We start from the raw sequence: 55,508 nt of genomic DNA, 5'->3' as shown, positions 1-55,508 counted from the left end.
AAAAGATAGGGCAAAAGCTAGCTCGGTTAGCGAAAGGTAAAAATGAATAGCGTAGCAAAAAGTATAGACTGGCAAAAAGTTGGTGGATTGCTCCCGGTGGTGGTTTGCGATCACGCTACAAACGAGGTTTTGATGCTTGCTTATATGAACGAAGAAGCACTAAATTTAAGTCTATCTAGCCGCTACGCTCACTACTTTTCACGCACTAAAAATAGAATTTGGAAAAAAGGCGAAGAGAGTGGCAACACGCAAGAGATCAAGGCTGCGTTTTTAGACTGCGACAACGACACTTTGCTTTTAAAAGTCGTTCAAAATGGAGGCGCTGCTTGTCACACTGGGGCAAGGTCTTGCTTTTTTAACGAGATAAATTTAGAAAATTTAGAAATTTCTGATCAAAAATGCGAGGTTAAAAAGCCAAGTTACAGCGTCATTGACGAGCTTTATCACGTTATAGAAGATAGAAAGCTAAATGCTGATCCGCAAACTTCATACGTGGCAAGTCTTTTTAAAAAGGGCGAAAATCAAATTCTAAAAAAAGTTGGCGAAGAGGCTACAGAGCTTGTCATGGCGGCAAAAGAGCTTAGTTTTGCCAAGCAGATAAAACAAGATGAGCAAAAGGCAAAAAATGACCTCATCTATGAAGCAGCTGATCTTTGCTTTCACGCACTTGTGGCGCTTTCAGCCCACAACATACATCCAGATGCCGTCAAAAACGAGCTTGCAAGGCGTTTTGGCATGAGTGGTATCGAAGAAAAAAGATCGCGAGATGTTAAATAGCATCAAGCATAACATACTTTTCATACTTCAAAACGCCAAACTTATCGACTTTTTAGCTTATGGTTGGGTGTTTTTGGCCTTTATATTTATCGTGCTTTTAGGAATTTTCGTCGCGATAAAATCATGGTGGCAGATAGGATTTTTATTTATCCTAGCTGGTTTTTTGGGACTTTTTGCAGGCAACTACTACGCAAACAAATATATAAATGAAAATCTAAGACCAGTTAGCATAAGCAAAATTAACACAAAACAGCTTCAATATGTAGATGCGTTGATGGTTGATTTTAACATCACAAATAATTCAAACTACACATTAAACATTTGCAAAATCGAACTTGGCTTCTACCTTGGCTCAAAGCAAAGCACGAGAAATTTTCTAAATTCACTAAACCCTTTCGCTAAAAAAAGGATCATTTTAAATGAAGTGCTTTTGCCAAAGCAGAGCAAGCAGATAAGAGAATTTGTCAATGACTTTGCCTTCATTGACTACAATATCACCAAAAAAGCGGAGTGTTTTTGATGAGCTCAAACTACTTTACCATCGTTCATATCATCGTGCTTTTCGCGATCGCACTACTTTCTATTTTATTTCTTGTGCTCTCGCTTAGAGCCGAGCGAAAACTATTTTTATCGCTACTTTTTACAAACATTTTGGTCTCAACCACGCTTGCTATTTTTTTGATGCTAGTTCTTGATAAATACACCAAAAAAGGCATAGTCGAAGGCGTAAAGAGCGAGCGAGTGTTAAGAAATGAAAGTATCGTCTTTCGAGGTCAAGTAAGAAATGTCGGCAAATTTACCATTAGCAAATGCACCCTTACAATTAAGCTCATTAATCAGCCGCTAAACAAAAACGATCTTGGCGGTGAGGCGCTATTTAAACCAAGCGGGATCTCATTTTTCTCATGGGTCTTTGGAGGCGATGAAGACGAGAGGCCAAACACTGTGGCATATAAATTTGACGTAGCTCAAAATTTACCAAAGCAAAAAGCGGTGCCATTTACAGTGACTATGCCCTATCCGCCATATTTTAAAAATGGTATGAATATCACAAAACTTAGTTGCTACTAATAAATTTAGATAAATTTTTAGTATTTATTATATTTTGCAAATAGTCATAGACTGACTAAATTTCTCTTAAATCTAAATAAAATTTGGCTTATATAAAATAAGAAATTTTAAACCAAAGTCAAAAAGACGATGGTTTAAAATTTAGTTTTAATGTCTTGAAAGATAGTTTGTATCGTAGTTGTTGCTTAAAAAGTCTTTGTTTTCCATCATCGCGATGTGAAAGTCTTTTGTTGTTTTGATGCCGCTTATTATGAGCTGATCAAGAGCAACTTTCATCTTGTGGATGGCTCTGTTTCTATCAGTGTCCCAAACTACGAGCTTACCGATCATACTGTCATAATACGGCGGTATAGAATAGTCTTGGTAGATGTGGCTATCCATTCTCACGTTGCGGCCGCCTGGGCAGACATATTTTGTGATCTTGCCAGGGCACGGAGTGAAGGTGTTTGGATCCTCAGCTGTGATCCTGCACTCGATCGCATGGCCTTTTAGCTCGATGCTCTTTTGTGACGGTAGCTTTTCGCCCTCAGCCACTTTTATCATAAGCTCGATGATATCAAGTCCGCTTACCATTTCGCTAACTGTGTGCTCGACTTGGAGCCTTGTGTTCATCTCGATGAAGTAAAAGTCTAAATTTTTATCAACCAAAAACTCAAACGTACCTGCTCCCTCGTAGCCGATCGCTTTTGCCGCTTTTATGGCAGTTTCATGTAGCCTCTCTCTTGTCTTTTCATCAAGCAAGATAGCTGGGCTCTCTTCGATCAGTTTTTGGTGACGGCGCTGCATAGAGCAGTCACGCTCGCCTATGTGAAGCACGTTGCCGTGGCTATCGCCGATGATTTGAACCTCGATGTGGCGTGGATTTAGGATATATTTTTCCATATACATTGTGCCATCGCCAAATGCGCTCATCGCCTCGCTCTCAGCAGACCAAAACGCTTTTTCTAAATCAGCCTCTTTTTCAACCACGCGCATACCACGTCCGCCACCACCTGCAGCAGCTTTTAAGATGACTGGATAGCCGATCTTTTTGGCTAGCTCTTTTGCAGCTTTTGTATCAGCCACAGCGCCGTCTGAGCCAGGGATGACTGGCACGCCAGCTCTTTGCATGACCTGTTTTGCCTTGCTCTTGTCGCTCATCAAAGCCATCGCAGCAACGCTTGGTCCAATGAATTTGATCTTGTGGTGTGAGCAAATTTCAACAAAATTTTGATTTTCACTTAAAAAGCCATAACCTGGGAAGATAGCGTCTGCTTCGCTGATCTCAGCTGCACTTATTATAGCTGGGATGTTTAGATAGCTGTCGCTTGAGCGCTCTTTACCGATGCAAATAGCCACGTCGGCGTATTTTACATAAAGCGCGTCTTTGTCAGCGGTTGAGTAAACTACAACGGCTTCTTTACCCATCTCCTTTATCGTTCGCAAAGCACGAAGAGCGATCTCACCGCGGTTTGCTATTAAAATTCTTTTTAATTCCATTAATTTTTCTCCACGCCAAATAACGGCAATCCAAACTCAACTGGCTGTCCGTCAGAGACTAGCATCTCAGTGATCTGGCAGTCAAATTCAGCCTCGATCTCGTTCATGATCTTCATAGCTTCGATGATGCCCACCACATCGCCTTTTCTCACTCTTTGACCTACTTTTACAAATGGAGCAGCACCTGGGCTTGGAGCAGCGTAGAAAGTACCTACCATAGGAGATTTTATGCTATCTTTTGGCGAATTTGCAGATGGTTTTACCTCTGAGCTAACGACAACATTTACAGGTGTTGGCGCTGGAGCTGCTGCTTGTGCCGCTGGCTTTGCAGGCGCGCAATAATCAGCAAATTTCTCTACCTCGACCTCAAAATCACCACTTTTTATCTTGATATGATTCATCTCCATACCATTAAAAAATTCGATAAGCTCTTTTATATCTTCTTTTTTCATAGAAAATTCTCCTAAATTTTTATATAAGCCCCTAATTGTAGCGAAATTTAAATAAATTTAATTTTTAGCTAGCATAAAATTTGTGCTAAATTCTACTTTTTTCTAGCAAATTTATAATAAAAAATAAGATAAAACTAAGCACAACTAAAACAAAGCTTAAAGCGAGTGCCTGATCGCTTCTGCCGTCATAGACAGCGTTATAGATAGCAAGTGAGATGGTGTCTGTTTTGCCTATGATATTGCCACCTAAAATGAGCGTTATGCCAACCTCGCCAAGCCCTCGCGAGAGCGCTAGGATAAAGGCTGCTGCCACGCTTTTTTGAGGCATAAAGATTGCTTGCATAAATTTACTAGCCCTCTTGCCTGCGCCAAATTTTGCCAAAATGGTATAATCTCGCAAAAACAAAAGGACAGACATGAACGAACTTGAGCTAAAGATGCAAGGCAAGATAGATAGGCTAACAGATAAGACTTTTAGGCTAGATCTTAGGATCGGCGAGGGCTACTTTACAGCGAAATACTTTCTAAAAGTAAATGAGATAATTAAGCAAAACCTGCCTGATCAGCACGTGACGATGCAGTTTTTTCAAAGGCGTGATGATATCGTGCTTTGCGGTATCGACGAGGTTTTAGCGATAATCAATAAATTTGCCAAAAACCCAAGCGAGCTTGAAATTTACGCGCTTGATGATGGCGATATCATAAACGCAAACGAGCCAGTTTTAAAGATAAGTGGCAAGTATGAGGATTTTGGCTTTTTAGAAAACGTCATCGACGCGACGCTTACTAGAAGAAGCTGCGTGGCGACAAACTCCAGAGACGTGATAAAAGCGGCAAATGGCAAGGACGTCTTTAGCATGGCGGACAGACAAGACGACATCTGCACGCAGCCAGGCGACGGCTACGCTTCATTTATCGGCGGTATAAAAAAGGTCGCCACAGACGCTCAGGGCGAGCTTACAGGGCTAAAAGGTGGTGGCACCATGCCTCACGCACTCATTCAAATGTGCGGCGGAGACGTGGTGAAGGCTTGCCAAATTTATGCTAAAACCTTTGAAAACGAGCAGATCACGGCCTTGGTTGATTACAACAACGACGTGATAACAGACGCACTAAAGGCTGCAAATGCCCTAAAAGAAAGGCTTGGCGCGGTTAGGGTTGATACTAGTAAAAATTTGATAGATAGGTATTTTGAAGGCAAAGATACGAGTAAATTTGATTCGCACGGCGTTTGCAAGGAGCTTATATTTGCCCTAAGAGAGGCGCTTGATAAAGCTGGCTTTAAGCACGTTAAAATCGTAGTTAGCTCAGGTTTTAATCCGCAAAAAATGAGCGAATTTGAGAAATTTAAGACCCCAGTTGATATTTACGGCGTGGGAAGCTATCTTGTTAAAAATGACATTTGTGGCTTTACAGGCGATCTAGTCGAGCTAAACGGCAGAAGTGAGGCTAAATTTGGCAGAAAAAATTTCGCTTCAGATAGGCTAAAGAGAGTTAAATTTCAGGAGAAAAGATGAAATTTATAAAAATTTTAACGATTATGTCGCTTTTACTGACTGCTTGCACCGCCGCAAACTACGCTAACGCCTTTGAAAAAGTTGGCATCCTTGAAGACGGCGTTCATCGCTTTAGCCAAAATGGCATCGGAGTCAAAAAAGACCTGCTTGTAAAGGTGATCTCAGTGCAAAACACGGACAGCTCGCGCAAAAAGATCATCTCCATGCTAAATATCCCTAAAAATTCTAAAATCACGGACTTTAAAACAAGCGACGCAGGCGTGATTGTCTGGCCATTTTACGAGTTTGAGGGCAAATTTATAACGACAATAATCGTTGAAAATATAAAAAAAGAAGATAGCGATCAAAAACTAATTAAGATGCTAGAACTTAAGCATCCATTTTACTCAACGCTCCAAGCTCGAAGAAATGGCGCTAAAGACGCCATAGACGTGAAATACGTGCTAAATTTCAAAGAGGCAAAGCTGGTAAAATCGTTTCAAAACCGCCCTTAAAACTTTATTTTAAATAAATTTCATTAAAATGGCGTAATCAAAAAAAGGATCACCTTTGCACAATCTAAAAACCATAAACGTCGCTCACTCGCCGGACGCTGACGATATTTTCATGTATGCCGCAGTCAAATTTGGCTGGGTTAGCAGTAAAAATTTAGCCTTCACATCAAAGGCGCTTGATATAGAAACGCTAAACGAAGAGGCGCTAAAAGGCACTTACGAGGCCACAGCGATCAGCTTCGCACTCTATCCTAAAATTTGCGATGAATTTGCACTTTTGCGCTGTGCAGTGAGCTTTGGCAATGGATACGGCCCAAAGCTTATCAAGCTAAAAGATAAGCAGCTAAAGCGAAATTTCAAGGTCGCACTATCTGGCAAAAACACGACAAACGCCCTACTCTTTCGCATAGCCTACCCAGAGGCAAGGATCGTTTATAAAAATTTCTTAGAGATCGAAAATGCCGTGCTTAGCGGCGAAGTCGATGCTGGCGTGCTTATACATGAAAGTATCTTAAATTTCTCAGACCAGCTCTGCGTAGAGCGTGAAATTTGGGACATTTGGAGCGAGCTAAATGGCGAAAATTTACCACTCCCACTTGGTGGCATGGCGCTTAGACGAAGTCTGCCTATAACCGACGCGATCGAGTGCGAGAGAGTGCTTAGCGAGGCCGTTAGGATCGCTACTTCGCACAAGCCATTTTTATCTCACATGCTAATGGAGCGAAACCTCATCAGAGTTGGCAAAGATGAGCTTAAAGCGTATCTAAATTTATATGCAAATGACGAGTCAATAAGCATGAATGAAACGCAGTTAAAAGCGCTAAATAAGCTCTATCAAATAGGCTACGACAAAGGCTTTTTTGAAAAAGCTATCGACGTAAATGACTACCTAATCCCAACTGAATACAACGAAGTAAGGTTTAGCTGATGCAAAGTACGCTTGTCTCACTTGGAGTTGAAACCTTTAAGATCGCCCTTTATATCAGCCTCCCGATGCTGCTAAGCGGACTAATAGCAGGTCTTATCATCTCCATCTTTCAAGCGACCACGCAGATAAACGAAACCACGCTAAGCTTTGTGCCAAAAATTTTACTAGTCGTCGTTGTCATCATATTTTTGATGCCTTGGATGATCTCGATGATGGTTGAATTTACCACTCGTATGCTTGATTTTATACCGGAATTTATCCAGTGACGAGGCTTGTTGATTTTTCTAAATTTACCTCGGTTAGGATAGGCGGCGTGCATGAAATTTTCGAGGTTGATAGCCTTGAAGATCTAAGCTCACCTCACTTTTTAGGCGCTGTGATGATAGGCGGGGGCAACAACCTTCTTATCTCGCCAAATCCCCCAAAAATGGCGATGCTTGGTAAGAGTTTTGACAATATAAATTTAGAAATTTGTGATGAAAAAATTTGCCTTGAGATAGGTGCTGCGACAAAATCAGCTAAAATTTATAACTTCTGCAAGCAAAACAACATAGCTCACCTTGAGTTTTTAAAAAATATCCCAGGCACACTTGGCGGACTTATAAAAATGAACGCTGGACTGCTTAAATTTAGCATAAGCGACAACCTCACACATGTGCGTCTGGCTCGTGGCTGGGTGAGCAAAGAGGAGATAAGTTTTAGCTACCGCCACAGTGGCATAGATGAGGCCATTTTGGGAGCTAAATTTAAGCTTTCTAGCGGCTTTGACGCGAGCATATCTGAAGCTATAAGCGCAAAAAGGGCAAATCAGCCAAAAGGCGCTAGCTTTGGCAGCTGCTTTGTAAATCCTGAAGGGCACTTTGCAGGGGCGTTGCTTGAGGCAGTTGGACTAAAGGGGTACGCTATCGGCGGAGCCAAATTTAGCGAAGAGCACGCAAATTTTTTGATAAATTTTAACCACGCAAGCTTTGAGGACGCCACTAGCCTTATAAATTTGGCTAGAGCTAGAGTTTTAGAGAAATTTGGCGTAGAGCTTAAGACTGAAGTTTGCATTTTATAAGGATGATGATGAGTGAGTTTTTAAGCGAAGTTTTTACCCTTTCACTTTTGTTTATAGCTATCGGATTTTACGCCATTTATAGGGCTAAAAAGGCACAAAGCGAGTATGAGAAAAATGTGGCTAGTTATGATAAAAACTTGCTAAATTTTGCCAAAATTTTAGGCGTAAAAGATCACATCGACCTAGTTAAATTTGATGAAATTTTAACCCAGGCCTTAAAAGAAAAACTAATTTTTAAATTTAATAAATCCACCTCGCAAGAGGAATTTCTCTCTTTTATAAAAGATGAAAATTTCAAAACCAAACCCCAAATTTCGCAAAATCATATCGATGAAACTTTTTTAAACCTTTTCGCAAGCTCGCTTGTGGAGCCACTAAAACTTGCGATACTAAAAAACGAAGATCAAATTTATGGATTTTTGTTTGAAAAAGAGCAGCTTTTTGCTCTTATTGATAGCGCTGCACTGCTTGGCGAAAATATTATAATTTGCGAGTAAATCAAGTAAAATTCATCTCTTTTTAGATAAAATCAAGCCAAATTTCAACTATAAGGTAAAAAATGGCAAAAGAAAAAGATAGTGACAAAAAGATAGCTATCCCAGAGAGCGAAGCGGACAAGAAAAAGGCGCTCGAGCTTGCGCTAAAGCAGATCGATAAAGCTTTTGGCAAAGGCACGCTTTTAAGACTTGGCGACAAAGAGGTTGAGGCTATCGAGTCGATACCGACTGGCTCGCTAGGGCTTGATCTGGCTCTTGGCATAGGCGGCGTTCCAAAAGGCAGGATCATCGAGATCTACGGACCAGAGAGCTCTGGTAAGACCACGCTCACGCTTCACATCATCGCTGAAGCGCAAAAAGCTGGCGGAATTTGTGCATTTGTCGATGCAGAGCACGCACTAGACGTAAAATACGCTTCAAATTTAGGCGTAAATACCGACAACCTCTACGTCTCTCAGCCTGACTTTGGCGAGCAGGCACTTGAGATCGTTGAGACACTTGCAAGAAGCGGTGCGATCGATCTTATCGTAGTTGATAGCGTCGCAGCTCTTACTCCAAAGAGCGAGATAGACGGCGATATGGGCGATCAGCATGTTGGCCTGCAAGCAAGACTAATGAGTCAGGCGCTTAGAAAGCTAACTGGAATTTTAAGCAAGATGAAGACAACTGTTATCTTCATCAACCAAATTCGTATGAAGATCGGTATGATGGGATATGGCACGCCAGAGACCACAACTGGCGGTAATGCGCTTAAATTTTACTCATCTGTAAGGATCGATGTAAGAAAGATAGCCACACTTAAACAAAACGACGAGCCTATCGGCAACCGCACAAAAGCAAAAGTCGTAAAAAACAAGGTCGCGCCTCCATTTAAAGTGGCTGAATTTGACATCATGTTTGGCGAGGGTGTGAGCAAAGAGGGCGAGATCATCGACTATGGCGTAAAGCTCGACATCATCGACAAATCAGGCGCGTGGTTTAGCTACAAGGCCGAAAAACTAGGTCAAGGTAGAGAAAACGCCAAAGCCTACCTAAAAGAGCACCCAGAAATTTCTGATGAGATAGTAGCGGCGATAAAAGGCTCAATGGGGATTGATCACCTAATAAGCAGTGGCGCAAAAGACGAAGAAGACGACACAAACGAAGCAGGAGATGAATAATGGTATTTATTGAAGATGTAGAAGCTCACGAGGTTTTAGACAGCAGAGGCAACCCAACAGTTCGTGCGACAGTTAGACTAAGCGACGGCACCGAGGCAAGCGCGATCGTACCAAGTGGCGCAAGCACTGGCAAGCGTGAGGCGCTAGAGCTTCGTGACAAAGACGAGAGATATGCTGGCAAAGGCGTTTTAAAGGCTGTTTCAAATGTAAATGAAAAGATCGCAGAAGCAGTGATAGGACTTGATGCCTACAACCAAAAAGCAGTCGATGAAGAAATGCTTGAGCTTGATGGCACGCACAACTACTCAAATTTAGGCGCAAACGCGGTCCTTGGCGTATCTATGGCGGTAGCTCGCGCAGCTGCAAAGAGCTTAAATATCCCGCTTTATCGCTACCTTGGCGGCGCAAACGCTAGCATCTTGCCAGTGCCGATGTTTAACATCATAAATGGCGGCGCACACGCAAACAATAGCGTTGATTTTCAAGAATTTATGATCATGCCATTTGGTTTTAGCACATTTAGCGAGGCGCTAAGAGCTGCAACTGAAATTTATCACAAGCTAAAATCTATCCTAAACGCAGCTGGACACAGCACGGCTGTCGGCGACGAGGGTGGCTTTGCTCCAAATTTAAAAGACAATGAAGAGCCGCTAAAGCTTATCTCACAAGCTGTAAAAGAGGCTGGATATGAACTAGGCAGCCAGATAAAGCTAGCCCTTGACGTCGCTTCAAGCGAGCTTTACAAAGACGGCAAATACGAGCTTGAAGGCAAGAAATTTAGCAGCGACGAGCTCATTAGCTACTACGAAAAACTTTGCGAAAAATATCCGATATTCTCTATCGAAGATGGCCTTAGCGAGGATGACTGGAGCGGCTGGGCCGAGCTTACAAAAAGGCTTGGTAGCAAGGTGCAGCTAGTTGGCGACGACCTTTTTGTTACAAATGAGAAAATTTTACGCGAAGGCATCGAGAAAAATATCGCAAATGCGATTTTAATCAAGCCAAATCAAATAGGCTCAGTCACGCAAACTATGCAAACTGTCCGCCTTGCTCAAAGAAACGGCTACCGCTGCATAATGAGCCACAGAAGCGGCGAAAGCGAAGATGCGTTTATCGCTGACTTTGCAGTCGCACTAAACACTGGCGAGATAAAGACGGGTGCTACCTCAAGAAGCGAGCGCAACGCGAAATACAACCGCTTGCTCGAGATCGAGCTTGAGGCGGGTGAGTTTTTAGGGGATAATATTTGAGCGAAATTTTAGATGAATATGGCAAAGAAGATGGCATATTTCATAAAATCATAAAATTTGTTCGGCCGACATTACGCTACGTCATAGCCACCATTTGCGTGGCTATGTTTGCCTTTTACGTGGGCAACATGATGTTTGGCAAACGCTCACTTGATGTGATGCTAAGCCTTCAGAGCAAAAAAGAGAGGCTTAGCGAAGACGTGGAAATTTTGAAAAAGATGAATGCACGTCTGCAAAAAGACTATTTTGAACTACAAGGCCTTGAGCCAGACTCTAATAAAAAGTAGGAACGATGAAGAAAATTTGGTTAGTTTTATCTATCTTGACTGCGAGCTTATGCGCCAGAGAAAACCCATTTATGCCTATTAGCGAGCTAAACACAAGCGTTATGACGACAAACGTCGTCGAAAAATATGACAGCTTCAACTCGCTCTCGTTTAAATTTCCAAGCGATGCGATGCTACTACTTGATGTCACCATAAGATATAGAGCAAATGACGGCAGCATAAAAGAAAAAAGGCTAACCGATATAAACAAAACTATCGACTGGAACGATGAATTTGCCATAAGCAAGATGAAAAATCCAGAACCAGTCGCAGCTAAAAAACTAGACGTCTCAGTCACGATGGCGGAGGTGCCAGCTCAAAAGGTGAGCACGCCAGTGATAATAGAAAAAAATGAGACTAAAATTCCAAACAAAGATAGAAATAAAACCTCAGATGTGCCAACTCCAAACGTCGTAGTGATCGACCTTGGCACAAAAAAAGCAAAAGAGCCAGCTAAGCCTGAGCAAAAGGTAGTCGAAGTAAAAATTGAGCCTACTACAAAGCCTGTTCAAGAGACAAAGAGCAGCGAAAAAGAGGTTAAATTCTTGGGATTTGTGAGCTTTTTAGCGCATGAAAAAGAGCTAAATATCATCACAAAAGCTAAAAATTTAAAGCACTTTGCTTACGAGAAAAACAAGATCGTACTTGACTTTGCAAAACCTCCAAGAAGCTTTAAAACTAGAAATTTAAAGCTTGAAAATGAGACATTTAAAAACGTCATAATCGGCTGGCATGATAAGTATTTTAGAGTGGTTTTAGAGCTTGATAAGATGCATAAATATAAGCTTGAAACCGCTGAAAATGGATACGTGCTTAAGCTTTTATAGTTTTTATATTTAAATTTAAGCCTGCTATTTTAAATTTCTCTTGGTTGCAACCAAAAAAGGCTTAAACTAGTGCAAAAAGCTTTTAGGCATGCTAGCCTAAATACCTAGCGAATTTACACGCACTTTGATAGCAACAAGCTAAAACTCGCCGCCAAAGTGGCTGAGGATCTGGCAAACTAGAGCGCTTAAAGTAGAGCAAATTAGCAATAATAAATTTAACCCATGCAAATTTAAAACGCTGTTTGAAAGACCAGCTGGCACGCTTCAGATGATACTAAATTTAACCCATACGAAATTAAAACATTAAATTTAACTATGAGACTCTATAAATACGCAAGAATTTTTGAGCTTGCAAGTAGCCTAAAAGCTTGCACTGCATATAAATTTACGCCTCAAGAGCAAAAACTGCATGAAAATAAATTTGACAAGCAAATTTTACTCTACTCGCCAAATTTATCAAACTAGCCTATCTTTCTTATCTTTGTAGTTTGTAGCACTTTATGAGTAAAATTTGAAGTTAATTTTAGAGAGAAAAAGATAGAAATTTAGCTTCTATCTTTTTTTAAATTTATGCTTTATGGTTTAGCATATAAAGGCGGATGACTTGCTCGGCAGTCATCTTTAAATTTCTAATGGCATTATCCTTTCGCATAGCTTCTTCAAGGCTCATTGGCTCATTTAGTATGCAAAAATAGGCATCTATGCCGTGTTTATGGCAGTCTTTGGCGCACCTTTGCACGCTTCCAGCAAGCGCGATGACTGGCTTATGATGTCTTTTGGCTAGCTTTGCTACGCCTGTTGGGGTCTTGCCCATGATGCTTTGAAAGTCCATGCGGCCCTCGCCAGTGATGACAAGATCGGCCTTTTTGATCTCATCTTCAAGTGCTATTGTCTGCGTGATGATCTCGATGCCAGGCTTGAGCTTTGCACCCAAAAATGCCACAAAAGCAAAGCCAAGTCCGCCAGCTGCACCAGCGCCCTTTTGCGTGTGAAATTTAGTGCCATTTTTCTCTTTTACAAGCCCTGCAAAGTGCTTTAGTCCATCATCAAGCTGCTTTACCATGCGGCCATTTGCCCCCTTTTGTGGGGCATAGACGTAGGCTGCACCCTTTTGTCCGTAAAGTGGATTATCCACGTCACAGGCGATTAAAAATTCACACTCTTTTAGCTCTTTTATAGCCTCTTCATCTGAAAAGTCGCAAATTTGAGCTAGATATTCACCTTTACCCTCAAGCAAAGAGCCGTTTTTATCATAAAATTTAAAGCCAAGAGCGCTTAGCATACCTATGCCAGCATCATTTGTAGCACTTCCGCCGATGCCTATGATAAATTTCCTAGCACCCTTACTAATGGCATCTTTTATCATCTGACCAAAGCCAAATGTGCTAGTTTTCATAGGATTGCGCTCACTAGTATTTATAAGAGTAAGGCCAGAAGCACTTGACATCTCAAGTATGGCAAGATCATCTTTTAGAGCATATCTAGCTAAAATTTCAGTACCAAGCGGGTTTTTAACGATGGTATCTATAAATTTAGCATCAAGTGCATCAGCCATAGCCTCCACGCTGCCCTCACCGCCGTCAGCTACTGGCTTTACTACGACGTCGCAAAAGTCTTCAAGGGCTTCTTTTATAGCAAGGCCCGCTTCAAGTGAGCTTAGCGAGCCTTTTAATGAATCTATCGCAACCAAAATTCTCATAAAAGCACCAAAGATAAAATATAAACGCTGATCATTCCAACAACGCCCATGATAAATGTCATCGCTGTTTGCGTGCGGTAGCCTTGATCTGCGGTCATCTTACTAAAGTTTGTCACGACCCAGAAGTAGCTGTCGTTTGCGTGAGATACGCACATAGCACCTGATGCTATCGCCATGACACAAAGTGCGGCTGAAATTTCGCTCGTAAAGCCAAGTGTGTGCATGAGCGAGTTGTCAGCGCTAAATGCGCCCATGATAGAGGCTGTCGTGATGATAGCCACAGTCGAGCTTCCTTGAGCAGTTTTTAGCACAGCTGAGATGATGAATGGGAAGAAAATTCCTATCGCTTTTATAGTTGAGGCATTTTCTTTTATGAAATTTACAAATCCAGCCTCGGTGATGACGTTACCCAAGACGCCACCAGCTGCGGTGATAAAGAGTATAGGACCAGCGATCTTTAATGACTCGTTTGTTATATGGTCAAATTCTCTCATCTTTTTAGTTTCAGCTAGTAAAAATACGCAAAAGATCACGCCGATCGCAAGGGCGATGATAGGGTTACCTAAAAATAAAAATATCTTTGGCAAGAGCGCAGCTTTATCAAGCATGCCTTGTTTTGCTAGAACGTCGATCACAGAGCCAACCGCCATGAAGATGATAGGCATGATGATAGGAGCAAGGCTTAAAAATCCGCAAGGCAATTTGCCAAATTTCTTTAAAAGCTCCTCGTAGCTAGCTGTTATCGTAGCGTCAGCCTCTTTGTCGCTGATAGTTACGCTTTTAGCGATACTTTTTGAAAAGAAATAAACAGCTACCAAAACAGGCACCGAAACTACTGTACCCATGATGATGACAAGAAGTAAATTTCCTCCAAGACCAAGCGTGCCAGCAGCAGCTATCGGGCCAGGAGTTGGTGGGATGAAGACGTGAGAAGCATATAGACCGCCACTAAGTGCTACTGACATAGCAACTGGGCTTGCTGAAATTTTCTTATAAAGTGCCTCGCGGATAGAGTTTAAAACGACAAAACCGCTATCGCAAAACACAGGGATGCCAACAACCCAGCCCATTATAAGCATGGCAAGCTCAGGGCGTCTTTGTCCGACTAGTTTAACGACCATGTCTGCTAGCTTTAGCGCAGCTCCCGTTTTTTCAAGCACTGTGCCGATGATCGTTCCAAAGATGATGACGATGCCGATGCTCTTAAATGTGCCACTAAAGCCAACGCCTATCATCGCTGGGATCTTGGATAGATCGATACCTGCGACTACTGCTAGCACCAAAGATATACTCATAAGTGCCAAAAATGGATGCACCTTGAACTTTGAGATCATAAGGATCATAAGGATGATTGCTATAACAAAACAGACAATCAAAGCTATACCGCTCATGAAAACTCCTTTATTGTGAGATTTTGTCAGTGATTTTAGCAAAATTTGCTTATATTTTTTCTAATATTTTTAAGTTTTTCTATTAGTTAAATTTTTTTCGTTATTTATCTAAAATTTACTTCATCTGCCCAAATTTAGCCACTTTATAATATTAAATTTTTAAGGCTATTTTAAAATAACAAAGCCAAGACCAACCTTGTCAGTGTGCCTATCATAGTCAATCAAACTCTCGCCGTATCCTGTAAAATACTGCAAGTAGCCATAAACACCGCTTGAAAATATCGGAAACATATATGAAATTTCAGCTGCACCTTTATTTGTTTTATCAAAATGTAAGTTATTTCTTAGCATTAGGCTAAAAATTTGGTCATTTAGCTTGTAACTAAGCCTTAGATCTCCGTGTCCGATGTAGTTTAAAATTTCTTTATTGTCGTTCTTTTCGCCGATCACGCTCCAAACTCTTGGCGAAATGGTTAAATCTCCATAGACAAGATCGCCTTGCACGTAGGCTCTGTTCCAGCTCCTTGAGTTGGTGCCATCTCGTCCGTTTGACTCATGCAAAAGTCCAAATTTTAGGTTTTTCACGCCTATTTGCTCTAGGTATTTTGGAGAGGCGAAATTTAAGAAAATTTCAGGCTGATAGTTTGTCTCACGAAACGGAGCTGAAGTTTTTGTTATCTGCCACCAAGAGGTCTGCGTATAAGCAGCCACAAGGCTCTCTCTAAGACCAAAAATGTCGTAAAATAGCGGCTTTGCAAGGCTTATTTGAAACTTCGTCTCAACGCTCTTTCGCCCGTCATCTGGGATAGTTTTAGCGTAAGTTACTGGCAAAAGGTAGTTAAATTTATAAAGCTCGATACCAAGTGCGTTTTGTAAATTTTTATCGCTTTTATCTCTTAAAAGATCAGCTTGCTTTAGCTTCGCATCACTTGGTGCTGGCTCGTTTGCTTGCACATTTTGCGCCACTTCTTGCTCGCTTAAAGAGCTTTTGGCTAGCTCTTTATAAATTTGCATCGCAGCCTTTATATCGCCACTTTGCTCAAGCTCTTGCGCCCTTTTAAAATCATCCGTCCTGCTAGCCATCAAAAATGTAAGACTAAAGCTTAAAAGCAGTATAAATTTACTCATTTTTCATCTTTTCATTTGCTATTTTGTATTCTTCTGGGAAATTTACGTTAAAAAACTGCTCTTTGTCCTCAAAATTTACTATCTTGCACTTGCAGCTTTTTCGTAAAAGTCCGATTTTGTGCTCATTTTTTTGGTAAAGCTCATGCGCAAACGGGGCTAAGCTTGGGCTAAAAAAGCCACAAAGCGAATGGATATGCTCATCATCGCCAGCTACGACCATGTCAAATTCATCTTTAAATTTAGCTAGCTCATCAAGGCTGGAAGGCTCAAAAAATGGCATATCAGCTGGGATGATAAAGACGCTATGATCAAAGCTTTTTAGCACAGAATAAAGCGCTAGCATCGGCGAATACTCCTCGCTGCTCACATCTTTTATGAGCTTTAGTGGCGGGCTAAATTTATCAAATTTGGAGCTTACAAAAACCTCATCAAAGACTTTGCTAAATTTAGAGACCTCATAGTGCGTAAGCGTTTCAAAACCCCAAAATGGCAGCAAGGTCTTATCCTGACCCATGCGCGAGCTCTTGCCGCCTGCTAAAATGACGCAAGTTTGCATCTTTTATCCTTTTAAATTTTAAAAATTACAAAAGTATAACCAAATTTTCTAACTCATCTTGTTTTAAATTTATTATCACTTAGCAAAGCTTTGCCCTTAAATTTGCAAAAAAAGAGCATTTTACTGCAGATAAAATTAATTTTTTTACCACGCTAATCATAAAGCTAAGAATAATATAATGGCTTACTTTTAAAGGAGATCACATGAGTGAAAGAAATTTACAAATTTTAGGTTGGATAGGCACATGCTTATCGGTTGTTATGTATTTTTCATACATACCACAGATAATGGGCAACCTTGATGGCAACAAAACACCTTATATACAGCCACTAGCTGCTGCGCTAAACTGCACGATCTGGACAAGTTACGGCCTACTAAAAGCTAAAAAAGACTATCCGCTAGCTGCTGCAAACCTACCAGGCATAATCTTTGGACTTTTGGCAACTATAACAGCGTTTTAATGCGCTAAAAACCGGTAAATTTGCAAAAATAGCTGGATTTGTCGGGGTTAAATTTATTTTATACAAACTCTTCAAATTTCTTTGATATTTCACAAATAAAATTAGATGCTAAATAAAAAATAGTCAAATTTTGTCAAAACGTAAGGCAAAGTATCGTGAGATGAGTTTAAAATTTTTAGAAATTTCCTCTCAATATTAATGTAAGAATATGTCGATTACTAGGTCGAATTTTATTTTAAAATTTAGCGGCAAGATTTTAAGATAGATTTGGATGTTGTGACGAAATTTTCACACAAGATAAAACAACGTAGTTTATCGAAGTGTGAAAATTTCTAACTCATTCAAAGATACTTAAAAGCTAACGCCTATAAGTCCCTTGGATCGGCGATTTTACCAGCTATCGCTGAGGCCGCCACAACCGCCGAGTTAGCCAGATAAATTTCGCTCGTTCTATCGCCCATACGACCGACGAAATTTCTATTTGTCGTTGAGATACAGCGCTCATTTGCACCTAAAATGCCCATATATCCGCCAAGACAAGCACCACATGTTGGGTTGCTCACAACTGCGCCAGCTTCTATGAAAATGTCGATAAGCCCCTCTTTTTCAGCAGCTCTTGCGATCTTTTGCGTCGCTGGAGTGATGATGAGCCTTGTTTTGCGAGCTACTTTTTTGCCTTTTAGGATCTGCGCTGCTATGCGAAGGTCGCTTAGACGGCCATTTGTGCATGAGCCGATAAATGCTTGATCGATAGCTAGATCGTCGCGAACCGCCTGTCTTACGCTCTTGCCGTTGCTTGGCAAAAATGGATATGCGATGACTGGATCAAGGTTTGTGACATCGATCTCTAAAATTTTGTCGTATTTTGCGCCCTCGTCTGAGTAGAAAAATTTTGGTTTATCGCGCAAATTTTTATCTTTTAAAAACTCTTTTGTGATCTCATCAACCGCAATGATACCACTCTTTGCACCAGCTTCGATCGCCATGTTACACATTGAAAATCTATTATCCATGCTAAGGCCATCTATCACATCACCGCTAAACTCAAGCGCCTTGTAAAGTGCGCCATCAACGCCTATTTGTCGGATGATCTCAAGGATGAGGTCCTTGCCGTAGACGTGCTTATCAAGCTTGCCTTTAAAGACGACTTTGATGCTCTCAGGCACTTTAAACCAGTTTTTGCCAGTGATCATCGCATAAGCTAGGTCGGTGCTACCCATGCCGGTGCTAAATGCTCCAAGAGCGCCGTGCGTACAGGTGTGGCTGTCTGCGCCGATGATGACGTCGCCTGGGATGACTAGCCCTTTTTCAGGCAAAATCGCGTGCTCGATGCCCATATCTTTTTCGTCAAAATAGTTTTTAAGGTCGTGTTTGTAGGCAAATTCGCGTGAAATTTTGGCTTGATTTGCGCTTAGGATATCCTTTGTCGGGATGTAGTGATCCATCACGATGGCAAAGCCGTCTGGGTTAGCTAGCTTTTTAGCGCCGCTTCGTTCAAACTGCTTGATCGAGATAGGCGTCGTGATGTCGTTGCCTATGATCATATCGATCTTGCTCTCGATGATCTCTCCTGCGCTTACCTCTTTGCCAACGTGATCTGAAAATATTTTTTCTGTGATAGTTTGTTTCATAAATTTCCTTTAAATTTTGAGGCGATTTTAACGAAATTTGTATAAAAAGATATTTAGCCAGCGCTTTACGTCACCATAAATTTGACAAAAAATTTATGCTAAAAATTTGGACAGATAAGATTTGCAAGATAGCATTTTCTTTTTTATATATTTTAAAATTATAATTTAAGCAATTAAAATAAATTCAATGTCAAATTTAGCCTTAAATTTCATTATAGGTCCCTAAAATACTATATTTATTACTTTGGATAATTAAATTAATAAAATTTAGCAAAATTTATCATAACAAGCGTTATTTAGCTACTTTTTGCCATTTTTTCTTAAAAATAAAAATTAAGAGATATTGTTTAACTTTTATTATAAAATACGCCGAAAATTTTAAAAGGATTTAAGATGAAAAGACTTTTTTCTAGCTTGTCTAACAAGATAGCCTTTTTGCTGACAGCTTGGATGCTAATAGGCATAGGCATATTTTTTAGCATAAACTACTCAAATTCCAAATCGGAAAAAATTCAGTCCTATAACAATGTGCGTAAAACTGGGCTAAAATCGACGATGTATTTTGTCGATGAGTTTTTAAAGTTAAGACTTCACATGGTGCAAACCTTCGCAAAAGAGCTAGAGGATAAAAAGACCTACGCCAGCAGGGACGATATGGCCGAGGCACTAAAGGGTGCGTTTGTCATTTCGCCATTTGACGCGCTATTTGTGGGCTATGCAGATAACGGCAACGTCATAAAGACTGATCTTTTGAAAAACAATCAGCCATTTTTGATACCAAATTTTGATGGTCGCACGAGGGCTTGGTTTCAAGGTGCTAGCAGCAGCGGCAAGCCTGGATTTTCAGAGCCATACATAGATGTCACGACAAAGAATTTAACCATCACGGCCTACGCTCCTATCTTTGATAGCAACCACAAGCTTGTAGCAGTAATTGGCGCAAATATCTTCTTAAACGGCCTTAGCGAAGAGCTTTTAGAGATAAAAACAACCAAAACTTCAAACATCATGATCGCCGATGATAACGGCAAAGTGATAGTTCATCCTGATATAAATTTGGTCTCAAAAGAAGATGAAACCTACAAAAATCTCATCAAAGAAAATATGAAAAACAGCATAGATGGTGACAAGGTCTCGCTATTTTTCTATAACGGCATGAGAAACGTCATCTACTGCCAAAAACAAAAGCTAACAGGCTGGAACGTCTGTATAGTGGCTGACGCTGATGAGTTTGTGGCTGAAATAAAAAGCGCTTCAAATAAGCAAATTTTGATGTTTAGTCTGTTTTTGATCTCAGTCATCATCGCCATCATCGTGGTCGTTAGATACTTCTTAAGGCCAGTTTTAACGATACAAAACGGGCTAATCGAAGTCTTTAAATTTATAAACAACAAAACTTCAAATGTCGATCCTATCAAGCTAAAAAGCAGCGACGAGCTAGGCGTTATGGCTAGCATCATCAACGAAAATATAGAGAGTACAAAAGAGAATTTAAATAGCGAGCGCGAGTTTTTAGCCAAAACGCAAGAATTTGTAAGCAAGATAAAAGGTGGCGACTTTAGAGCGACGCTTGAAGCGACGACAAATAGCCAAGCTCTGCTAAAACTAAAAGAGGCATTTGGCGATCTACGTGACTCACTAAAGACAAATATCGCTTCAAATGAGCACGATATCTTAAAGGCGCTAGAAATTTACTTTAAAAACGACTTTACCGCTAGGATAAACGACGAAGGCGTCATCGCAAAAGGCATCGACGCACTTGGCGATAAGATCGCGCAGATGCTAAAAAATAATGAAGATGTCGCAAAACTGCTAGAAGACCGCGCAAAAGCGCTAAAAGGCTACATGCAAGAGCTAACGACTAAAGCAAACAAGAGTGCCACATCGCTCTCTGAGGGTGCGGCTGCGGTTGAGCAGATGAGTGCGTCTATGAGGCAGGTAAATGCAAGATCTGATGATGTCAAAAGGCAGTCTGAGGAGATAAAAAATATCATCACCATCATCCACGACATCGCTGATCAGACAAATTTACTAGCCCTTAACGCAGCAATAGAAGCAGCACGTGCGGGTGAGCATGGCAGGGGCTTTGCGGTGGTGGCTGATGAGGTTAGAAGCCTAGCTGAGCGCACCCAAAAAAGCCTTGGTGAGATCGAGGCAAATGCAAATATCCTAACTCAAAACATCGATGATATGAGTGCGGCGATAAATGAGCAAACCATAGCGATCTCTCAGATAAACACGCTAGTTGCCGACATCGATAACCTAACAAAAGAAAATCTTGAAGTGGCAAACCAAACAAACAAAGCCACAAATGAGGTTGATGAGATAGCTGATCACATAGTAAAAGAGGTCGCTAAAAACAAATTTTAGAGATTTTGGTCCTAGCAAGCCAGCTAGGACTCTTTGTTAAAACATTTTTGCAACATTTCTGATATAATCCCCGCATGAAGTACGCACATTTAGTTCAAATAGCAAGTTATCTATCAAAATTTAAAAAGATAAGCCAAGCAAAGCGCGTAAGCGACATGGCTATACTTATCGAATTTAGCGGTGAAAAGATTATTTTTGATCTAAATAAGTCAAACTCAGCAATCTATAAAGATGATGAGCTAAAAGAGGCGAAAATTTATCAAGCACCCTTTGATAATGTCCTAAAAAAGCGCTTTAACGCCTCGCATATAAAAAGCGTCGAGTGCCTAAAAGACAATAGAATTTTAAAATTTACCTGCACGCAAAGTGGCTCATATAAAAGCGAAAATTTCATCCTTTATCTTGAATTTACAGGCCGCTTTACAAACGCCGTGATAACTGATGAAAATAACGTCATCATCGAGGCGCTAAGGCATATCGACAATAGCTACCGCAAGATAGAAACTGGCGAGGTCTTAAAAGAACTGCCAGCCATCGCTATAAAAGAAAAGCCGTGCGAGCCGATAACTGACTTTGAGGCATTTTTTAGAAGCGAAGCAGCTAGGATAAACGAGTCTAGGATAGCTAGCTTGAAAGAGGCAAAGCTTGCTAGCGTGCAAAAAAAGATAGATAGCATGAGTGAAATTTTAAACTCGCTTGAAGATAAAGATGAGCTTATGAAAAAGAGCGAGGAGTTTGCAAACTACGGCACACTTTTGCTTGCAAATTTGGCAAATTTTAAGGGCTATGAGAGAGAAATTTCTCTTAAAGATTTTAACGGCAACGAGATAAAACTAACTCTTAGTGACACGCCAAAAAATAGTGCAAATGAATTTTACTCAAGATCAAAAAAGCTACGTGCAAAAGCCCTTGGTGTGGAGATAGAAAAGAGAAATTTAAGTGAAAAGATCGAGTTTTTAGAAGGACTAAAGTCGCTTTTAAAAGAGGCAAAAAGTGCTTACGAGCTTGAAATTTTAAGCCCAAAAAACAAAGCAAAACAAAGAGAGAGACAGATAAAAGATGTGAGCGAAAATGCTGAAATTTTTTACGTTAGAGAGTTTAAAATTTTAGTTGGCAGAAATGAAAAAGGCAATATAAATTTGCTTGATCTCGCCAAAAAAGATGACATCTGGCTTCATCTAAAAGACGCCCCAAGCGCTCATGTCATCATCAAGACAAACAAGAGCAAAGTGCCAGAAGACGTGCTAGAAATGGCTGCTAAATTTTGCGTGGAATTTAGCGTAAAAGGAGCTGGCAGATACGAGGTGGATTACACTAAACGTGAAAATTTAAGGCGTGAAAATGGCGCAAATGTCACTTACACAAACTACAAAACGATCATCATAAATAAAGGCTAAAAATGGCGGTAACACCTTTAGGAAACAGCAACTTCATCAACCAAAACGCCCCAGTCGTCTCGCAGGTGCATGCAAACCAGCAAGCACGCTTTGACATGCAAGCACTAATGGCATCTGAGCTAGCCACCCAGCAAAACGAGGAGATCAAAGAGGTGCGTCCGATGGAGGAGTCATACAAAATAGACCCTGAAAAAGAGCACGAGCGTCAAAAAAGTGAAGAAGAGGCGAGCGAGTTTGAGAACGAAGAGCAAAACGCAAAAGCCAAAGATGAAGAGAATTATTTAGAAGACGAGCTTGATAGCGAAGAAGAGAGCGAAGAACCGCACGTTTTGGATATAAAAATTTAAACTTTAAATTTAAAGATGGTTGTTTAAATCACACAATTATTTTTAAAATTTACTAGCTAACTGCGCCTAAAATCAAAAAATCATTTAAAAAGTAGAAATTAAAAGAAGTAAAAGTGGCGAGAGGATGAGAGAATCGAACTCCCCACCAGACGGTCAACCGCCCAGTCATCGGGTTTGAAGCCCGTGAGCATCACCAGATTACTTTATCCTCCGTGCGTGTTATTTTAGCAGATTTAGATAAATTTTAGCCCATTTTCTATAAACTTTTTGAAATTACAAAAGGATTTATGATTTCTAAATTTAGCGTTTTTGCATTTTTGGTCTTATTTTTTTGCTCTTGCTCCTCAGTCCTCACCCCAGCAACAGCGCCGCTAAATGTATATGACGCATACTCCATTTCTCGCGATAAACGCGGCATCTACTCGATCTCTCGCGATAAATTTATCCAAAGCAAGCTACAAAGCAAAATTTTGTTTTCAAAAGGACTTAGCAACATCGACATCGAGATAGAGGTCTTTTATGGCGACGCCTATCTCATAGGGCTTGTTGATAGCAAAGAGTTTGAAGGTAAGCTAGTTGAACTTGCCAAAAGCACGGACGGAGTGCGAAAAATTTACACCTATCTTAGGGTAAAAAAGAGCGAGTATCCGTGCGATAGCCTGAGCATACTTGCAAATTTAAAGCAAAATCTCTTCAAAGATAGTGTCGTTGAGGGCACAAATGTGCGTGTTAGCATCGTTGGCTGTGACGTTGTTTTTAGCGGTGTGGTAGATAGCATCGAGCAAGAAAAGCACGCCATTTGGTACGCTAAGCACATTGACGGCGTGGCTGATGTCTATTCATTCATCAAAGTTATCAAATAAATTTATACCTCGCGCTTTTTCACAAAGCTTGCTATCAGACTTGGCAAGATAATGAGCGCGCCAAGCAGCATAAATACCATAACAAGATCAGTTAGCAAGCCAAAATAAATTGTCGGTATAAAGTTGCTAGTTATCATCACGCTAAAGCCAAGAAAAATGGTAAATGAGGTGTAATACATCGCGTATCCTATGCTAGCATGTGCAGCTTTGATGCTCTCAAAGACGTCCTTTGTAAGTAGCTCCTCTTTAAAGCGGTGGATGTAGTGGATGATATCATCAACGCCGATGCCTATACTAATGGCCGCTATCGTAATACTCATCACATCAAGCGGTATGCCAAAAAATCCCATCACGCCAAAGAGCGTGCAAAGCGGGATCAAATTTGAGACTATCGCGATGGTTGCTAGCTTGATACTTCTAAAAACAAAGCAAAATATGACAAAAAGTATCGCAACCGTTAGTCCAAATGTATCAACCTGCGAGCTAAGTAAATTTTGAAGCATGTTGTTATAAAGCACCATCATACCGACAACTTCGATGCTTACATTATCGTTTTTAGTAAGCTTGGAAAGCCCAGCCTTAAGCTCTTTCAAAAACTCATTTCGCCTAAGCTCAGAGTCGCTATCGATGATCCTTAAACTAAATCTAAGCTCGTCGTTTTCGACGCTCACGTAAGGACTTAACAAGATGTTTTTATACTCAAGTGGTAGCTTCTCATACATCGCAGCAAGCAAAAAGTCGTCACTTACGCCGTTATTTAGCTCTTTTATCGCCTTTATGAGCGTTGCAAGAGAGCTTACGTTGCCTACAAATTTTTGCTGCGCCAAATGGTCGTGAATTTTCTCTGCAACTCTTGTGTGATAGCTGTTAAACCAGTATTTCGCGCTCTTTGCGTCGTTTTCAAACTCACTTTCAAAGTCATCTTTTTCATCACTTTTTTCTTGTTTTGGCTCGATCTCTTTAAATTTTACTATCACATCAACTGGGATCGTGCCACCAAGCTTTGTGTCGATAATCTGCATGCCTTGGCGGATCTGCGTACTCTCTTTAAAGTAGCCAATGAAGCTATTTTCAACCTTTATCTTGCTTATGCCATAAACGCCAAAGCAGACGACTAGCACGCAAACCACGTAGATGATCTTTCTTGAGTTTAGGGCTAAATTTGCGCAGTATTTTGTAAATTTAAAGCTGTTTTCAAATGTCCTAACAGGGGCAAGCTTCTTTAAATTTGCATTTACCGAGCCAAATAATAAAAATGCAAGCACGAGTGAAACGCTGATACCTGCACTCATCATAATGCCAAGCATGATAACTGGCTTTATATCGGCACTCATTAATGAGCTAAAGCCAATAACCGTTGTAAATATCGCCCAAAAAGATGGAGAAAATTTGTCACGAAGTGTCAGATAGATGAGCTGATTTTGGCTGTATTTTGGGTGTTTTGCGTAAAATTCTCGGTAGCTAACGACTAGGTGGATGACTGTTGAGATGGTGATAATTAGCTGAAGTGCGATGTAGTTTGAGCTAATGACCGTAACTTCCCAGCCAAACATACCAAAAATCCCGGTCGTAAAAATGGCACTTACCGCGCAGATAAACATCGGCAAGACGATCCATCTAACCTGCCTAAAAAATAGCCACAAACTAAAGCTAAGAAGCGCTAAAACGCTTAGGCCGTAAACCAAAAGATCGCTCTTTATAAAGCCTATCATATCATCAGCGATCATGTTTGCGCCGCCCAAAAACAGCTCGTCATTTGCGTTAAATTTAGCGATGGCTGCCTTTATGGCTTCAAGGTTTTTGTGATCGCTCTTTCTAAGCTCATCTCGGTAGGCTTTAAACTCCGCTAAAAGCGCTTTAAATTTCTCTTTTTCAGCCTGCGTGATAGTGCCGTTTGACTCTTTTTGACTAAGTAAATTTCGCTCATTTAAAAGCTCGTTAAATTTCTCATCTTGCTTTAAATTTAGCGCGATCGCTGTGGTTTTTAGATCTTTGCTTATCAAATTTCCACTATAAATGGGACTTTTTGCAAACTCAAGCTTTGCTTTTGAGATATTTATATCTTTATCACTTAGCGTTGGCGTGTGATCTAAGATGCCTGTAACGCCACCTTTTACGCTATTTAGAAGTGGCACGTTTAGGATAGAGATGACGCTGCTAACCATATCGTTTTTGGCTAGCTCGCCACTCAAATTTTTAATAAGCTCTAAATTTTTAGGTGAAAAAAGATCATCTTTTGGGGTAAAAGCGACCACTAAAAGCCCTGGCGAGTCGTAGCGCTTTGCGATCTGCCTATAGGCTTTTAGATCTGGGTCATGCTCAAGCAGCAAGGTCTCAGCCGAAGCATCGATGCTAAGCTTTGTGCTAAGGTAGCCAAAAACTACGCTTAGAACTAGCACAAGCGAGATAACAAGCTTGTTTTTGGCAATGATAAATTTAAAAATTTGTCGCATTAAGGATTAGTTTTGTTTTGATCAGGCAAAACCGCTTCGTTTAGTTTTTGTAAAAGCGTATTAAAATCGCCATTGTTTAGCACGTCGCCAAACTGACTTCTATAAGTTTGTATAATGCTCACACCAACGATATCAAGGTCGTAAATGAGCCAGCCACGCTCTTTTGCATCGTAAAATTTATAGACAAATTCATAGTTTTTGCCGTCATTTAGAAGCTCGGATGTGAGCCAGTATCTATTTTTTTGAGGCTCACTCTCTCCAGTGATGTGGATCTGTTGGTCTTTGTAGCCTAAAAGTTTGTCTATGTATGAGCTTTTTAGCTTTTGCTCAAATGCTGCGTCAAATTTAGCTTGCTCGTCAGCACTTAGACTGTTGTAGCGTTTGCCAAGGCTGATCTTTGCCATTTGCTTGTAGTCAAATAGTGGATCAAGCAGAGCAAAAATCTCTTTTGTCTTTGCATTGTTGTCTAAATTTGTATTTTTTAAAATTTCAATCACTTTTGTTGTCTTTGCCTCTATCTCAGGCTTTATCTGCTCTTTTGAGAGGGCAAAAAGGCTAGTTGCTAAAAGTAAAATCGCCGCTATAATTTTAAAAATTTTCATACTTACTCCTTGATAAGTTTATCGCGTCTTTGCTCGTAAGCATCGCGTAAAAATGGATATAGATCGATCGCGTCTTTGCGTAGTTTTTCATAAGCAGTTGGATCTTGTGCAAAGCTGTTAAACGTCCTATAAGACTTGATACCAAGCGATAAAAGTCTAGGATCAACATAGCTGATAGGATCAGCAAAATAGTCTCCGACCAAGCCGCCAGTATCTCTTAAATTTGATGGTCCAAGCAAAGGCCAAACGATGTGAAAACCGCTTCCAAGCCCCCAGTAACCAAGAGTTTGTCCAAAGTCCTCGTTGTGAGCCTTTAGATCATAGTATTTTGCTCCGTCTGTTAGCCCACCAAAGCCAATTATCGTGTTTGCCAAAAAGCGCAAAGTCTCTTCGCCAGCGTTTTGAAATTTAAACTGAAGCAAGTTATTTACAAAACGCACTGGAAAAAGGAGGTTGTCAAAGAAATTTGCAACCATCGTCCTAGCTGTGGCTGGCACGACATAAGCGTAGCCTTTTGCCACTGGAGTTAGCATGTTTATGTAGATAAAGTCATTTACATTTGTCATCACTCTGTTATAGCCACTAAGCGGGTCAAAAACATCTTTTTTTGCTTCAAACTCAACGTCAAAATCATCTTTTTCACTGTTTGCGTTCAGATCAGTGCTAGCACAGGCTAAAAGCAGGCTACAAAAGATAGCGAGCAAAAATTTCATCATAAAACCTTAAAATTTATTTATAAAATACAGCTTGATTTTATCCTCTTGAAACTTTACAAGAAATTAAAGAAAATTTGTAATTTTAAGCTTGTGAATTAATATAATTAGATATACTTTGCAAATTATTATTATATATTTAGAGGTTAAAATCTTGAAAGCAGATATAAATTTAGAGCTATTTCTAGGCGAAGATACGCAGGTTTTAGCAAAGCATATCGCGCTACTTAAAGCGATAAAAGAGACAAAAAGTATTACAAAAGCTGCTGAAGTGGTGGGCATATCGTATAAAAACGCTTGGGACTGCTTAGATACGATAAATAACAAAAGCAGTAAGCCTCTCATCATAAGAGCCGATGGCAATAAGAAAAATAGCGGCTCAGAGCTTAGCCCATACGCCAAAAAACTGATAAAAATTTACGACGCTATCCTCGAGACGCAAAAGGACTTTTTGCAAAAAATTTGCCAAAAGGTTGATTTTGAAGATGTTGATATCATAAATTTACAAAGGATGAGTATGAATTTAAGCGCTAGAAACCAGCTCTCATGCGAGATCGTCAGCATAAACAGAGGTGCTGTAAATTCTGAGATCACCACAAAGCTAAGCAATGGCAACACGCTTGAAGCGACTATAACAGTTGAGAGCGAGAAAAATTTAGGCCTAAAAGTGGGTCAAAAGGTAGTTTTCATCTTTAAAGCGCCCTCTGTCATCCTTGCAAAAGATCTTGATATAAAAATAAGCACTAAAAATCAGCTAAAAGGTGAGGTCATCGAGGCAAAGATAGGCGCTGTAAATGCTGAGGTCACGCTAAAACTAAGCGACGAGCAAACTTTAACTGCCATCATCACAAAAGATAGCGCGATGGATATGCAAATAGGCGTTGGCGACACGCTTTTAGCAATAGTAAAATCATCTCAAATCATAATAGGAGTATAAATGAAAAAGGTTTTTAAATTTCTATGTGTGGCAGCTCTGCTTGCCATAAACGCACTTGGCGCAGAGGTAAATGTCTATGCCGCAGCAAACACGACTTACGCGTTTCCAGAGCTTATAAAAGAGTTTAATAAGCTTCATCCAGACGCTAAGATCAACCTAACTCTTGGCGCAAGCGGCGGCCTTGTTACGCAGATACAAAACTCGGCCCCAGCTGACATCTTCATGGCTGCTGATATGGGCTTTGCGCAAAAAGCTTACGACACAGGCTTTGCAGTCGCTGCGCCAAAAGTTTATGCACAAGGTGCTTTGGCGATCTTTTCTATAAGAGATGTGGATTTTAAAAAGGGCATAGAAGTGGTTCGTGGCCTAAAGGCGGTCTCAATAGCAAACCCAGAAACAGCACCTTACGGCAAGGCTAGCATCGAGGCTCTTAAAAACGCAAAAATTTATGACGAAATAGAGAAAAACATCGTCTATGCTCAAAAAATTTCTGAGACTCTATCTCAGGCATTAAGCGCTTCAGATGTTGGATTTATTGCTGCTAGCGCGCTTTTTAGTGAGAAAATGGCAAAATACAAAGAGGGCACTAACTACATCTTCGTGCCTCAAGAGCTCTACACTCCGATCGATCAAGGCATCGTACTTTTAAAACATGGTGATAATAACGCTGATGCGAAGGCATTTTATGAGTTTATCTTGGGCGATAAAGCAAAAGAAATTTTTAAGAAATTTGGCTACAACGTCCCAGCTAAATGATAAGAGCAAAGATCGTTCAAATTTCATCCAAAGATGGCGTCAGTTTTTTTGAGCTTGAGTGCCTAAATTTAGGGATAAATTTATATATGCTAGCCTTAAATGAGGCTAGCAAATTTGCTCTAAATGATGAGGTGAGCTTAAATTTCAAAAGCTCAGACGTCGTCCTATCAAAGCTTAGACTTGAGGCTAGCTCTCTTGAAAATGAGCTAAAATGCGAGGTCGCTGGCATAACTCGCGGCGAAATTTTAAGCATAGTTAGCCTAAAGTGTGAGCAGCTTTGCTTTGAGGCCATCATCTCAGATCACGCTCTAAAAGGGCTAAATTTGGTGATAGGCGAGCAGCTCTTTGCATACGTTAAATCAACAAGTATCCACGTAAGTGCTTAAAAATGATAGAAATTTCTTGCAAAAAAGAGCTAAATGGCGGTGGCGGTAAATTTATGCTTGAGGCTGAGCTTGCCTTTGAAAGTGGCGAGTTTGTCGCACTTTATGGAGCAAGTGGCGGAGGTAAAACGACGATTTTAAGGCTCATCGCTGGCTTTGAAGCCCCACAAAGTGGCGTGATAAAGGTTGGAGATAAGATATTTTTTGACGAAAAGACAAATTTAGCCCCGCAAAAGCGAAATATCGGCTTTTTGTTTCAAGACTACGCCCTTTTTGAAAATATGAACGTCTTTAAAAATTTGCTTTTTGCAAATAATGATGAAAATTTAGCAAACAAACTACTTGAAATTTGCGAGCTAAAGAGCCTAAAAAACGCCAAAATAGGCGAGCTTTCAGGCGGTCAAAAGCAGCGCGTGGCACTTGCTCGTGCGGTGATGAGAAAGCCAGAAATTTTACTGCTAGATGAGCCACTAAGTGCCCTAGATAACGCCATGCGCGAGAAGTTGCAGGATTATTTACTAGCGCTTCACGATGAGTTTAAGATGAGCGTTATCTTAGTAAGTCACGACATAGCTGAAATTTACAAGCTTTGCAGCAAGGTTTTTGTCCTTGAAAATGGCAAAATTTCAAGGTCTGGCAGTGCGAGCGAGATATTTTTAAAAAGTGCTGGATCGCAGAAATTTGCGTTTAACGCTAAGGTTTTGGATATCAAAAAGTGTGACGCCATTTTTGTGGCAAACGTGCTAATAAACCGCCAAATTTGCGAGGTCGTGCTAAGTAGCGCAGAAGCTAGTGGGCTAAGAGCTGGCGACACGGCCATAGTTAGCACAAAAGCCTTTGGCGTAAATTTGGTAAAAGCATGATGAGCGAGCTAGCAAATATTGATTACGAGCCGTTTTGGCTCTCTCTAAAGCTCTCTTTTATCACGACATTTATCCTATTTTTCTTCTGCGTAGGACTTGCTTACTTTATGTCGCAAAAGAAATTCTTTGGCAAGGCGTTTTTAGAGTCCATCATCTCGCTGCCTTTGGTGCTGCCACCAAGCGTTCTTGGCTTTTATCTGCTCATTTTTCTCTCGCCTTACTCATTTTTTGGCAAATTTATAGAAGAGCTCTTTGGCGTGAGGCTAGTTTTTAACTTCACTGGCCTTGTCGTGGCAAGCTGCATCTACTCGCTACCATTTATGTTTGGGCCCATTTATGCTGGGCTAAATAGTCTAAAAAAGAGCCTTTTTGAGGCGAGCTACAGCCTTGGTAAAAGCAAGCTTACGACCATTTTTAGGGTCATCTTGCCAAGTATCAGATCAAATTTACTAACAGCGATCGTTGTTAGCTTCGCTCATACGATGGGCGAGTTTGGCGTGGTTTTGATGATAGGTGGCAGCGTGGCTGGTGAGAGCAAGGTCGCTAGTATCGCGATATTTGAGGCGGTTGAGATGCTTGACTATACCAAAGCTCACATCTACGCTCTTTTGATGCTAATAATCAGCTTTTTCGTCCTTTTTATCGTCTATTTTTTAAATTCAAAAAAAGCTTAAAGATATATAATAGATAAAATTTTTAAAGGACAAAACATGATAAAAGTGCCTACAAGCATCTATCTAAGGACTTTAGACGGTAAAGAATTTGACTTTTCAGCCTTTGCAAGGACCCATGACTGCGTGGTTTTTATCTATCCAAAGATAGGTGAGGACTTTGAGCTTTTAAGCGAACAGCTACAAAAGACTGCTGGCATGAAAGGCTGCACGAAGCAAGCGATAAACTACAAAAAACTTCTTAAAGAATTTAACGATCTTGGCTTTATGGTAGTTGCTATTGGCTCCCAAGATATCGCAGCTCAGAAGAAATTTGAAGAAGAGACCGCAACTGGCATAATGTTTTTTAACGATAGTGAGTTTATGCTAGAGCGAGCGCTTGAATTGCCTGTATTTGCAGCTTCAAATGGGCATAAATTTTACTTTCGTCAAACACTTATCATAAAAGGTGGCAATATAAGGCGCGCATATATCGTTGATGAACCCGAAAACGACGCTAAAAATATGCTGGAGAAGATAAAAAACGAAGACTACTAAGGATAGAAAATGGACAAAAATAGCAAGATCGAAAAGTCTTATGACGAGCTAACATATAAATCAGCAGCATTTGCGCAGTCATCGCCCTATAAACTAGAGGCTTGCGCTACGCTTCTTGGCATCAACCCACCGCCTTGCAAAAATGCAAAAGTTTTGGAGATAGGGTGCAGTTTTGGTGGAAATTTGATCCCATTTGCCGTAAATAACGAGAACGCAAGAGTAGTTGGCATCGACCTTAGCGGCGAGCAAATAAGGCGCGGTAAAGAGATCGTAAAAGAGATAGGTCTAAGCAATTTAGAGCTAATCCACGGCGATATCTGCGAGTTTAAAAGTGATGAGAAATTTGACTATATCATCGCTCACGGCGTCTTTAGCTGGGTGCCTGACTTTGTGAAAGATGCTATTTTAAGGGTTGTAAGAGAAAATTTAAGCCAAAACGGCGTGGCGTTTATCTCTTACAATGTCTATCCTGGCTGGAAAGTAAAAGATGTAGTGCGTGATCTTATGCTACTTGCCGCAAAGGATAAAGATAGCACTGAAGAGAGGCTAAAAGCTGCCAAAGAGGCACTTTTAGTCTATAAAGAGGTATTGCTAACAAGAGATAATGAAGAATTTGAAAAATTTATGCCTATTAAGTCGCTTATCACTTGGATAGATGATATTCTTAGCAAAGATGATTTTTATGTAGTGCATGAGTTTTTGGAGGATATAAATGATCCATTTTACTTTAAAGATTTTTGCGAAAAAATAGATAAATTTGACTTAGCTTATCTTTGTGATATTGATATGAAAGATGTATTTGTGCCTGATTTTGGAAATGCTCTTGTGGATGACTTTAAAAATGTGCATTTTGCAGATCGTATACAAAGTGAGCAGTTTTTGGATATTTTAAATATGAAGCTTTTTAGGCAGAGCCTAATCGTTCATAAAAATGCTTTTGAGGTCATTAAGGCAAAGCAGATAGGTCCAAGTGATATAAATAAACTTCACGTTGTGGGGGATTTTATAAAAAGAGACGACGGATGGTATGATAGATTTAATGTTATGCCACAAGATATATCTTGGCTTTGTGAGGTTTTTAACAAGATGTTTCCAGCGAGCATAAACCTCTCTCAAATTTTAGAAATTTTACCAGAAGATAAGCTTACAGTTTATAGCGCTTTTGTAAGGCTTTTAACTAACTCAGCAAGCGCAATGATAGTAAAAGATGAGCTAAAAGATATAGAGTATAGGCCAGGGCATTCAAGGCTAAATCCAAATTTGATAAATTATGTTAAGTATTTTTTAAAACATAAAGAAGAGACAAATATTGGTTTTGCAAATAGATTTTGTGTATCTGAAAGATTAAATTTGGTTGATTACTATATATTTTTACTATTAGATGGTAAAAATAATTTAGAAGACATTGCGTCTAAGGCTTTAAAATTTATAAAAGAAAATGACGTAAAAATATTTGAAGCAAGCGGCGAAGAGATAAAAAGAAACAAGGTTGTATCAAATATATTTAGCTATGTAGCAGGCACTATAAGAATAGCTAGCATGCTCTATTTGCTTGAGGAAATTTAAAATGAAAAAAATTCTTGCTCTTATATTTTGTATATTTCTGGCAGGTTGTGCTAGCAAGCCAAGCGTGAAAAATCTAAATCTTAAAAGCAGCCTAAACTACGGCGGCGAAGAGCTTGCAAAGATACTTGAACAAGATGATGCAGTGGCTTTTAGCAGCAACTTGCGTGAAGGAGTTTTCATCTACATAAGTAACGTCAAAGTCGCAAACTATCTTGGCGTAGTAAGAGCTGAGAGACACGCTAAATTTAGCGTAAAGGAGCTAGGCAAAAACGATCTTTTGATAAAAAGCGTAAATGATCTAACGCAAAGTTTTGATGCTAGTTTGGAGCGAGCTAGAGAGCTAAAATGTGGCACTTTAGTGATCAGACTAAAAGATAAATTTCAAGATTTAGAAGCGGCAAATAAATTTTTAGAGCAAAACGAGAGCGCATTTTTAAAGATGAGTGGTGAGATAAGGTGCAAGTAGCCTTATCTGCCCTGCTCTATCAGCCTAAAAACTTCATCTTCTAAGCCCAAAGCATTTTTGCCAAATGCTACGTAAAATGGGCTTTTTAGATCAGCTAGTTTGTAGCTTGGCTCGCATCTGTCGCTAGCGTTTAAGACCTTGCCACCGCTAAATTTCACTACCGCCTCGCCTGCGGCATTATCCCAAAGATAGCTTGGGCTAAATCTCACATATATCCCGCCAAGCTCGGCCAAACGGCAAAATTTAATGGCAGATCCGATGCATTTTTGCTCTAAATTTAAACTATCTCTTACAAGTTCAACCTTCTTCGTCTCGCCTCTTCTGCTTGAAAAGATGAAGCTATTTAAGCTTTTAGCTTTTTCATTTAGATCTTGTTTTTCTACGACCTCATCATTTGTGCCTAAAATTTCTTTAAAAGCGCCGTTTTCATCAGCGTAAAAAAGCTCTTTACTAACTGGGATAAAAATGACGCCAAGCACCGGTCTAGCCTCTTTTATAAGCGCTATACAAACACAAAATTCGCCATTTCTAGCTAAAAATTCTTTCGTGCCATCAAGGGGATCAACTAGCCAAAACTCATCTTTGTCACTCTCTTGCAAGATGCTCTCTTCAGAGCAAATTTTTATCCCACTTTTGCTTAGCTCTTTTAGTATCACCTCATTTGCCGCTAGGTCAGCGCTAGTTAGCGGCGAGCTGTCATCTTTTAGGCAGACTTTAAGCGCCTGGCCATTAGATGAGTAAAATTTCATTATCTCACCCCCAGCGCTGATGGCTGCCTTGATGGCTAAATTTAAAAGCTCGCTCATTTTGGTGTTCTGTTTGTCTCTCCGACGTAGAGCTGTCTTGGACGGACGATCTTTATAGTGTCTTGCTCTTTTAGCTCGATCCACTGGCTGATCCAGCCTGGCGTCCTGCCGATGACAAAAATGACGGCAAACATATTATTTGGTATGCCAAGCGCTTTTAGGATGAGCCCTGAGTGAAAATCAACATTTGGATATAAATTTCTACTTACAAAGTAGTCGTCATTTAGCGCGATCTCTTCGATGCGGTTGGCGATCTTGATAAGCTCTGAGCTAATGCCGATCTCATCCATCAGCTGATCTCTCATCTTTTTAAGCACCTTTGCGCGAGGGTCGAAGTTTTTATAGACCCTGTGACCAAAGCCCATTAGCCTAAATGGATCGTTCTTATCCTTTGCTCTAGCGATGTATTTATCGACGTTTGCGACCGAGCCGATCTCTTCAAGCTGGCGGATAACACCCTCGTTTGCCCCGCCATGAGCCCAGCCCCAAAGTGCGCCGATACCTGCGCTTATACATGCGTATGGGTGCGCGTGCGTAGAGCCAACTGTCCTAACAGTAGTCGTTGAGGCATTTTGCTCGTGGTCAGCATGGAGCATAAAGACCGTGTCAAGCGCCTTTATCTCGATAGGCTTAAGATCGACGTGCTCGTATGGATAGCCCCTCATCATGTAGAGGAAATTTTCAGTAAAGCCACGATCTAAATTTGGATAGATGATAGGAAGGCCGCGTGAGTAGCGGTAGCTAAAGGCCGCTATCGTTGGGATTTTAGCGATTATCCTCATAGCCATCTCGTGATACTCTTCTGGTTTGTCCATGTTTAGGTGGTCTGAGTAAAAGGCACTTAGCGCTGAGACTGCCGCTTGCAAGATCGCCATAGGGTGCGCCTTGTCTGGAAATGCGTCAAATAGCTTCATCATGCCCTCATGTATGAAACTTCTTTTTTTAAGCTCATCTTTAAAGCCCCTGTATTGCTCGCTCGTTGGTAGCTCTTTGTTTAAAAGCAGGTAGGCAACGTCTAAAAATGTCTTATTTTCAGCCAGATAGGCGATGTCGTAGCCTCTATACATTAGCTCGCCCTTTAGGCCGTCGATGTATGTTATGGCTGAGCGGCACATCGCAGTTGAGGTGTAGCCCCTGTCAAAGGTAAACATCCCAGTATCGCTAAAAAAGGTCGATATGTCGATGACGTCTGGCCCCATAGTGCCCTGCAGGATAGGAAACTCATAGCTCTTGCCAGTTCGGTTGTCGATTAGTGTGGCTGTATTTGATGACATTTTTACTCCTTGCTTTTTGATTGCATTAAAATTTTGATGATTATAGCTCCTATTATAGCTTGTGCGAGGCTTGCCAGGATGAAAGATGAGTAAGAATAGTCACTTATCTCGCCTGATTTGTGTGCGATAGTAGCAACTGCGATCAAAAGAGTGAGTGGCATAGACTGCGAAACGGAAAATAAAAATATCCCTCTAAAGCCAAGCTTGCCCAAAAAGAGCAAACTAGATACAACTCTCGTGCCAAGCATCGCTAAAAATATAAAAATAGCATCCTTTATCACTTCGCTAGATCCTAGGCTTGAAAGCTTAAAAGTAGAGCCTATGTGGATGAAAAATATCGGCACCAAAAAGCCAAATCCAAAGCTTGAAAGCTTGTGCGGCAAGTCCTTTTTGTGATCGAAAAATGTCGTGATAAACATACCTGCGATAAACGCGCCAAAGGCAACTTCTAAATTTAGATATAGCATCAAGGCTATCATCGTGAAAAATACCGCGATGCAAAGCCTGATGTCCTTCTCATCCTTGTCGTAGTGCGGCATGAGCACCACTTTAAGCCCCGGATACCACCAAAAAAGCACATCCAAAATTTTAAAACTAAGCACGCTGATAGCCAAAAATAGGATCAAATAGCCAATCGTTAGCCATAAATTTATGCTCGCTCCAAACTGCAAGTAAGCAGCGGTAAATGTTAGAAGCGTGATGCTTAAAAGCTCGCCGATAGTTGCTATTAGCATGCTTAAATTTAGCCACTCTTGCTGCTTGCCATACTCTTTAAATAGCGTAAATACCATACCAACGGCCATTATCGGGATGATGATGATGTAAAGCAGGCTAAGCTCAAGTCCTAGCGTCAAAGCTGTGGCTAGAGCGTAGATGAGCGCAAGGTAGATGAGCCCAAGGCGCAAAATTTTACGGTCGATGTTTATGAGCATCCTAAGATCGATCTCCATGCCAGCTAGAAACATCAAAAAGAAAAAGCCAACTTCGCTGATGAGCTTAAACATCTCGTTGTCGCCAACGACTCCGATGTAGCCGGCAACCGCTCCAAGTAGTATCTCAGCAGGTGCGACTGGGATGCGTAAAATTTTAGAAATATAAGGCGAAGCAAAGACGATAAATGCCAAAACGACAAGGATGCTAAGCTCGCTTGCTTGGTGTAACTGCAAAAAGATCCTTAAAATAAAAATGCCTGATTGTATAAAAAGCTTTGTTATTTTTTGATTAAGCTAAGCGAAATTTTGGCAAAATGGCGGCTATTTTTAGAAATTTGGAGTGAAATTTTATGCGTAAATTTAGCCTTTTTGTTTTGCTGTTTTTTGGCGTCTTTTCTTTAGCAGATGAGCTAAGCTTGGTTGAGAGTTTTAGATTTGATGGCAGCACATTTTATAAAAAGCAAGTGGTTAAAAATGAGAGCTTTTACTTTTTAAAAAATGAAAATATGAACGAGCACTTTGCCTCGTTTAAGGTAAAGTTTAACGAAGATATCAAGACAAAAAGCGAGCTAGAAGAGCTAAAAAAGGCTCTTAAGCAAGATAAAAACGTGCTTTTTAGTGAAGAAAATGATCAAATTTTAGCTCTTATAAAAGATGAAACTAAGAGCAAAAATATAGAAATAATCCACTTTTTGCTTAAAAAAGATGGAGTTTTGATGCTTTCATATGAGAGAATTTACGACCGACAAACATCAGCAGATGCGCTCAAACCTGTGCTTTTAAGCGAAGCTAGAAATTTTATGCTGCAGATGCCAAAGATAGAAGCTAGGTAGAGAGATGCATGTGACGGTACTACATATTGCATGCAATTTTGTTAAATTTGAGCAAATTTTAAAATTTCATGAACGAGTAATTTCGGCTCTAAAATTTGAGCTAAGCTGTAAGCGAAGCCAAATTTTAGTAGCCAACTCTTGCGAGTGAATGGAATTTTAAAATTTACAAAAAGATTTTTAGAAATTTAATGTTTCGTTTTTATCCAAAAGGGAGACAATGGGACTTGAATTACGGTCTGCTTGCAGTTGCGAGCTAGCGAAGCAAAGCCGTCCCCTTATCTCCCTTTTTAAATCCTCCAATCCCCTCGCACGTTAGAAGTGCATGCTTCAGTGCTTCGCACCGCATGCGGTTAAAAAATCTAGCAAAATTTAAATTTATAAACAGCTCTGTTAAATTTGCAAGCTCTCACAAATTTTTACCAAGCAAAATGCCAAAATAGCTTGCGATCAGGCAAAGGCTAAGGTTTAAAAATATATTTAAAAAGCCTTTTACGAGTTCGCCTTCTAGTAAAAATTTAACGCTATCAAGGCTAAAGCTTGAAAATGTGGTAAAGCCACCAAGTATACCAACGACCAAGAAAACCCTCACGCTTTGGCTTAAATTTAGACAAAATAAAACGCCGATAATGAAGCTGCCAAGCACATTTACGCCAAGCGTGGCTAGAGGAAAGTGGCTAAATTTTAGCAGCTCGCCAGCCAAAAACCTGCATCCAGCTCCGATAAAGCCTCCAAGCCCAGCAAAAAGTAAATTTACAAGCATTAGTGGCAGATACTTGCAAAGCTAAAACCGCGCTTTGTAAGCTCCTCGATGTCCTTGCTCGCCTTCTCGCCCTTTGCGGTGAGGTAGTCGCCTATCACGATAGCGTCTGCGCCATTTTCAAAGATCTCGTACTGCCTCTCGCCTAATATCTTCTCCCTGCCGCCAGCTATCATGACCCTAGTTTCTGGCAGTGCGCTTTTGGTTTCGCGCACGATTTTTAGGGCTTCATCCGCGCTAAGAGGTGGCTGATCAAGCCTTAGTGCGTCACTTTTTATGAAAAAATTTATAGGCGATGAAAACGGCTCAAGCTCCTTTAGGCTCGCCCTAAAGCTCATCCTGTCGGCCTCGCTCTCGCCAACGCCGTAAATGCCGCCAGTGCAAAGCATGAGCCCAGCCCTTTTTGCGTCTAAATTTGTCTGATATCTCTCGTCCCAAGAGTGGGTTGTACAGATTTTTGAGAAAAACTCACGGCTAGTTTCTAGGTTGTGGTTATAGCTAAAAACGCCAGCATTTTTGAGCTCGCAAAGCTGATCGTAAGTCGCCATGCCGTTACATGCGATGAGCATCAAATTTGGTACTTCTTTATGCACGGCTCTTGCTAAAGAGGCGATGTAGTCGGTCTTTTTGTCATTTAGTCTGGCGCCACTTGTGACTAAACAAAAGCCAAGAGCATGGTTTTTATATGCCATTTTGGCCTCGTCCACCACCTGCTGCACGCTTTTTTCTTTAAATTTAGTGATATCAGCGCCGGCTTTGGCACTTTGCGTGCAATAAGCGCAGTCTTCGCCGCAGTTTCCCTGAGTGACGGAGCATATCGCACAAAGCATAATCGTTTTCATTTTTTGTCCTTTTTGGGGAGCATTATAGCTTTGGTAGGTTTAAAATTTAAGTAGAGTGGCTTGAATTTACGAAAAATAGGTAAATTTAAATGTTTATTCCTTTGTTAAGGGGGAAGAGGCTTGAATTACGAAGTCGCTCCCTTCCCCCTTAACAATCCCCTAACCCCGACAACGTTAGAAGTGGCATGCGATAGCACTATCGTGCCGCATGTGTTTTGCTATCAAGTAAGTTTTCGCAAATTTTAAAATTTGCTCTTAGAAATAAAACTATACTAAAAATTTAAATTTTACAGCATTACTTTTTTCTTATAAATTTCCGCTCTCTCTTTTAAAAGCCCTGTTTTTAAATTTGGCAAAGCGCTAAGCTCGTCAAAAAGTCCAAAAAGTGCGTGCTGTGGTGGCAGACTGAGGTAGGTGAGGGATTTTAGAGACAAGATAGGCGAGTAGTCCTTGCTCTTTAGCCTAGCCACCAAGATCACAAGGCTAGTTAGTCCTGGCATCTGGCGTAAGAACTCTAGGCTTTCTATGTGGATAAATTTAGGCGAAAGTCCGTCGCCACTGATCTCTAAGCTCTTTAAATTTTGCAAATTTGAAAACGCAGAGTAGTCGCTTATCTTTTGAAAATTCTCCACCGCAAGGCTTTCAAGTCCAGTAAGTGTCGCGATCGGCGCGATGCTTTTTACGCTGGCACCAGAACCTACAAAAAGGCTCTTTAGACTAGAAAGATTTGCCAGCGCATCAAGGCTCTCATACGAGCCCCATTTGATGTGAAGGCTCTTTAAATTTCTTTGGCAGCACGCTGCGTCAAAAAGCTCTTGAGGCATTTTGGTGCAAAAGTTAAGCTCATCAAATGCCTCCTGCTCGCTTCTTAAAAAGTCGCACCACTCATCAAGCACTGCTCTTTTTTGCCTGGCGGTTTTATACTGCGGCGTGAGGCTGTCCCCTAGCTGCGTGCAGTTTATCACAAGGCTCTTTTGCCCTTTATACTGGCTAACTTCTACGATAGTTTCAGGCATTTAAAGTCCAAATTTATAAGCCAAATTTAGGCTCAAGGGCTAAAATTTGGCTAGAAATTTTAATTTTCAGAGATAAGTGTCTTTTTCTTACACTTTGTGCACTCTATAAAAGTGCCTTTTTTAAGCTCTTTTTTGATCATATCGCCGCCGCACTCATCGCATTTTTGCGCGACTGGCTCGTAGTTTGAGATGAAGTCGCATTTTGGATAGTTGGCACATCCATAAAATTTACCACGCCTGCTAAATCTCTCAACGATCTCGCCACCGCATTTTGGACATGGCACGTCAAGCTTTTTAAGCTCACGTTTTGGCTTAGCTGCCGTAACAGTGCCAGTTTCTGCGCTCTTTTCATTATCTTTTGCGACATTTCTTGAGTATTTGCATTTTGGGAAATTTGAACAAGCGATAAATTCGCCGTATCTGCCCTTTCTAAGCACTAGCTCGCTGCCGCACTCTGGGCACTTCTCGCCGATCGGAGTGGCTGTTTTTAGGCTTTTTATGCCAGTTTTGCCAGCGCTTATTTTTTCCATAAATGGATAGTAAAAGTCGCTTAGCACCTTTTGCCAGTCAGCCTTGTCAAGCGCGATCTCATCGAGCTTTTCTTCAAGATGTGAGGTAAATTCGCTATCGACGATGTTGCTAAAATGCTCCTCCAAAACGCCTATCATGCTAAATGCGATCTCGTTTGGTATGAGCTGTTTTTTCTCGATCCTCACGTAGTCTCTTGAGGTTAGCAGCGAGATGGTCGGTGCGTAGGTGCTTGGGCGACCGATGCCTAGACTCTCTAGCTTTTTAACAAGGCCAGCTTCAGAGTACCTGGCTGGTGGCTCGGTGAAGTTTTGCGTGCTTTTTATGCTTTGCAAACTCATCTCGTCGCCCTTTTTTAAATTTGGCAAAATTTTATCCTTATCAAGCTCGCCATAAACCTTGTAAAAGCCGTCAAATAGCACCTTTCTGCCACTTATCTTAAACTCGCCTTTTTCGCTTGCGACATAGACATTTTGCGTTTGGCTCACACATGCGCTCATTTGGCAAGCTAAAAATCTATTGTAGATGAGCGTGTAGAGTTTGAGTGCATCTTTTTCTAAAAATTTAGCAGCGATTTGCGGTGTGAAGTTTAAATTTGTAGGGCGGATCGCTTCGTGGGCTTCTTGCGCACCTTTTGAGCTTGTCGTGTAGCTTATCGCTTTGGCTGGCAGATACTCTTTGCCGTAGTTTTGCAGGATGTGCTCTCTAGCGGCTGCGACGGCCTCTTTGGCTAAATTTAAGCTATCTGTTCTCATATATGTGATCGCACCCATGAAGCCCTCGTTTGTTTGCACGCCCTCATAGAGGCTTTGCGCGATCATCATCGTCTTTTTAGGGCTAAAGCCAAGGCGGTTGCTCGCACTTTGCTGAAGAGTTGAAGTCATAAATGGCGGACTTGGTTGGATCTTTCTATCCTTGCTCTCGATCTCACGGACGCTAAATTTCTCATTTTGTAAATTTTCGATGATGTATTTTGCGCGGTCTGGGTTTTGGATAGTGAGCTTTTCGATCTTTTGGTTTTCAAATTTAACTAGCTCGGCGTCTAGATCTTTTTTAAAAACGGTGTCGATAGTGTAGTATTCAACTGGTTTGAATGCCTGAATTTCACGCTCGCGATCGACTATTATTTTTAGTGCTGCACTTTGCACACGTCCAGCACTTAAGCCTTTTTGTATCTTTAAATTTAAAAGCGGGCTTAGCTTGTAGCCAACTATGCGGTCAAGCAAGCGCCTTGTCTGCTGGGCATTGACGCTGTTCATATCGACGTGTCTTGGGCTTTTTAGAGCGTTTTGTATGGCGCTTTTGGTGATCTCATGAAAGACGATGCGAGGCAGGCTGGTTGGCTCTTTGCCGATGGCGTTTGCGATGTGAAACGCGATCGCCTCACCCTCTCTATCCTCATCGGTCGCGAGGTAAATTTCATCTGAAGCTTTGGCAAGCTCTTTTATCTCTTTTACGATGGCGGAGTGATCGCTGCTGATGCGATACTCTGGGGTAAATTTATCATCCTCTATCTTGATGCCAAAGCTCGTTTTTGGCAGATCTCTGATGTGGCCTTTTGAAGCGATGACGTTGTAGCTTTTGTCTAAGAAATTTTTGATAGTCTTTGCTTTTGCGGGAGATTCCACGATGATTAAGCTTTTCATTTATATATAGCCTTTGAATTTTTTGGCGTAATTGTAGCAGAAATAAAATCGATTGAAACCATAAAATCTCTTTAAGCGCTTTTAAATGTAATTACAATATGATTACACAAAAAGGAGCAAACGCATGATAACAAATTTAATCCAAATAGGAAATTCTCAAGGCATAAGGCTTCCAAAGGCTGTTATAGAGCAGTTTGGATTTAAAAAAATTTCTCTTGAAATTTTAAAAGACGGCATATTTTTAAGACCAGTAAAACAAAACGACATAGATGAGTGGGATACTTTAGAGCTTAGAAAACTAGCACAAAGTGAAAAGATAGATAGTGAGTTTGAAGCCATTGATATAGGCGATAAAGAGTGGCAGTGGTGATGAGTAGATATGAAATTTGGTTTATAAACCTTGATCCAACGATCGGAGCCGAGATACAAAAAACTAGACCTTGCGTAATTATTTCGCCACCTCAGCTTGACTATCTACAAACTAGGCTCATTGCACCCATTACCAGCAAAGGCTTTGATGCGCCTTATAGAGTAAATTTCAAGCTGCTTGGCAAAGAGGCAAAAATACTTTGCGATCAGATAAGATGTGTAAGTGTTGATAGATTTGTTTCAAAGATTGGCGAGTTAGAGAGCGAACAGATAGAAGAGTTAAAGGAAATTTTACATCAAATGTTTTTATGATATAAATTTTTACTTCATCTATAAACTTTTTTCAAAATCAAGCGATATAGTTTTTGTGCGGCACGAAGTCGTAACTAAAAAAATTAAAAGGATTTACAATGAGTTTTCGTATTAACACAAACGTAAACGCACTTAACACACATGCTAACGCAGTTAGCAACAACACTGACCTATCTAAGTCACTTAACAAACTTAGTTCTGGTCTTCGTATCCAAACAGCTGCAGATGACGCTTCAGGTCTATCTATCGCAGATAGCTTAAGAAGCCAAGCTTCAGCTCTAGGTCAAGCTATTGCAAATGGTAATGATGCTATTGGTATCATTCAAGTTGCCGACAAAGCTATGGACGAGCAGTTAAAAGTTCTTGACACTATCAAAGCTAAAGCTACTCAGTCAGCTCAAGACGGCCAAACAACTCAATCACGCCAAGCATTGCAAGCTGATATCGTTCGTCTAATGGAAGAGCTTGACAATATCGGTAACACTACTTCATTTAACGGTCAGCAACTACTAAACGGAACATTCTCTAACAAAGAATTCCAAATAGGTGCTTACTCAAACCAAACTGTTAAAGCAAGTATTGGTGCGACTACATCTGATAAGATCGGTCTTACACGTTTTGAGAGCTCAAAACTACTTACTAAAACAGCAGCAGGTGCGATCAGCCTTACATTTGTAAACGTAGATGGTGTAAACAACGTAAAAGTTCAAGCTGCTACTCTCTCAACTGGCCTTGGTAAAGGTGTAGGTGCTCTAGCAGAGAACATCAACAAAGTTGCAAACGAAACTGGCGTTCGTGCTACTTATGATGTTACATGGAAAGGCAAAGACGCTATTAAAGCTGGTGAGTTGAAAGACCTAACTATAAACGATGTTATCATAGGTGACATTAGTGTTAAAGCAAATGACGAAAATGGTGCGCTTATAAACGCTATCAATGCCGTTAAAGACCAAACTGGTGTAACAGCTTCGCTTGACAAAGGTAAGCTAGTGCTTACTTCAGTAGATGGCCGCGCTATACAAGCTAAATCAAAAGCAGATGCAGCTAATGTTGCAAACAACATGTCTGCTGTTTTTGGTTATGCTGGTAAAGGCGATGACCTTACAAAAATGGGCGCAGCACTATCTACTATGTTCATCGGAAGACTAAACCTAGTTAAACTTGATGGTCGCGATATCAAAGTTAGCACTGGTGCCGCTGGTAATACACTAGGCGGTCTATCAGCAGCCTTTAGTATGTCATCTAAGGCAAATAGCAACGGTGGTGCTCAAGCATCTGTTTCTTTGCGTGAGATCAAAGGTCAGATAGATAAAACTCTAGCTGCTGCTATGGGCTTTACTAGAATGAACAATAGTGGTGCTATGACATCTAACCAAAGTGCTGGTGTTATGACATTAACTGGCGCGATGGCTGTTATGAGTATCGCTGAGTCAGCTCAAAAAACACTTGACCAAATTCGTTCAGACCTTGGTTCAGTTCAAAACCAACTTCAAGCTACAGTTAATAACATCACTGTAACTCAAGTTAACGTAAAATCAGCAGAATCACAAATCAGGGACGTAGATTTTGCTAGCGAGTCTGCTAACTTCTCAAAACATAACATCCTAGCTCAATCAGGTGCTTATGCTATGAGTCAAGCAAACAGCGTTCAACAAAACGTAATGAAACTTCTACAATAACGTAGCTAGTTAAATTAAGTTTTAAATAGGGCTTTGTTGCAGTAGCAAAGCCTTAATGTGTTAATGCTTTTACAATACGCAAACCCCCAAGCCTCAAAGCCTAGCTTTGGGGCTTTTTAAATTTATAAGCAATAAAATCAATATGTAAAATATTGTTTTAAATAAAAGCCTCCAAAGATAAAAAACTTTAAAGGCTTTTTATAAAATTATTTGGACTGGGTTTAATGGATAACTAAAAGCCCAGCCTATATCAGGCCAAGCTTTTTAACTTCTTTAAGTAAATTTTTACTAGCTTTCTTAGTAGTTTTTATCTCAGCATCTAAGCCACCAGCTAGAGAAAATAGCCAATATTTATGCATCTCTACCCACTCTGCTAGTTTATTTACCTTTTGTATAGCCTCATCACTAGGCTCAACTGAAATTTTAGCTAGCTCAAGCTCTTGATAATATACAGAGATAGACAAGATGTATTCGATATATCTTCTATACTTTTGCCTTCCTGCAAATTCCTTAGCTTTATCTATCTTTTTTGTTATAGATAATAACTTCTTAAAATGCTTCTCGCTAAGCTCGCCTTTATCTCTTATCTCTATCATTTTGTCTATATCTGGAGCGACTTCTAAAAAGACCTCTTCAAGCTTTTGCTTTACCTCTTCTTCAAATTTGATCTTAGTTTGTATAAATTTATAGGCTTGCAAAAGCTCTTTTTTTATGGTTTTTTCATTAGGAAAACTAATGTGAGGTAAATTTTTTAGCTCTTTACCACGAGTGAGCTCCTCCATAACTTGAATAAAAGGTTTTTCAATGGTGCCTTTTATCATAGCGCCGCCTTCTGTGCAGTTGTAGTTTTTTATGCCTTTTTTGTTTGTTGACTCGATGTCTGATTCATATTGGTTTTTAAATTTATCCCAAACATAAGTCGTCCTAACCTCGCCTATTCCGCCGTAAGCTGTAGTGTATAAATTTTCATCTGCCTGGGCAAACGCATGTCCTGTTGCATGGCTTTTGCCATCTGGTGCAAAGGCTAGGTCTTGACCTATCAAGACTATATTTTTATGATCTAACACATAAGCTAGTTGATAGGCCTGATTTGCCGTGCTAAGTCCTATACCAAGATAGCCATGCTTGTTTAAACCCATAGAGCATTCGGCCTGTGGGCGAAGCGTAAGCACTAAGCGTCTTGGCAAAATATTTTTTACACTTTGAGGGTGTGTTAGCGATGCTACGATAAAGTATGCGTCTTTATCCAAATTTCCATTTCTCTTTTTAAAAAAGCTCGATGTTTCTATAACTCTTTCTATAGACGTAACATAGTCTGGCTTGATGCCGTGCTTTGCAAGTATCGGCAAAGAGGCATCTAGGCTAATAACAGTAACATAAGGGGCAAATTTCTTAAGCGTATCAAGCTGTTTGTCTAGGCTTGGTCCAGTAGCTACTATCACAGCCGTATCCATAAGACCTTTTCGTTTTTTTATGAGGTCTTGATAGACATAGCCCTTTATAAGCTGAGGTAGGTTTTGGGTATTGTTTCTAACACCTTGGAGCAGGTCATCTACGCTGTTTCCATGTGATGTTACAACCTGCGAAATGGCTCTTACAAAAAATTGGTTTATCTTGTTGTAGTCATCTGCAAATTTATCATAAAAAGGGGTGTGAACATGAAAATTATAGGTTTTGGCATATACTGAGTAAACCTGACCTATCATGAGCTGATAAATTTGCGAATAGGTTGTAAGCTCTGAATAAAATATGATAAGCCTTTCACTAAGTAGCTCTTTTGATAGATCGACTAAATTTAACGTGATGTAAAGTATCTCAAGGTCTGGTTCGACGACAATAATATGCTGGTGAGTTTGGTTATAAAGTAAAGCCTTGTAAAACACTCCGTTGCCAAGTCCATAGAAAAACATCACTGGATAGCGCTTACACTGAGAACCAAGCCCTTCAAGCATATTTTGTATATCAGAAGCTGGCTTTTCATAAACATAAGATAGAGTTTTTTTGTCTATTATATTTATATCGATCGGATCTTTGCCGATAAATACTTCATAGTTTTTTTGCTCCCCCAAAGAAAAAAGCCTAGTAGCCAAAATCTCATCTTGAGAAAATAGCGCATTTAGATTATTTCTAAAAACAGCATTTTCTATTTTATTGACAGTTTGGGCGTATTCTTTTGCCCTCTCTTCACTTTTTTCTTGTGGCGCAACGACACCATCATGAAATTTAATAGCCATTTTTCCTCCTTATAGATCCTCTTTTGTTAATCTCTCGCTAAATTTGATATCTCTTTTTGCTTTTTTGCCAATTAGCTCTTTTAGAAATTTAGGATGCAGACCATATCCTGGGCGCACGCTCCTTATATTTTGCTCGCTAAAAATTTCACCCTTTTTTATATCTGCGCTTGCATAAAGCGAGCGAGAAAATCTCCTGTTTAAAACAGCTTTTTCATCTAGCTCGTAGTTTACTACACCCAAAAGCTCCTCAGCCTCCCTAACGCACTTTGTCATAAGAGCAAATTCGCTCTCATCAAGGCTAAATGCGCTATCAACGCTTTTTACGCTTTTATCAAGTATAAAATGTTTTTCAACTATCCTGGCGCCCAAACTAACCGCAACAACTGGAGCTGTCACGCCTAAAGTGTGATCTGAAAAGCCCACTTCAACGCCAAATTTCTCTCTCATATCAGCTATCGTTTGTAAATTCATGCCATTTAGAGGTGCTGGGTAGCTTGAAGTGCATTTTAAAAGGGCGATGTCGCCATTGCCTGCATTTTTGCAAATTTGCACCACGTCTCTTATCTCTTCTTCGTAGGCTATGCCAGTTGAGATGATGATGGGCCTGCCTTTTTTGGCCACAAACTCTACAAAATCATAGTCCGTCACTTCAAAGCTTGCGATCTTATAAGCTGGCGGGTTAAACTGCTCTAAAAAGTTGGCATCATCCTTGCAAAATGGACTTGAAAAGCAGATAAGCCCCTCCTCTTTTGCCACTTTAAAAAGCTCAGCATGCCACTCTTTTGGCGTTAGCGCCTCTTGATAAAGCTCATATAAATTTCGCTCGTCCCAAAGTCCGCCTTTTATGACAAAGTCGTCTAGGTGCGAATTTAGAGTCAAACTATCAGGCGTATATGTCTGAAGCTTTATCGCGTCAGCTCCAGCGCGCTTAGCCGCCTTTATCGTATCTACCGCCGTTTTTAGGCTACCACTGTGATTAGCAGAGAGCTCTGCTATTATAAAGACCTTTTTGTCTGTATCAAAATTTCCTATTTTCATCCGCTAGTCCGTTTCATTTTTAAGCTCAAGATAGCTAAAATCATCATCTTTTGCGTAGACTCTAAAGCCGAAATTTTCATAAAGTGCGAGTGCTTTTTCGTTGTTGTTATAAGCTTTTGCCTTTAGCGAGCCAACTTTTAATGTAAAAAATGCGTACTCTTTTATGAGATCAAGCAGCTTTTTGCCCACTCCTTTTAGCTCTGGGTTTTTATAAACGCCAAATTCGCAGCTTTCTTTCGTGATATCAACAAAGCTCACCACTCCGATAAATTCGCTTTCGTCCTTTACTAAAAAATAGATCTTATCTTGAATGCTCTTTAATCTCTCTAAAAAGGCAAAATGCTCCTCTTTGCCAACGCTTTTATTTTTCATAAATTTGGCTATACGCTCGTCGTTTCGCCACTTTAAGACCATCAGTTTTTGCTCGCCACTAAGCGAGGTAAAATTTATAAGCTCAAGCAAATTTCATCTCCAAAATAAGCTTCATATCCATTTTCTTTTAGCCAAGCAAAGATCTCCTTTTGATTATCCGCTACGCAAATGGCTTTAAATTTAGCTCCTAAAACATAAGCTTCATTTACAAGCGAGCTTGCTGTTATGATGAGCATTTTGGCTTCGTTCATCAGCCTTGCTACGTTTTTACTATCTACAAAAAGGCTAAAATTTTCGTTTTTACTAGATATCTCTTTTAGTGCGCTTAAATTTTTATTTCCGCTAGTTGTTATGACGGCTGTTTTTAGCCCTTTTAAGAGCAATTTTTCTGAAATTTTAGCACTTAGCCCTGAGATATCAGTACCTCCAAGAATGATAGCGTAGTCGTAAATTTTCTCCCTTTTTACCTGCGCTTCTTCATAAAACTCATCTCTAACTAGCAAAAACCCACTCCCGCAAAATACCTCACAGCCTTTTTCTACCAGCCCCTCATATCTTGCCTTTTGCGCATATAAATTTACGTTTAATATGTAGTCTGCAAAATGTTTTTTGTAAGTGTCATCAAATGATAAAATTTTAACGCCAGTTTTTTCTTTTATAGCTCTTTCGTCTTCAAAGCTAAAGCCGTAGTGATCGATGATGAGAAGCTCAAATTTATTATCTTTTATAAGTTCGCAAAGCTCATCTATCTCGCCACTTATTAGGCTAAATTTAGGGTAGTTTATCTCATCAAAAATGTCACCATCTAGCCTCAGAGACGCAAATGAGATGTCACTAAATTTTTTGGCAAGCAAAAGGTCTCTCCTGATGTGCCCATGCCCTATCTTGCTGCTACTATCAGCGCGCACGAGTGTTTTTAGCTGCGGGAGTCCTTTAAATTCTTTCAATCAGATCTTTCCATTATTTATCAAATAAAGCTTCTTAGTAAACTCAAAATCCTCTAGCGTGTCGATATCGCAAACTAAATTTCTTGGCAGCAAATATGCCTTTGAGTGTGGCGCAAACAAAGCACTACACTCCAGCCAAGCCTCTTTTTTGCCAAAATAAAACGCCCCAGCGTCATGAAACGCAGGCTCAAGATCTTGCGAGCGTGTCTTTTCAAACTGTGGATAAAACATGCTAACTCTAGCGTTTTCATCAAGTTTTATCGCCCTTTGTATAGGGAAATCAAACGCAGTAGCTGAAAATAAAAATTTACACTCCTGCTTTTTAAACTCCCCTGCGGCCTCTTTTAAAATTTCAGCCGTTATAAGCGGTGCTGTAGCATAGAGGCAGCAGACGTCAAAGTCAGAATTTACGCGCCCTATCGCGTCTTTTACCACGTCAGTGCTTGTCGCGTAGTCATCGCTTAGGCTCGCATCTCTAAAAAATGGCACGCTAGCTCCAAATTCTCTAGCCACATTTGCGATCATTTCATCATCGGTGCTTACGATCACTTCGCTAAAAACTTTAGAATTTAACGCAGCCTCGATGCTATATGCGATTAATGGCTTGCCTAAAAAGTCTTTTATATTTTTGCCAGGTATTCTCTTACTGCCGCCTCTTGCTGGTATGATGCAGATCATTTTTTACTCGCTAAAGCTTTTTAGCACATCAAAAAGCGTGCTCGCGACAAATTTAGCATCATCCGCGCTCATGCCGTGATGGCAAGGGATGCTAAGCTCAGCGCTATAAAATTTCTCCGCATTTGGCAGTGAAATTTCGCCAAGCAGTGCTTTATAAAAGCTAAATTTATATGTTGGCTTATAATGCACCTGCACACCAACGCCCTTTTGCAAAAGTGATTCAAAAATTTGCTCTTTTTTATCCCAAAATTTCTCATCCAAAAGCACTGGATATAGGTGCCTTGAGCTAGTTGTATTTGCTGGGATATTTATAGTTTTAAAATATTCACACCCGCTAAATTTCTCATCATAAAATTTAGCTATCTCATTTCTTTTGGAGATAAAGCCGTCCAGCCTTTTTAGCTGGCTAAGCCCCAAAGCGCAGGCTACGTCTGTGATCCTGTAGTTGTATCCAAGCAAGCTCATGTCGCTATCCCAAAGCTTTGTTTTAGCGATGCCGTGGCTTCTATATAGCCTTGCAAGCCTTGCTAGTTCATCGTCGTTTGTGGCTAACGCGCCGCCCTCAAGCGTAGTAATAGGCTTTACTGGGTGAAAGCTAAATATGCTAATATCAGCCTTAACGCCCACTTTTACGCCGTTTTGCACACTACCAAGGGCGTGAGAGGCGTCGTCTATCACCTTTATGCCGTGTTTTTTGGCTAAATTTATGATCTTATCTAGTTCTACTGGGTTGCCACCATAGTCAACTGCTGTTATCACTTTTGTCTTTGGCGTGATAAGAGCTGGAATTTTCTCTTCGTCGATGTTGCCATTTGCTTTTACGTCGCAAAATTTTACCTGTGCTCCAGCCATCAAAGCTGCATTTGCAGTGGCTGCAAAGGTGATGGGTGTCGTGATCACTTCATCGCCAGCCTTTACGCCAAGGCTAAGATAGGCTACGTGAAGGGCCGAAGTGGCTGAGTTCATGGCGATCACGTGCTTTACACCAATATACTTTGCCAGCTCCTCTTCAAATTTACTGACCTTTTGGCCACCTGTTAAGATGTCGTCTCTTAGCGCATCTGCTACTACTTTGATATCTTCTTCTGTGATCTGCTGACGGCTGTAAGGGATCATTTAGCATCTCCTATCATCTCAAGAAGACCTGCTCTATCGAGCCAAATTTTATTTGTATTTGAGCTATATTCAAAGTCCTCACTAACTGGTTTGCCCTTTTGATGAAGAGCATTTGTAGAGAAGTCTTGCGCTGTTAAGAACTGAATAGACGGACTAATAACGTAGTAATCATCAAATTCGTATGTAAGATGCGCGTCGTCTCTTGAGATCATCATCTCATGCATCTTTTCTCCTGGGCGAATGCCTATGATCTTGACGCCAAGGTCTGGTGCAAGGGCTTTTGCGAGATCTACCATCGTCATTGATGGGATCTTTGGTATGAAAATTTCGCCGCCTTTCATCCTCTCAAAGTTTTTAAGGACGAAATTTACACCTTGTTCAAGCGTGATCCAAAACCTAGTCATCTTCTCATGCGTAATAGGAAGTTCTTTTTCTCCTTGTGCGATCAGCTTTTTAAAAAGCGGCACGACTGATCCACGAGAGCCAACAACGTTTCCATATCTTACGACGCTAAATCTTGTTTTTTTGTCTCCAACAATGTTATTCGCAGCGACAAAGAGCTTGTCACTGGCTAGCTTTGTAGCTCCATATAAATTTACAGGGTTGCACGCTTTGTCAGTTGAGAGTGCGATCACCTTGCTAACGCCACACTCCAAAGAGGCGTCTATAACGTTTTGAGCGCCATCTATGTTTGTTTTGATGCACTCCATTGGATTGTATTCTGCGATTGGTACGTGTTTCATCGCAGCTGCGTGAATGACGTAGTCTATGCCGTTCATCGCAGTTCTTAAGCGCTTATAGTCCCTCACATCGCCGATGAAAAAACGCATCGCCTTGTCTTTAAAGACTTGAGCCATTTCATATTGCTTTAGCTCATCGCGTGAATAGATGACTAGCCTTTTTGGCTTATATTTTTTTAACAAAATTTCGGTGTACTTTTTACCAAAACTTCCTGTTCCGCCGGTGATCAATATCGATTTGTTGTTAAACATTTTGCGCCTTTTTGCTAGTCATTTTTTTGATTTATAAATGGCTAATTTGAATTATTATTTATAAATTTTTAAGCAAAAGCTGTGCCAAATTTAAAATTTATTTATCAAAGCTTCGCTCTTTCTAACTTCTATTTCGTCAAAATTTCGTTATTGTTTAGGGTTTTTATAAAAAGTGGGAGATAAATTTAGCCTTTGCAAAATCGCAAAGGCATGAAAATTACTTCAAAATTCTAGGCAGTGTGATGCCTTCTTGGGCTTGGTATTTGCCGTTTTTATCAGCATAAGTCACCTCGCAAGGCTCATCACCCTCGATAAATAACACCTGCGCAATGCCCTCGTTCGCGTAAATTTTCGCAGGTAACGGCGTTGTGTTTGAGATCTCTATCGTGATATGCCCCTTAAATCCAGGCTCAAAAGGCGTCACATTTACGATGATACCACATCTTGCGTATGTGCTCTTGCCAAGACAGATCGCTAGCACGTTATCAGGCATGTTAAAGTACTCGATCGTGCGCGCCAAAGCAAAAGAATTTGGTGGCACGATGCAGACGTCGCCTTTAAAATCAACCACATTTTTCTCATCAAAATTCTTTGGATCAACGACGGTTCCGCCGATGTTTGTGAAAATTTTAAACTCATCGCCCACGCGGATATCATAGCCATAGCTAGAAACGCCGTAGCTAACGACGCCACGCCCCACTTGCTCCTCGGCAAATGGCACGATCATCTTTTTTTCGACCGACATTTTCCTTATCCAAGAGTCTGATTTTAAACCCATTTTTGCTCCTTTTTTGGGGCGATTATAACGCTTTGCGTCTTTAAAGTAAATTTAATGGCACTTTGCAATAAATTTTGAGAAAATCAGTATAATTTTAAAAGAAAAATTTAATAAAGGACAAAAATGCAAGAGAGAAAGGCTGAAATTTTCACAGGAGAACGCGCGATGTTTAGGGCAAAGGGGTTAAATTTTACTAACTGCATCTTTGAAAATGGCGAGTCGCCGCTAAAACACAGCTCAAATTTAAAGCTAAACGAGTGCATTTTTGCCTACAAATATCCACTTTGGTACGCAAGCGACATCACGCTAAATGGCGGATACTTTGAGCCTCTAGCAAGGGCTGGCATGTGGTACAGCACAAATTTAAGCTTCAAAGACGTGCTCATAAATGCGCCAAAAAGCTTTAGAAAAAGCTCGCAAATTTTACTTGAAAATGTAAATTTCTCAGATGCCGCCGAGACACTTTGGGGATGCTCGGATGTGAAGATAAAAAATATCTTTGCAAAAGGGGATTATTTTGGGGCAAATAGCGAAAATTTAGAGGTTGATGGGCTAAGCTTGGACGGCAACTACTGCTTTGATGGCTGCAAAAACCTTCGTATCACAAACTCAAAGCTCATCTCAAAAGATGCCTTTTGGAACTGCGAAAACGTGGTCGCACAAAACTGCCTAATCTCAGGCGAATACCTAGCCTGGAACGCAAAAAATGTGACGCTCATAAACTGCACGATAAAGAGCTTGCAAGCACTTTGCTATGTGGAAAATTTGGTCGTGAAGGACTGCGCTTTTATGGATACAAGTCTTGCTTTTGAGTATTCAAGCGTCGATGTGAGCACCAAAAGCAGCGTGAAAAGCGTAAAAAATCCAAAAAGTGGCGTCATAAGAGCTGGCAAGATAGAGGAGATCATCATAGACGGCAGCTTGGTTGATGCAAGCAAGATAGAGATAGTCACGGATGAAATTTAGCCAAAATTTAAAGAAAAAACATGCAAAATGAAAAATTTAGAGCGAAATTTAGTATAAAAAACGATGCTAAATTTAAAAAGCTACTACGCGAAATCTCACGCACCGTCTATAAAAAAAATAAATTTGTATTTTTAATGAGAATGATCGAACTGCCATTTGCTATGCTATGCGCAGTAGCTTTGGTTGTGCTCTTTGATGTTTTTGAGAACGATTTAATAGTTATTTCAGATATGACTGACGTCTCTTTTTTGGCAAGAAATTTAGCCATTGTTCTTTGTGTCGGCATGGTCTTGCTCTACATTTATGCGGCTATAATTAAACCAATTTTATTTACTAAAACCATTTACTCAAAAATCGATGTTGAGCGCGAACAAGAGATCGTTATATATGATGATGTGGTCTTGTTTGTCACGACAACGAGCACGGTTCATTTTTCATATGGTGCATTTCTTGGCACTTGCGAAACTGATGAATTTATAGCTTTGATCTTAAAAGAAGGCACCTTCTTGCAGATCCCAAAAGAGTCGCTAAATGAAAAATCACAAGAAATTTTTGAATTTCTTGAGGAAAAAATAGGCTGAATTTAGTGAAATATTTTTGGATGTTTTGAATTAAAAACCATACAAATTTGCCATGTCGGCAAATTTGTTGGCTGAATTCAAACAAAATTCTCTAAAAATATAAATATTATTGCTTTAATGATGCCAAATATCAATCTTTCAGTGACAAATTTTAATATTAAAATAATTATTTGACGTCGAGAATGATATCTAAGCACTATTTTATTGATAGCTGGCTTTAACTCAGCACCGATAAACACGTCTTTTGGAGTTGTGCCTGCATCCCAAATATTTTGAAGTAGTTGAGATAGCGCAGTTTCAGTTAGCGCTGCTGGAGTGCCTTTCCAATCGTCTGAGCTATCAAACGCTATAACGTTGCCACTCTTGCCGCTTGCAAATGCTGCTGAGCCTTTAGCCAATAAATAAAATAAGCCTGCCATTTCGCCAGCTACTGCATCCGTTCTAACAGTCGGTGCTTTAAACACACTCTTTTTAGCGTCAGCATCACGACCAAGACCAAAAAGAGCATACTCCATATCTAGTTTACTCTCTTTTGCTCTTTTAGCTGTGCTCTTTAACGCCATTAAGTAGCTACTGTTTGCATACATCTTAAAAAGCTGACATTTGAAGTGAAAATTTGCACCGCGTTTGAAGTCTTTTGGCACGCTTATTTTAGACCGATTATCAAAGTTAAGATAACGTCATGCGAACTTTTTTATTAGCTAAACCACAAGTTAGATAAGAAGCATATACCTTTAACATTTTAAAGCTTCAATACGTTTTTTAGCTTTAGTATTATAAAAATAATAATTTAATAAAATCATCTCTTTATTAACACCTATTAACCTATATTCTCACAGAACGAGAGCATCATACTTTAGTGTCTTATCACCATGATTTGCAATTTTCCATTAAAAAGACTGTTTAATAAAAATCAACAGATTAAACCAATAAATACAATTTCTTAAAAAACAATAAATAAAAACTTATAAAAAACTAAATTTAAAAAGACAAATAAACCCAATAACATAAAAACATATATGAAAATATTACTACATTTAATCAATAAAACCTAATTAAAAAATAAAAACTAATACTTTACACTTAGACAGAAAGCAACAATTATAAAAAACCAAGATTAATAATATAAGAATTAAAGCAGACAAACAACAAAGCCCGCAACGACCTACTTTTCCAACATCCCA

The 55,508-nt window shown here is 40.2% G+C and carries 61 protein-coding genes, 1 tRNA gene and 2 pseudogenes (1 of these 64 running past the window's edge); 36 read left to right on the top strand and 28 right to left on the bottom strand.

Annotation, left to right across the window (positions count from 1 at the left end):
* The 4 genes in view from CVS91_RS08440 to CVS91_RS08425 are tightly spaced (at most 2 nt apart) and all read left to right on the top strand, a layout consistent with a single transcriptional unit that may run on beyond the window.
* Window positions 1–40, top strand: partial view of a prohibitin family protein gene (locus tag CVS91_RS08440; protein WP_004317857.1) — the end only. It extends 1,073 nt beyond the left edge of the window; the window shows 40 of its 1,113 coding nt (coding positions 1,074–1,113); its start codon lies beyond the left edge, outside the window; it ends in the stop codon at window positions 38–40.
* 2 nt (window positions 41–42) lie between these two features.
* Complete coding sequence (gene hisIE / locus CVS91_RS08435; protein ID WP_107831559.1) at window positions 43–777, top strand: bifunctional phosphoribosyl-AMP cyclohydrolase/phosphoribosyl-ATP diphosphatase HisIE; 735 nt, start codon at window positions 43–45, stop codon at window positions 775–777.
* Window positions 767–1,297 carry a DUF2393 family protein gene (locus CVS91_RS08430; RefSeq protein WP_103617299.1) on the top strand — a complete coding sequence of 177 codons (531 nt, stop codon included), beginning with the start codon at window positions 767–769 and terminating at the stop codon, window positions 1,295–1,297. Before hisIE ends, CVS91_RS08430 begins: the two co-directional genes overlap by 11 nt.
* Window positions 1,297–1,848, top strand: a complete 552-nt coding sequence (locus tag CVS91_RS08425) for a DUF2393 family protein (RefSeq protein WP_021088134.1) — start codon at window positions 1,297–1,299, stop codon at window positions 1,846–1,848. Before CVS91_RS08430 ends, CVS91_RS08425 begins: the two co-directional genes overlap by 1 nt.
* 147 nt (window positions 1,849–1,995) lie before the next feature.
* On the opposite strand, the gene CVS91_RS08420 is transcribed toward CVS91_RS08425, so the two are convergent.
* The 3 genes from CVS91_RS08420 to CVS91_RS08410 all read right to left on the bottom strand — a co-directional run bounded on the left by CVS91_RS08420 (window position 1,996) and on the right by CVS91_RS08410 (window position 4,197).
* Complete coding sequence (locus tag CVS91_RS08420; protein ID WP_004317853.1) at window positions 1,996–3,327, bottom strand: acetyl-CoA carboxylase biotin carboxylase subunit; 1,332 nt, start codon at window positions 3,325–3,327, stop codon at window positions 1,996–1,998.
* Window positions 3,327–3,779 carry an acetyl-CoA carboxylase biotin carboxyl carrier protein gene (gene accB, locus CVS91_RS08415; protein ID WP_107831557.1) on the bottom strand — a complete coding sequence of 151 codons (453 nt, stop codon included), beginning with the start codon at window positions 3,777–3,779 and terminating at the stop codon, window positions 3,327–3,329. The genes CVS91_RS08420 and accB overlap by 1 nt, the downstream gene beginning before the upstream one ends.
* Window positions 3,780–3,864: 85 nt before the next feature.
* Window positions 3,865–4,197, bottom strand: coding sequence for a hypothetical protein (locus tag CVS91_RS08410; protein ID WP_413784157.1), 333 nt, complete (start codon window positions 4,195–4,197; stop codon window positions 3,865–3,867).
* Between CVS91_RS08410 and CVS91_RS08405 the strand changes: the two genes are divergently transcribed.
* The 12 genes and pseudogenes from CVS91_RS08405 (at window position 4,196) to CVS91_RS10225 (ending at window position 12,303) form a co-directional block, all read left to right on the top strand.
* Window positions 4,196–5,296 carry a nicotinate phosphoribosyltransferase gene (locus CVS91_RS08405; protein ID WP_107831555.1) on the top strand — a complete coding sequence of 367 codons (1,101 nt, stop codon included), beginning with the start codon at window positions 4,196–4,198 and terminating at the stop codon, window positions 5,294–5,296. The two genes, CVS91_RS08410 and CVS91_RS08405, sit on opposite strands and share 2 nt — an antisense overlap.
* Complete coding sequence (locus CVS91_RS08400; protein ID WP_107831553.1) at window positions 5,293–5,790, top strand: chemotaxis protein; 498 nt, start codon at window positions 5,293–5,295, stop codon at window positions 5,788–5,790. Before CVS91_RS08405 ends, CVS91_RS08400 begins: the two co-directional genes overlap by 4 nt.
* 112 nt (window positions 5,791–5,902) lie before the next feature.
* On the top strand, window positions 5,903–6,718 hold the full coding sequence (locus CVS91_RS08395) for an MqnA/MqnD/SBP family protein (RefSeq protein WP_234398890.1): 816 nt from the start codon (window positions 5,903–5,905) through the stop codon (window positions 6,716–6,718).
* The gene (gene fliQ, locus CVS91_RS08390) at window positions 6,715–6,984 is read left to right on the top strand and encodes a flagellar biosynthesis protein FliQ (protein ID WP_223154231.1); all 270 of its coding nucleotides are present in this window, start codon (window positions 6,715–6,717) and stop codon (window positions 6,982–6,984) included. The genes CVS91_RS08395 and fliQ overlap by 4 nt, the downstream gene beginning before the upstream one ends.
* A complete protein-coding gene (locus tag CVS91_RS08385; protein ID WP_107831551.1) occupies window positions 6,981–7,778 on the top strand; it encodes a UDP-N-acetylmuramate dehydrogenase in 798 nt (265 codons plus the stop codon). Before fliQ ends, CVS91_RS08385 begins: the two co-directional genes overlap by 4 nt.
* Window positions 7,779–7,786: 8 nt before the next feature.
* A complete protein-coding gene (locus tag CVS91_RS08380; protein ID WP_107831549.1) occupies window positions 7,787–8,275 on the top strand; it encodes an addiction module antitoxin in 489 nt (162 codons plus the stop codon).
* 62 nt (window positions 8,276–8,337) lie between these two features.
* The gene (gene recA, locus CVS91_RS08375; protein WP_107696086.1) at window positions 8,338–9,435 is read left to right on the top strand and encodes a recombinase RecA; all 1,098 of its coding nucleotides are present in this window, start codon (window positions 8,338–8,340) and stop codon (window positions 9,433–9,435) included.
* A complete protein-coding gene (gene eno / locus CVS91_RS08370) occupies window positions 9,435–10,685 on the top strand; it encodes a phosphopyruvate hydratase (RefSeq protein ID WP_103638079.1) in 1,251 nt (416 codons plus the stop codon). The genes recA and eno overlap by 1 nt, the downstream gene beginning before the upstream one ends.
* Before the next feature lie 104 nt (window positions 10,686–10,789).
* A complete protein-coding gene (locus CVS91_RS10600) occupies window positions 10,790–10,972 on the top strand; it encodes a hypothetical protein (protein WP_178140078.1) in 183 nt (60 codons plus the stop codon).
* Between the two features lie 5 nt (window positions 10,973–10,977).
* Window positions 10,978–11,838: an AMIN domain-containing protein gene (locus tag CVS91_RS08360; RefSeq protein WP_107831547.1), complete on the top strand. Its 861-nt coding sequence runs from the start codon at window positions 10,978–10,980 to the stop codon at window positions 11,836–11,838.
* Between the two features lie 51 nt (window positions 11,839–11,889).
* Window positions 11,890–12,018, top strand: a pseudogene (locus CVS91_RS10515) (integrase); the annotation flags it as partial.
* 135 nt (window positions 12,019–12,153) lie between these two features.
* Complete coding sequence (locus CVS91_RS10225; protein WP_159071410.1) at window positions 12,154–12,303, top strand: hypothetical protein; 150 nt, start codon at window positions 12,154–12,156, stop codon at window positions 12,301–12,303.
* A gap of 103 nt (window positions 12,304–12,406) precedes the next feature.
* Here CVS91_RS10225 and CVS91_RS08350 read toward each other — a convergent pair whose 3' ends face one another.
* From CVS91_RS08350 to CVS91_RS08335, 4 genes are all read right to left on the bottom strand, one after another.
* Window positions 12,407–13,537: a glycerate kinase gene (locus CVS91_RS08350; protein ID WP_107831545.1), complete on the bottom strand. Its 1,131-nt coding sequence runs from the start codon at window positions 13,535–13,537 to the stop codon at window positions 12,407–12,409.
* Window positions 13,534–14,928 carry a GntP family permease gene (locus CVS91_RS08345; protein WP_107831543.1) on the bottom strand — a complete coding sequence of 465 codons (1,395 nt, stop codon included), beginning with the start codon at window positions 14,926–14,928 and terminating at the stop codon, window positions 13,534–13,536. The genes CVS91_RS08350 and CVS91_RS08345 overlap by 4 nt, the downstream gene beginning before the upstream one ends.
* A gap of 165 nt (window positions 14,929–15,093) precedes the next feature.
* Window positions 15,094–16,056, bottom strand: coding sequence for a phospholipase A (locus CVS91_RS08340; RefSeq protein ID WP_107831541.1), 963 nt, complete (start codon window positions 16,054–16,056; stop codon window positions 15,094–15,096).
* Entirely contained in the window at window positions 16,049–16,612 is a 564-nt protein-coding gene (locus tag CVS91_RS08335; protein WP_107831539.1) for a molybdenum cofactor guanylyltransferase, read from the bottom strand. The genes CVS91_RS08340 and CVS91_RS08335 overlap by 8 nt, the downstream gene beginning before the upstream one ends.
* 203 nt (window positions 16,613–16,815) lie before the next feature.
* Here CVS91_RS08335 and CVS91_RS08330 point away from each other — a divergent pair, with 203 nt between their 5' ends.
* On the top strand, window positions 16,816–17,073 hold the full coding sequence (locus CVS91_RS08330; protein WP_107831537.1) for a SemiSWEET family transporter: 258 nt from the start codon (window positions 16,816–16,818) through the stop codon (window positions 17,071–17,073).
* 365 nt (window positions 17,074–17,438) lie between these two features.
* Here CVS91_RS08330 and leuC read toward each other — a convergent pair whose 3' ends face one another.
* Window positions 17,439–18,704, bottom strand: coding sequence for a 3-isopropylmalate dehydratase large subunit (gene leuC, locus CVS91_RS08325; protein WP_107831535.1), 1,266 nt, complete (start codon window positions 18,702–18,704; stop codon window positions 17,439–17,441).
* A gap of 393 nt (window positions 18,705–19,097) precedes the next feature.
* Between leuC and CVS91_RS10725 the strand changes: the two are divergent.
* The 4 genes and pseudogenes from CVS91_RS10725 to CVS91_RS08310 form a co-directional block, all read left to right on the top strand.
* Window positions 19,098–19,796: pseudogene (locus tag CVS91_RS10725) on the top strand (cache domain-containing protein); the annotation flags it as partial.
* A gap of 12 nt (window positions 19,797–19,808) precedes the next feature.
* Window positions 19,809–21,074, top strand: a complete 1,266-nt coding sequence (locus tag CVS91_RS10720; RefSeq protein ID WP_413784158.1) for a methyl-accepting chemotaxis protein — start codon at window positions 19,809–19,811, stop codon at window positions 21,072–21,074.
* 74 nt (window positions 21,075–21,148) lie between these two features.
* Window positions 21,149–22,471 (top strand): NFACT RNA binding domain-containing protein, encoded by a 1,323-nt coding sequence (locus CVS91_RS08315; RefSeq protein ID WP_107831531.1) that lies wholly within the window; start codon window positions 21,149–21,151, stop codon window positions 22,469–22,471.
* Between the two features lie 2 nt (window positions 22,472–22,473).
* Window positions 22,474–22,818, top strand: a complete 345-nt coding sequence (locus CVS91_RS08310) for a hypothetical protein (protein ID WP_103638797.1) — start codon at window positions 22,474–22,476, stop codon at window positions 22,816–22,818.
* Window positions 22,819–22,932: 114 nt separating this feature from the next.
* Here the strand turns inward: CVS91_RS08310 and CVS91_RS10220 are convergent.
* Window positions 22,933–23,030: transfer RNA gene (locus tag CVS91_RS10220), tRNA-Sec, on the bottom strand.
* Window positions 23,031–23,105: 75 nt separating this feature from the next.
* On the opposite strand from CVS91_RS10220, the gene CVS91_RS08305 reads away from it, so the two are divergent.
* Window positions 23,106–23,681, top strand: a complete 576-nt coding sequence (locus CVS91_RS08305) for a BON domain-containing protein (protein ID WP_107831529.1) — start codon at window positions 23,106–23,108, stop codon at window positions 23,679–23,681.
* Window positions 23,682–23,683: 2 nt separating this feature from the next.
* Here the strand turns inward: CVS91_RS08305 and CVS91_RS08300 are convergent, their stop codons facing one another.
* The 3 genes from CVS91_RS08300 to CVS91_RS08290 are packed head-to-tail and all read right to left on the bottom strand — an operon-like array spanning window position 23,684 to window position 27,449.
* Window positions 23,684–26,134 carry an efflux RND transporter permease subunit gene (locus CVS91_RS08300; RefSeq protein WP_107831527.1) on the bottom strand — a complete coding sequence of 817 codons (2,451 nt, stop codon included), beginning with the start codon at window positions 26,132–26,134 and terminating at the stop codon, window positions 23,684–23,686.
* On the bottom strand, window positions 26,134–26,736 hold the full coding sequence (locus CVS91_RS08295; protein ID WP_107831525.1) for an ABC transporter substrate-binding protein: 603 nt from the start codon (window positions 26,734–26,736) through the stop codon (window positions 26,134–26,136). Before CVS91_RS08295 ends, CVS91_RS08300 begins: the two co-directional genes overlap by 1 nt.
* Window positions 26,737–26,738: 2 nt before the next feature.
* Entirely contained in the window at window positions 26,739–27,449 is a 711-nt protein-coding gene (locus CVS91_RS08290) for a VacJ family lipoprotein (protein WP_107831524.1), read from the bottom strand.
* A gap of 154 nt (window positions 27,450–27,603) precedes the next feature.
* Between CVS91_RS08290 and CVS91_RS08285 the strand changes: the two genes are divergently transcribed.
* Genes CVS91_RS08285 through CVS91_RS08250 form a run of 8 tightly spaced genes read left to right on the top strand, consistent with a single transcriptional unit; the run spans window position 27,604 to window position 33,628 of the window.
* Window positions 27,604–28,386, top strand: a complete 783-nt coding sequence (locus tag CVS91_RS08285; RefSeq protein ID WP_107831522.1) for a TOBE domain-containing protein — start codon at window positions 27,604–27,606, stop codon at window positions 28,384–28,386.
* Entirely contained in the window at window positions 28,387–29,142 is a 756-nt protein-coding gene (modA, locus tag CVS91_RS08280) for a molybdate ABC transporter substrate-binding protein (RefSeq protein WP_107831520.1), read from the top strand.
* Complete coding sequence (locus tag CVS91_RS08275; RefSeq protein ID WP_107831518.1) at window positions 29,139–29,528, top strand: TOBE domain-containing protein; 390 nt, start codon at window positions 29,139–29,141, stop codon at window positions 29,526–29,528. Before modA ends, CVS91_RS08275 begins: the two co-directional genes overlap by 4 nt.
* A 2-nt stretch (window positions 29,529–29,530) precedes the next feature.
* A complete protein-coding gene (locus CVS91_RS08270) occupies window positions 29,531–30,388 on the top strand; it encodes a sulfate/molybdate ABC transporter ATP-binding protein (RefSeq protein WP_107831516.1) in 858 nt (285 codons plus the stop codon).
* On the top strand, window positions 30,388–31,062 hold the full coding sequence (modB, locus tag CVS91_RS08265) for a molybdate ABC transporter permease subunit (RefSeq protein WP_035145186.1): 675 nt from the start codon (window positions 30,388–30,390) through the stop codon (window positions 31,060–31,062). The genes CVS91_RS08270 and modB overlap by 1 nt, the downstream gene beginning before the upstream one ends.
* 36 nt (window positions 31,063–31,098) lie before the next feature.
* On the top strand, window positions 31,099–31,596 hold the full coding sequence (locus tag CVS91_RS08260) for a redoxin family protein (protein WP_103612858.1): 498 nt from the start codon (window positions 31,099–31,101) through the stop codon (window positions 31,594–31,596).
* Window positions 31,597–31,605: 9 nt separating this feature from the next.
* A complete protein-coding gene (locus tag CVS91_RS08255) occupies window positions 31,606–33,162 on the top strand; it encodes a class I SAM-dependent methyltransferase (protein WP_107831514.1) in 1,557 nt (518 codons plus the stop codon).
* A 1-nt stretch (window position 33,163) separates the two neighbouring features.
* The gene (locus CVS91_RS08250) at window positions 33,164–33,628 is read left to right on the top strand and encodes a damage-inducible protein (protein WP_107831512.1); all 465 of its coding nucleotides are present in this window, start codon (window positions 33,164–33,166) and stop codon (window positions 33,626–33,628) included.
* A 2-nt stretch (window positions 33,629–33,630) separates the two neighbouring features.
* On the opposite strand, the gene CVS91_RS08245 is transcribed toward CVS91_RS08250, so the two are convergent.
* From CVS91_RS08245 to CVS91_RS08235, 3 genes are read right to left on the bottom strand one after another with little or no spacing between them, the layout of a single operon-like run.
* Window positions 33,631–34,434 (bottom strand): 3'(2'),5'-bisphosphate nucleotidase CysQ, encoded by an 804-nt coding sequence (locus CVS91_RS08245; RefSeq protein WP_107831510.1) that lies wholly within the window; start codon window positions 34,432–34,434, stop codon window positions 33,631–33,633.
* Window positions 34,431–35,708: a citrate synthase gene (locus tag CVS91_RS08240; protein ID WP_107831508.1), complete on the bottom strand. Its 1,278-nt coding sequence runs from the start codon at window positions 35,706–35,708 to the stop codon at window positions 34,431–34,433. The genes CVS91_RS08245 and CVS91_RS08240 overlap by 4 nt, the downstream gene beginning before the upstream one ends.
* Window positions 35,709–35,710: 2 nt before the next feature.
* Window positions 35,711–36,874, bottom strand: coding sequence for a cation:proton antiporter (locus CVS91_RS08235; RefSeq protein ID WP_021085423.1), 1,164 nt, complete (start codon window positions 36,872–36,874; stop codon window positions 35,711–35,713).
* Window positions 36,875–36,990: 116 nt separating this feature from the next.
* Here CVS91_RS08235 and CVS91_RS08230 point away from each other — a divergent pair, with 116 nt between their 5' ends.
* Window positions 36,991–37,473 carry a hypothetical protein gene (locus CVS91_RS08230; protein ID WP_107831506.1) on the top strand — a complete coding sequence of 161 codons (483 nt, stop codon included), beginning with the start codon at window positions 36,991–36,993 and terminating at the stop codon, window positions 37,471–37,473.
* Between the two features lie 406 nt (window positions 37,474–37,879).
* Here the strand turns inward: CVS91_RS08230 and crcB are convergent, their stop codons facing one another.
* The 4 genes from crcB to topA all read right to left on the bottom strand — a co-directional run bounded on the left by crcB (window position 37,880) and on the right by topA (window position 42,262).
* Complete coding sequence (crcB, locus tag CVS91_RS08225; protein ID WP_103614057.1) at window positions 37,880–38,233, bottom strand: fluoride efflux transporter CrcB; 354 nt, start codon at window positions 38,231–38,233, stop codon at window positions 37,880–37,882.
* A complete protein-coding gene (locus CVS91_RS08220; protein WP_103631087.1) occupies window positions 38,233–39,072 on the bottom strand; it encodes a biotin synthase in 840 nt (279 codons plus the stop codon). The genes crcB and CVS91_RS08220 overlap by 1 nt, the downstream gene beginning before the upstream one ends.
* Window positions 39,073–39,359: 287 nt before the next feature.
* Window positions 39,360–40,088, bottom strand: a complete 729-nt coding sequence (locus CVS91_RS08215; RefSeq protein ID WP_107831504.1) for a leucine-rich repeat domain-containing protein — start codon at window positions 40,086–40,088, stop codon at window positions 39,360–39,362.
* 59 nt (window positions 40,089–40,147) lie between these two features.
* Window positions 40,148–42,262: a type I DNA topoisomerase gene (topA, locus tag CVS91_RS08210; protein ID WP_107831502.1), complete on the bottom strand. Its 2,115-nt coding sequence runs from the start codon at window positions 42,260–42,262 to the stop codon at window positions 40,148–40,150.
* A gap of 124 nt (window positions 42,263–42,386) precedes the next feature.
* Here topA and CVS91_RS08205 point away from each other — a divergent pair, with 124 nt between their 5' ends.
* The 3 genes from CVS91_RS08205 (at window position 42,387) to CVS91_RS08195 (ending at window position 44,622) form a co-directional block, all read left to right on the top strand.
* Window positions 42,387–42,632, top strand: a complete 246-nt coding sequence (locus tag CVS91_RS08205; protein WP_021087541.1) for an AbrB/MazE/SpoVT family DNA-binding domain-containing protein — start codon at window positions 42,387–42,389, stop codon at window positions 42,630–42,632.
* Window positions 42,632–42,943, top strand: a complete 312-nt coding sequence (locus CVS91_RS08200) for a type II toxin-antitoxin system PemK/MazF family toxin (protein WP_107831583.1) — start codon at window positions 42,632–42,634, stop codon at window positions 42,941–42,943. Before CVS91_RS08205 ends, CVS91_RS08200 begins: the two co-directional genes overlap by 1 nt.
* A 98-nt stretch (window positions 42,944–43,041) precedes the next feature.
* Complete coding sequence (locus CVS91_RS08195; protein WP_107714352.1) at window positions 43,042–44,622, top strand: flagellin B; 1,581 nt, start codon at window positions 43,042–43,044, stop codon at window positions 44,620–44,622.
* Between the two features lie 245 nt (window positions 44,623–44,867).
* On the opposite strand, the gene CVS91_RS08190 is transcribed toward CVS91_RS08195, so the two are convergent.
* From CVS91_RS08190 to dcd, 8 genes are all read right to left on the bottom strand, one after another.
* On the bottom strand, window positions 44,868–46,856 hold the full coding sequence (locus CVS91_RS08190) for a motility associated factor glycosyltransferase family protein (protein ID WP_107831500.1): 1,989 nt from the start codon (window positions 46,854–46,856) through the stop codon (window positions 44,868–44,870).
* Between the two features lie 9 nt (window positions 46,857–46,865).
* Window positions 46,866–47,894 carry a pseudaminic acid synthase gene (pseI, locus tag CVS91_RS08185; RefSeq protein ID WP_107831498.1) on the bottom strand — a complete coding sequence of 343 codons (1,029 nt, stop codon included), beginning with the start codon at window positions 47,892–47,894 and terminating at the stop codon, window positions 46,866–46,868.
* Window positions 47,895–47,897: 3 nt separating this feature from the next.
* Window positions 47,898–48,356 (bottom strand): UDP-4-amino-4,6-dideoxy-N-acetyl-beta-L-altrosamine N-acetyltransferase, encoded by a 459-nt coding sequence (gene pseH, locus CVS91_RS08180; protein ID WP_107831496.1) that lies wholly within the window; start codon window positions 48,354–48,356, stop codon window positions 47,898–47,900.
* Window positions 48,341–49,213 carry a UDP-2,4-diacetamido-2,4,6-trideoxy-beta-L-altropyranose hydrolase gene (gene pseG / locus CVS91_RS08175; protein ID WP_107831494.1) on the bottom strand — a complete coding sequence of 291 codons (873 nt, stop codon included), beginning with the start codon at window positions 49,211–49,213 and terminating at the stop codon, window positions 48,341–48,343. Before pseG ends, pseH begins: the two co-directional genes overlap by 16 nt.
* Window positions 49,214–49,891 carry a pseudaminic acid cytidylyltransferase gene (gene pseF / locus CVS91_RS08170; RefSeq protein ID WP_107831492.1) on the bottom strand — a complete coding sequence of 226 codons (678 nt, stop codon included), beginning with the start codon at window positions 49,889–49,891 and terminating at the stop codon, window positions 49,214–49,216.
* A 3-nt stretch (window positions 49,892–49,894) separates the two neighbouring features.
* Entirely contained in the window at window positions 49,895–51,007 is a 1,113-nt protein-coding gene (gene pseC / locus CVS91_RS08165) for a UDP-4-amino-4,6-dideoxy-N-acetyl-beta-L-altrosamine transaminase (RefSeq protein ID WP_107831490.1), read from the bottom strand.
* The gene (gene pseB / locus CVS91_RS08160; RefSeq protein ID WP_002940035.1) at window positions 51,004–51,999 is read right to left on the bottom strand and encodes a UDP-N-acetylglucosamine 4,6-dehydratase (inverting); all 996 of its coding nucleotides are present in this window, start codon (window positions 51,997–51,999) and stop codon (window positions 51,004–51,006) included. Before pseB ends, pseC begins: the two co-directional genes overlap by 4 nt.
* 217 nt (window positions 52,000–52,216) lie before the next feature.
* Entirely contained in the window at window positions 52,217–52,777 is a 561-nt protein-coding gene (dcd, locus tag CVS91_RS08155; protein WP_002939953.1) for a dCTP deaminase, read from the bottom strand.
* Between the two features lie 123 nt (window positions 52,778–52,900).
* Here dcd and CVS91_RS08150 point away from each other — a divergent pair, with 123 nt between their 5' ends.
* Both CVS91_RS08150 and CVS91_RS08145 read left to right on the top strand, forming a co-directional pair.
* Window positions 52,901–53,743 (top strand): DUF3737 family protein, encoded by an 843-nt coding sequence (locus CVS91_RS08150; RefSeq protein ID WP_107831488.1) that lies wholly within the window; start codon window positions 52,901–52,903, stop codon window positions 53,741–53,743.
* A gap of 20 nt (window positions 53,744–53,763) precedes the next feature.
* Window positions 53,764–54,324: a YcxB family protein gene (locus CVS91_RS08145; protein WP_199906251.1), complete on the top strand. Its 561-nt coding sequence runs from the start codon at window positions 53,764–53,766 to the stop codon at window positions 54,322–54,324.
* A 77-nt stretch (window positions 54,325–54,401) separates the two neighbouring features.
* On the opposite strand, the gene CVS91_RS08140 is transcribed toward CVS91_RS08145, so the two are convergent.
* The gene (locus tag CVS91_RS08140) at window positions 54,402–54,968 is read right to left on the bottom strand and encodes a DUF5309 family protein (RefSeq protein ID WP_234409688.1); all 567 of its coding nucleotides are present in this window, start codon (window positions 54,966–54,968) and stop codon (window positions 54,402–54,404) included.
* Between the last annotated feature and the right edge of the window lie 540 nt (window positions 54,969–55,508).

Source organism: Campylobacter concisus (assembly GCF_003048985.1).
Lineage (GTDB): Bacteria > Campylobacterota > Campylobacteria > Campylobacterales > Campylobacteraceae > Campylobacter_A > Campylobacter_A concisus_AY.
This window is presented reverse-complemented; position numbering and strand designations above follow the sequence as displayed.

Bases quoted from the DNA above. Each gene is read 5' to 3' on its own strand.
- CVS91_RS08200 (WP_107831583.1), top strand. From the start codon at position 42,632: ATGAGTAGATATGAAATTTGGTTTATAAACCTTGATCCAACGATCGGA.
- CVS91_RS08255 (WP_107831514.1), top strand. From the start codon at position 31,606: ATGGACAAAAATAGCAAGATCGAAAAGTCTTATGACGAGCTAACATAT.
- pseF (WP_107831492.1), bottom strand. From the start codon at position 49,891: ATGATCTGCATCATACCAGCAAGAGGCGGCAGTAAGAGAATACCTGGC.
- pseB (WP_002940035.1), bottom strand. From the start codon at position 51,999: ATGTTTAACAACAAATCGATATTGATCACCGGCGGAACAGGAAGTTTT.
- pseI (WP_107831498.1), bottom strand. From the start codon at position 47,894: ATGAAAATAGGAAATTTTGATACAGACAAAAAGGTCTTTATAATAGCA.
- CVS91_RS08350 (WP_107831545.1), bottom strand. From the start codon at position 13,537: ATGAGAATTTTGGTTGCGATAGATTCATTAAAAGGCTCGCTAAGCTCA.
- CVS91_RS08150 (WP_107831488.1), top strand. From the start codon at position 52,901: ATGCAAGAGAGAAAGGCTGAAATTTTCACAGGAGAACGCGCGATGTTT.
- CVS91_RS08205 (WP_021087541.1), top strand. From the start codon at position 42,387: ATGATAACAAATTTAATCCAAATAGGAAATTCTCAAGGCATAAGGCTT.
- eno (WP_103638079.1), top strand. From the start codon at position 9,435: ATGGTATTTATTGAAGATGTAGAAGCTCACGAGGTTTTAGACAGCAGA.
- CVS91_RS08220 (WP_103631087.1), bottom strand. From the start codon at position 39,072: ATGAAAACGATTATGCTTTGTGCGATATGCTCCGTCACTCAGGGAAAC.
- CVS91_RS10600 (WP_178140078.1), top strand. From the start codon at position 10,790: ATGTTTGCCTTTTACGTGGGCAACATGATGTTTGGCAAACGCTCACTT.
- CVS91_RS08245 (WP_107831510.1), bottom strand. From the start codon at position 34,434: ATGAGCGAGCTTTTAAATTTAGCCATCAAGGCAGCCATCAGCGCTGGG.
- leuC (WP_107831535.1), bottom strand. From the start codon at position 18,704: ATGAAACAAACTATCACAGAAAAAATATTTTCAGATCACGTTGGCAAA.
- CVS91_RS08315 (WP_107831531.1), top strand. From the start codon at position 21,149: ATGAAGTACGCACATTTAGTTCAAATAGCAAGTTATCTATCAAAATTT.
- CVS91_RS10225 (WP_159071410.1), top strand. From the start codon at position 12,154: ATGAGACTCTATAAATACGCAAGAATTTTTGAGCTTGCAAGTAGCCTA.
- CVS91_RS08425 (WP_021088134.1), top strand. From the start codon at position 1,297: ATGAGCTCAAACTACTTTACCATCGTTCATATCATCGTGCTTTTCGCG.
- recA (WP_107696086.1), top strand. From the start codon at position 8,338: ATGGCAAAAGAAAAAGATAGTGACAAAAAGATAGCTATCCCAGAGAGC.
- hisIE (WP_107831559.1), top strand. From the start codon at position 43: ATGAATAGCGTAGCAAAAAGTATAGACTGGCAAAAAGTTGGTGGATTG.
- CVS91_RS08405 (WP_107831555.1), top strand. From the start codon at position 4,196: ATGAACGAACTTGAGCTAAAGATGCAAGGCAAGATAGATAGGCTAACA.
- pseC (WP_107831490.1), bottom strand. From the start codon at position 51,007: ATGATCCCTTACAGCCGTCAGCAGATCACAGAAGAAGATATCAAAGTA.
- CVS91_RS08430 (WP_103617299.1), top strand. From the start codon at position 767: ATGTTAAATAGCATCAAGCATAACATACTTTTCATACTTCAAAACGCC.
- CVS91_RS08410 (WP_413784157.1), bottom strand. From the start codon at position 4,197: ATGTCTGTCCTTTTGTTTTTGCGAGATTATACCATTTTGGCAAAATTT.
- CVS91_RS08215 (WP_107831504.1), bottom strand. From the start codon at position 40,088: ATGCCTGAAACTATCGTAGAAGTTAGCCAGTATAAAGGGCAAAAGAGC.
- CVS91_RS08310 (WP_103638797.1), top strand. From the start codon at position 22,474: ATGGCGGTAACACCTTTAGGAAACAGCAACTTCATCAACCAAAACGCC.
- CVS91_RS08340 (WP_107831541.1), bottom strand. From the start codon at position 16,056: ATGAGTAAATTTATACTGCTTTTAAGCTTTAGTCTTACATTTTTGATG.
- CVS91_RS08305 (WP_107831529.1), top strand. From the start codon at position 23,106: ATGATTTCTAAATTTAGCGTTTTTGCATTTTTGGTCTTATTTTTTTGC.
- CVS91_RS08195 (WP_107714352.1), top strand. From the start codon at position 43,042: ATGAGTTTTCGTATTAACACAAACGTAAACGCACTTAACACACATGCT.
- CVS91_RS08275 (WP_107831518.1), top strand. From the start codon at position 29,139: ATGATAAGAGCAAAGATCGTTCAAATTTCATCCAAAGATGGCGTCAGT.
- topA (WP_107831502.1), bottom strand. From the start codon at position 42,262: ATGAAAAGCTTAATCATCGTGGAATCTCCCGCAAAAGCAAAGACTATC.
- modA (WP_107831520.1), top strand. From the start codon at position 28,387: ATGAAAAAGGTTTTTAAATTTCTATGTGTGGCAGCTCTGCTTGCCATA.
- CVS91_RS08335 (WP_107831539.1), bottom strand. From the start codon at position 16,612: ATGCAAACTTGCGTCATTTTAGCAGGCGGCAAGAGCTCGCGCATGGGT.
- CVS91_RS08230 (WP_107831506.1), top strand. From the start codon at position 36,991: ATGCGTAAATTTAGCCTTTTTGTTTTGCTGTTTTTTGGCGTCTTTTCT.
- CVS91_RS08190 (WP_107831500.1), bottom strand. From the start codon at position 46,856: ATGGCTATTAAATTTCATGATGGTGTCGTTGCGCCACAAGAAAAAAGT.
- CVS91_RS08395 (WP_234398890.1), top strand. From the start codon at position 5,903: ATGTATGCCGCAGTCAAATTTGGCTGGGTTAGCAGTAAAAATTTAGCC.
- modB (WP_035145186.1), top strand. From the start codon at position 30,388: ATGAGCGAGCTAGCAAATATTGATTACGAGCCGTTTTGGCTCTCTCTA.
- CVS91_RS08295 (WP_107831525.1), bottom strand. From the start codon at position 26,736: ATGAAAATTTTTAAAATTATAGCGGCGATTTTACTTTTAGCAACTAGC.
- CVS91_RS08420 (WP_004317853.1), bottom strand. From the start codon at position 3,327: ATGGAATTAAAAAGAATTTTAATAGCAAACCGCGGTGAGATCGCTCTT.
- CVS91_RS08260 (WP_103612858.1), top strand. From the start codon at position 31,099: ATGATAAAAGTGCCTACAAGCATCTATCTAAGGACTTTAGACGGTAAA.
- CVS91_RS08250 (WP_107831512.1), top strand. From the start codon at position 33,164: ATGAAAAAAATTCTTGCTCTTATATTTTGTATATTTCTGGCAGGTTGT.
- CVS91_RS08330 (WP_107831537.1), top strand. From the start codon at position 16,816: ATGAGTGAAAGAAATTTACAAATTTTAGGTTGGATAGGCACATGCTTA.
- CVS91_RS08290 (WP_107831524.1), bottom strand. From the start codon at position 27,449: ATGAAATTTTTGCTCGCTATCTTTTGTAGCCTGCTTTTAGCCTGTGCT.
- CVS91_RS08145 (WP_199906251.1), top strand. From the start codon at position 53,764: ATGCAAAATGAAAAATTTAGAGCGAAATTTAGTATAAAAAACGATGCT.
- crcB (WP_103614057.1), bottom strand. From the start codon at position 38,233: ATGCTTGTAAATTTACTTTTTGCTGGGCTTGGAGGCTTTATCGGAGCT.
- CVS91_RS08270 (WP_107831516.1), top strand. From the start codon at position 29,531: ATGATAGAAATTTCTTGCAAAAAAGAGCTAAATGGCGGTGGCGGTAAA.
- CVS91_RS08300 (WP_107831527.1), bottom strand. From the start codon at position 26,134: ATGCGACAAATTTTTAAATTTATCATTGCCAAAAACAAGCTTGTTATC.
- CVS91_RS08400 (WP_107831553.1), top strand. From the start codon at position 5,293: ATGAAATTTATAAAAATTTTAACGATTATGTCGCTTTTACTGACTGCT.
- accB (WP_107831557.1), bottom strand. From the start codon at position 3,779: ATGAAAAAAGAAGATATAAAAGAGCTTATCGAATTTTTTAATGGTATG.
- CVS91_RS08380 (WP_107831549.1), top strand. From the start codon at position 7,787: ATGAGTGAGTTTTTAAGCGAAGTTTTTACCCTTTCACTTTTGTTTATA.
- dcd (WP_002939953.1), bottom strand. From the start codon at position 52,777: ATGGGTTTAAAATCAGACTCTTGGATAAGGAAAATGTCGGTCGAAAAA.
- CVS91_RS10720 (WP_413784158.1), top strand. From the start codon at position 19,809: ATGAAAAACAGCATAGATGGTGACAAGGTCTCGCTATTTTTCTATAAC.
- CVS91_RS08240 (WP_107831508.1), bottom strand. From the start codon at position 35,708: ATGTCATCAAATACAGCCACACTAATCGACAACCGAACTGGCAAGAGC.
- CVS91_RS08360 (WP_107831547.1), top strand. From the start codon at position 10,978: ATGAAGAAAATTTGGTTAGTTTTATCTATCTTGACTGCGAGCTTATGC.
- CVS91_RS08345 (WP_107831543.1), bottom strand. From the start codon at position 14,928: ATGAGCGGTATAGCTTTGATTGTCTGTTTTGTTATAGCAATCATCCTT.